The sequence below is a fragment of the Microbacterium sp. TWP3-1-2b2 genome (assembly GCF_049896145.1).
In the GTDB taxonomy this organism is placed as follows: domain Bacteria; phylum Actinomycetota; class Actinomycetes; order Actinomycetales; family Microbacteriaceae; genus Microbacterium.
Map to the genome: position 1 here is coordinate 2,125,604 of NZ_JAFCTS010000001.1, position 44,530 is coordinate 2,170,133.

General features: G+C 65.7%; 50 protein-coding genes (1 of these 50 only partly in view). 21 read left to right on the top strand and 29 right to left on the bottom strand.

The window, feature by feature from the left end:
- A protein-coding gene (locus tag ACP7AR_RS10515; protein WP_426185440.1) for a hypothetical protein crosses the window boundary here: on the bottom strand, window positions 1-171 show its 5' portion. It extends 42 nt beyond the left edge of the window; only the first 171 of its 213 coding nucleotides appear in the window; the start codon lies at window positions 169-171; its stop codon lies off the left edge, out of view.
- A 173-nt stretch (window positions 172-344) separates the two neighbouring features.
- Here ACP7AR_RS10515 and ACP7AR_RS10520 point away from each other — a divergent pair, with 173 nt between their 5' ends.
- The 3 genes from ACP7AR_RS10520 to ACP7AR_RS10530 all read left to right on the top strand — a co-directional run bounded on the left by ACP7AR_RS10520 (window position 345) and on the right by ACP7AR_RS10530 (window position 1,838).
- Entirely contained in the window at window positions 345-494 is a 150-nt protein-coding gene (locus tag ACP7AR_RS10520; protein WP_426185442.1) for a hypothetical protein, read from the top strand.
- Window positions 495-633: 139 nt separating this feature from the next.
- The gene (locus ACP7AR_RS10525; protein ID WP_426185444.1) at window positions 634-1,194 is read left to right on the top strand and encodes a DUF5067 domain-containing protein; all 561 of its coding nucleotides are present in this window, start codon (window positions 634-636) and stop codon (window positions 1,192-1,194) included.
- 155 nt (window positions 1,195-1,349) lie between these two features.
- Entirely contained in the window at window positions 1,350-1,838 is a 489-nt protein-coding gene (locus ACP7AR_RS10530; protein WP_426185446.1) for a hypothetical protein, read from the top strand.
- A gap of 104 nt (window positions 1,839-1,942) precedes the next feature.
- Here the strand turns inward: ACP7AR_RS10530 and ACP7AR_RS10535 are convergent, their stop codons facing one another.
- Window positions 1,943-2,272 carry a hypothetical protein gene (locus tag ACP7AR_RS10535; protein WP_426185448.1) on the bottom strand — a complete coding sequence of 110 codons (330 nt, stop codon included), beginning with the start codon at window positions 2,270-2,272 and terminating at the stop codon, window positions 1,943-1,945.
- A gap of 323 nt (window positions 2,273-2,595) precedes the next feature.
- On the opposite strand from ACP7AR_RS10535, the gene ACP7AR_RS10540 reads away from it, so the two are divergent.
- Window positions 2,596-2,940, top strand: a complete 345-nt coding sequence (locus ACP7AR_RS10540) for a hypothetical protein (RefSeq protein ID WP_426185450.1) — start codon at window positions 2,596-2,598, stop codon at window positions 2,938-2,940.
- On the opposite strand, the gene ACP7AR_RS10545 is transcribed toward ACP7AR_RS10540, so the two are convergent.
- Window positions 2,921-4,114 (bottom strand): hypothetical protein, encoded by a 1,194-nt coding sequence (locus ACP7AR_RS10545; RefSeq protein ID WP_426185452.1) that lies wholly within the window; start codon window positions 4,112-4,114, stop codon window positions 2,921-2,923. The genes ACP7AR_RS10540 and ACP7AR_RS10545 overlap by 20 nt on opposite strands.
- A 51-nt stretch (window positions 4,115-4,165) precedes the next feature.
- On the opposite strand from ACP7AR_RS10545, the gene ACP7AR_RS10550 reads away from it, so the two are divergent.
- Window positions 4,166-4,978 carry an MBL fold metallo-hydrolase gene (locus tag ACP7AR_RS10550; protein ID WP_426185454.1) on the top strand — a complete coding sequence of 271 codons (813 nt, stop codon included), beginning with the start codon at window positions 4,166-4,168 and terminating at the stop codon, window positions 4,976-4,978.
- A 33-nt stretch (window positions 4,979-5,011) separates the two neighbouring features.
- Here the strand turns inward: ACP7AR_RS10550 and ACP7AR_RS10555 are convergent, their stop codons facing one another.
- A complete protein-coding gene (locus ACP7AR_RS10555) occupies window positions 5,012-5,833 on the bottom strand; it encodes an aminoglycoside phosphotransferase family protein (RefSeq protein WP_426185456.1) in 822 nt (273 codons plus the stop codon).
- A 116-nt stretch (window positions 5,834-5,949) separates the two neighbouring features.
- On the opposite strand from ACP7AR_RS10555, the gene ACP7AR_RS10560 reads away from it, so the two are divergent.
- Window positions 5,950-6,507 (top strand): AAA family ATPase, encoded by a 558-nt coding sequence (locus ACP7AR_RS10560; protein ID WP_426185458.1) that lies wholly within the window; start codon window positions 5,950-5,952, stop codon window positions 6,505-6,507.
- 7 nt (window positions 6,508-6,514) lie between these two features.
- Here ACP7AR_RS10560 and ACP7AR_RS10565 read toward each other — a convergent pair whose 3' ends face one another.
- Window positions 6,515-7,591: a hypothetical protein gene (locus tag ACP7AR_RS10565; protein WP_426185461.1), complete on the bottom strand. Its 1,077-nt coding sequence runs from the start codon at window positions 7,589-7,591 to the stop codon at window positions 6,515-6,517.
- An 86-nt stretch (window positions 7,592-7,677) separates the two neighbouring features.
- Between ACP7AR_RS10565 and ACP7AR_RS10570 the strand changes: the two genes are divergently transcribed.
- Window positions 7,678-8,463, top strand: coding sequence for a DNA/RNA non-specific endonuclease (locus ACP7AR_RS10570; protein WP_426185463.1), 786 nt, complete (start codon window positions 7,678-7,680; stop codon window positions 8,461-8,463).
- Between the two features lie 28 nt (window positions 8,464-8,491).
- Here ACP7AR_RS10570 and ACP7AR_RS10575 read toward each other — a convergent pair whose 3' ends face one another.
- The gene (locus ACP7AR_RS10575) at window positions 8,492-9,670 is read right to left on the bottom strand and encodes a glutamate--cysteine ligase (RefSeq protein WP_426185465.1); all 1,179 of its coding nucleotides are present in this window, start codon (window positions 9,668-9,670) and stop codon (window positions 8,492-8,494) included.
- Window positions 9,671-9,799: 129 nt separating this feature from the next.
- On the opposite strand from ACP7AR_RS10575, the gene ACP7AR_RS10580 reads away from it, so the two are divergent.
- Complete coding sequence (locus tag ACP7AR_RS10580) at window positions 9,800-10,606, top strand: class II glutamine amidotransferase (RefSeq protein WP_426185467.1); 807 nt, start codon at window positions 9,800-9,802, stop codon at window positions 10,604-10,606.
- A gap of 2 nt (window positions 10,607-10,608) precedes the next feature.
- Window positions 10,609-10,923, top strand: coding sequence for a hypothetical protein (locus tag ACP7AR_RS10585; protein ID WP_426185469.1), 315 nt, complete (start codon window positions 10,609-10,611; stop codon window positions 10,921-10,923).
- A 15-nt stretch (window positions 10,924-10,938) separates the two neighbouring features.
- Here ACP7AR_RS10585 and ACP7AR_RS10590 read toward each other — a convergent pair whose 3' ends face one another.
- Complete coding sequence (locus ACP7AR_RS10590; protein ID WP_426185471.1) at window positions 10,939-11,979, bottom strand: AI-2E family transporter; 1,041 nt, start codon at window positions 11,977-11,979, stop codon at window positions 10,939-10,941.
- A gap of 274 nt (window positions 11,980-12,253) precedes the next feature.
- Here ACP7AR_RS10590 and ACP7AR_RS10595 point away from each other — a divergent pair, with 274 nt between their 5' ends.
- Both ACP7AR_RS10595 and ACP7AR_RS10600 read left to right on the top strand, forming a co-directional pair.
- Window positions 12,254-13,654, top strand: a complete 1,401-nt coding sequence (locus ACP7AR_RS10595; RefSeq protein WP_426185473.1) for a threonine/serine ThrE exporter family protein — start codon at window positions 12,254-12,256, stop codon at window positions 13,652-13,654.
- Window positions 13,655-13,875: 221 nt separating this feature from the next.
- Window positions 13,876-16,065, top strand: coding sequence for an alpha/beta hydrolase (locus ACP7AR_RS10600; RefSeq protein WP_426185475.1), 2,190 nt, complete (start codon window positions 13,876-13,878; stop codon window positions 16,063-16,065).
- A gap of 114 nt (window positions 16,066-16,179) precedes the next feature.
- Here ACP7AR_RS10600 and ACP7AR_RS10605 read toward each other — a convergent pair whose 3' ends face one another.
- Genes ACP7AR_RS10605 through ACP7AR_RS10615 form a run of 3 tightly spaced genes read right to left on the bottom strand, consistent with a single transcriptional unit; the run spans window position 16,180 to window position 19,324 of the window.
- Window positions 16,180-16,887, bottom strand: coding sequence for a spermidine synthase (locus ACP7AR_RS10605; RefSeq protein WP_426185477.1), 708 nt, complete (start codon window positions 16,885-16,887; stop codon window positions 16,180-16,182).
- 60 nt (window positions 16,888-16,947) lie between these two features.
- Entirely contained in the window at window positions 16,948-18,354 is a 1,407-nt protein-coding gene (locus ACP7AR_RS10610; protein ID WP_426185479.1) for an amidase, read from the bottom strand.
- Window positions 18,347-19,324 (bottom strand): helix-turn-helix transcriptional regulator, encoded by a 978-nt coding sequence (locus ACP7AR_RS10615; RefSeq protein ID WP_426185481.1) that lies wholly within the window; start codon window positions 19,322-19,324, stop codon window positions 18,347-18,349. The genes ACP7AR_RS10610 and ACP7AR_RS10615 overlap by 8 nt, the downstream gene beginning before the upstream one ends.
- Window positions 19,325-19,421: 97 nt before the next feature.
- Between ACP7AR_RS10615 and ACP7AR_RS10620 the strand changes: the two genes are divergently transcribed.
- From ACP7AR_RS10620 to ACP7AR_RS10640, 5 genes are all read left to right on the top strand, one after another.
- On the top strand, window positions 19,422-19,847 hold the full coding sequence (locus ACP7AR_RS10620; protein ID WP_426185484.1) for a VOC family protein: 426 nt from the start codon (window positions 19,422-19,424) through the stop codon (window positions 19,845-19,847).
- Window positions 19,848-19,967: 120 nt separating this feature from the next.
- Window positions 19,968-20,918 carry an ABC transporter ATP-binding protein gene (locus ACP7AR_RS10625; protein ID WP_426185486.1) on the top strand — a complete coding sequence of 317 codons (951 nt, stop codon included), beginning with the start codon at window positions 19,968-19,970 and terminating at the stop codon, window positions 20,916-20,918.
- Window positions 20,919-20,920: 2 nt separating this feature from the next.
- Window positions 20,921-21,763, top strand: coding sequence for an ABC transporter permease (locus tag ACP7AR_RS10630; protein WP_426185488.1), 843 nt, complete (start codon window positions 20,921-20,923; stop codon window positions 21,761-21,763).
- 12 nt (window positions 21,764-21,775) lie between these two features.
- Window positions 21,776-22,975: a sensor histidine kinase gene (locus tag ACP7AR_RS10635; protein WP_426185490.1), complete on the top strand. Its 1,200-nt coding sequence runs from the start codon at window positions 21,776-21,778 to the stop codon at window positions 22,973-22,975.
- Window positions 22,972-23,595: a response regulator gene (locus tag ACP7AR_RS10640; protein WP_426185492.1), complete on the top strand. Its 624-nt coding sequence runs from the start codon at window positions 22,972-22,974 to the stop codon at window positions 23,593-23,595. The genes ACP7AR_RS10635 and ACP7AR_RS10640 overlap by 4 nt, the downstream gene beginning before the upstream one ends.
- Window positions 23,596-23,688: 93 nt before the next feature.
- Here the strand turns inward: ACP7AR_RS10640 and ACP7AR_RS10645 are convergent, their stop codons facing one another.
- The 4 genes from ACP7AR_RS10645 to ACP7AR_RS10660 all read right to left on the bottom strand — a co-directional run bounded on the left by ACP7AR_RS10645 (window position 23,689) and on the right by ACP7AR_RS10660 (window position 27,792).
- The gene (locus ACP7AR_RS10645; RefSeq protein WP_426185494.1) at window positions 23,689-24,720 is read right to left on the bottom strand and encodes a fatty acid desaturase family protein; all 1,032 of its coding nucleotides are present in this window, start codon (window positions 24,718-24,720) and stop codon (window positions 23,689-23,691) included.
- Between the two features lie 209 nt (window positions 24,721-24,929).
- Window positions 24,930-25,196, bottom strand: coding sequence for a hypothetical protein (locus ACP7AR_RS10650; RefSeq protein ID WP_426185496.1), 267 nt, complete (start codon window positions 25,194-25,196; stop codon window positions 24,930-24,932).
- Window positions 25,197-25,397: 201 nt separating this feature from the next.
- Window positions 25,398-26,579, bottom strand: a complete 1,182-nt coding sequence (locus ACP7AR_RS10655; RefSeq protein ID WP_426185498.1) for a low temperature requirement protein A — start codon at window positions 26,577-26,579, stop codon at window positions 25,398-25,400.
- A gap of 22 nt (window positions 26,580-26,601) precedes the next feature.
- Entirely contained in the window at window positions 26,602-27,792 is a 1,191-nt protein-coding gene (locus tag ACP7AR_RS10660; protein ID WP_426185500.1) for a glycosyltransferase, read from the bottom strand.
- A 148-nt stretch (window positions 27,793-27,940) separates the two neighbouring features.
- On the opposite strand from ACP7AR_RS10660, the gene ACP7AR_RS10665 reads away from it, so the two are divergent.
- From ACP7AR_RS10665 to ACP7AR_RS10675, 3 genes are read left to right on the top strand one after another with little or no spacing between them, the layout of a single operon-like run.
- Window positions 27,941-28,204, top strand: coding sequence for a glutaredoxin family protein (locus ACP7AR_RS10665; RefSeq protein WP_426185502.1), 264 nt, complete (start codon window positions 27,941-27,943; stop codon window positions 28,202-28,204).
- 49 nt (window positions 28,205-28,253) lie between these two features.
- A complete protein-coding gene (locus tag ACP7AR_RS10670) occupies window positions 28,254-29,672 on the top strand; it encodes an MFS transporter (RefSeq protein ID WP_426185504.1) in 1,419 nt (472 codons plus the stop codon).
- Window positions 29,673-29,702: 30 nt separating this feature from the next.
- Window positions 29,703-31,448, top strand: coding sequence for an aldehyde dehydrogenase family protein (locus tag ACP7AR_RS10675; protein WP_426185506.1), 1,746 nt, complete (start codon window positions 29,703-29,705; stop codon window positions 31,446-31,448).
- Window positions 31,449-31,485: 37 nt separating this feature from the next.
- On the opposite strand, the gene pip is transcribed toward ACP7AR_RS10675, so the two are convergent.
- Both pip and ypfJ read right to left on the bottom strand, forming a co-directional pair.
- Window positions 31,486-32,451, bottom strand: coding sequence for a prolyl aminopeptidase (pip, locus tag ACP7AR_RS10680; protein ID WP_426185508.1), 966 nt, complete (start codon window positions 32,449-32,451; stop codon window positions 31,486-31,488).
- 93 nt (window positions 32,452-32,544) lie between these two features.
- Entirely contained in the window at window positions 32,545-33,414 is an 870-nt protein-coding gene (ypfJ, locus tag ACP7AR_RS10685) for a KPN_02809 family neutral zinc metallopeptidase (protein ID WP_426185510.1), read from the bottom strand.
- 58 nt (window positions 33,415-33,472) lie between these two features.
- Here ypfJ and ACP7AR_RS10690 point away from each other — a divergent pair, with 58 nt between their 5' ends.
- Together ACP7AR_RS10690 and ACP7AR_RS10695 are read left to right on the top strand one after the other, a co-directional pair.
- The gene (locus ACP7AR_RS10690) at window positions 33,473-34,462 is read left to right on the top strand and encodes a malate dehydrogenase (protein ID WP_426185512.1); all 990 of its coding nucleotides are present in this window, start codon (window positions 33,473-33,475) and stop codon (window positions 34,460-34,462) included.
- 68 nt (window positions 34,463-34,530) lie between these two features.
- Window positions 34,531-35,001: a recombinase family protein gene (locus tag ACP7AR_RS10695; protein ID WP_426185514.1), complete on the top strand. Its 471-nt coding sequence runs from the start codon at window positions 34,531-34,533 to the stop codon at window positions 34,999-35,001.
- Between the two features lie 25 nt (window positions 35,002-35,026).
- On the opposite strand, the gene ACP7AR_RS10700 is transcribed toward ACP7AR_RS10695, so the two are convergent.
- The 13 genes from ACP7AR_RS10700 to ACP7AR_RS10760 form a co-directional block, all read right to left on the bottom strand.
- Window positions 35,027-35,515 carry a DUF6630 family protein gene (locus tag ACP7AR_RS10700; protein WP_426185516.1) on the bottom strand — a complete coding sequence of 163 codons (489 nt, stop codon included), beginning with the start codon at window positions 35,513-35,515 and terminating at the stop codon, window positions 35,027-35,029.
- 31 nt (window positions 35,516-35,546) lie between these two features.
- A complete protein-coding gene (locus ACP7AR_RS10705) occupies window positions 35,547-36,227 on the bottom strand; it encodes a hypothetical protein (RefSeq protein WP_426187716.1) in 681 nt (226 codons plus the stop codon).
- Between the two features lie 190 nt (window positions 36,228-36,417).
- The gene (locus ACP7AR_RS10710) at window positions 36,418-36,807 is read right to left on the bottom strand and encodes a hypothetical protein (protein WP_426185518.1); all 390 of its coding nucleotides are present in this window, start codon (window positions 36,805-36,807) and stop codon (window positions 36,418-36,420) included.
- Between the two features lie 20 nt (window positions 36,808-36,827).
- On the bottom strand, window positions 36,828-37,448 hold the full coding sequence (locus ACP7AR_RS10715; protein ID WP_426185520.1) for a DNA/RNA non-specific endonuclease: 621 nt from the start codon (window positions 37,446-37,448) through the stop codon (window positions 36,828-36,830).
- Window positions 37,448-38,149 (bottom strand): hypothetical protein, encoded by a 702-nt coding sequence (locus ACP7AR_RS10720; RefSeq protein ID WP_426185522.1) that lies wholly within the window; start codon window positions 38,147-38,149, stop codon window positions 37,448-37,450. The genes ACP7AR_RS10715 and ACP7AR_RS10720 overlap by 1 nt, the downstream gene beginning before the upstream one ends.
- Window positions 38,150-38,239: 90 nt before the next feature.
- A complete protein-coding gene (locus ACP7AR_RS10725; RefSeq protein WP_426185524.1) occupies window positions 38,240-38,854 on the bottom strand; it encodes a hypothetical protein in 615 nt (204 codons plus the stop codon).
- A 22-nt stretch (window positions 38,855-38,876) separates the two neighbouring features.
- Window positions 38,877-39,578, bottom strand: coding sequence for a hypothetical protein (locus tag ACP7AR_RS10730; RefSeq protein ID WP_426187718.1), 702 nt, complete (start codon window positions 39,576-39,578; stop codon window positions 38,877-38,879).
- 71 nt (window positions 39,579-39,649) lie between these two features.
- Window positions 39,650-40,048: a hypothetical protein gene (locus ACP7AR_RS10735; RefSeq protein WP_426185526.1), complete on the bottom strand. Its 399-nt coding sequence runs from the start codon at window positions 40,046-40,048 to the stop codon at window positions 39,650-39,652.
- Between the two features lie 28 nt (window positions 40,049-40,076).
- Window positions 40,077-40,961: a hypothetical protein gene (locus tag ACP7AR_RS10740; RefSeq protein WP_426185528.1), complete on the bottom strand. Its 885-nt coding sequence runs from the start codon at window positions 40,959-40,961 to the stop codon at window positions 40,077-40,079.
- Window positions 40,962-41,045: 84 nt separating this feature from the next.
- Window positions 41,046-41,723, bottom strand: coding sequence for a hypothetical protein (locus ACP7AR_RS10745; RefSeq protein WP_426185530.1), 678 nt, complete (start codon window positions 41,721-41,723; stop codon window positions 41,046-41,048).
- Window positions 41,723-42,424 (bottom strand): hypothetical protein, encoded by a 702-nt coding sequence (locus tag ACP7AR_RS10750; RefSeq protein ID WP_426185532.1) that lies wholly within the window; start codon window positions 42,422-42,424, stop codon window positions 41,723-41,725. Before ACP7AR_RS10750 ends, ACP7AR_RS10745 begins: the two co-directional genes overlap by 1 nt.
- A gap of 97 nt (window positions 42,425-42,521) precedes the next feature.
- The gene (locus tag ACP7AR_RS10755) at window positions 42,522-44,120 is read right to left on the bottom strand and encodes an ABC transporter substrate-binding protein (protein ID WP_426185534.1); all 1,599 of its coding nucleotides are present in this window, start codon (window positions 44,118-44,120) and stop codon (window positions 42,522-42,524) included.
- Between the two features lie 97 nt (window positions 44,121-44,217).
- Window positions 44,218-44,442 (bottom strand): hypothetical protein, encoded by a 225-nt coding sequence (locus ACP7AR_RS10760; RefSeq protein WP_426185536.1) that lies wholly within the window; start codon window positions 44,440-44,442, stop codon window positions 44,218-44,220.
- Window positions 44,443-44,530: the final 88 nt, after the last annotated feature.

Here is a 44,530-nt window from a genome sequence, read left to right on the forward strand (position 1 = left end):
GCTCTTGTCACGACGGGAGCGGATCAACTCGATCGCTCCTCGCACTGCGGCGCCGGTCAGGAGGTTTATGGCAAGGGCAACGGCGAAGAGCAGAGCTATCGCCCCACCGACTACTGCGATGATGACGAACGGTCCACCGAGGAGAACGAAGAGGATCGACCCGTTGTCCATGTGCTCACATTAGCTGGGGAGCGACGGCGGTCAACGAGCGCGCTCGGGCCGTGGTTGTTCGTGGAGGTCGGTCACGCAGGCTCACTCTGGATCTGCTGAGCTCCCAATCGATTTGGAGGGATCTCCTCCGTCCGGCGGATGCGGAAGCCTGGTTCCGTCCTTACTTTGGATCTATGAAGGTGAAGGTCCTTGACGGCGCTACGTATTCGATCATCAAGCGGGCGCCCAAGTCCGGACAATGGGACTACGTATGGGTCGGAGATAACGGCCGCGAAATCGAACTCACGGAAGAAGAAGCTGCTCAGCTTCGTCAAGAGCTTTGAGACGCACCGCAATATGTGCACCCGTTCCCGTTGGCGCAATGCCGCCATCTGCCGATAGTCACGCACGTCGGGAGCGTCCAGACGCGCCGATAGCATCAGTAGGCCGCCGAGGCGCGGCGTAATCACAGAGGACAACACCATGCACAGCACCAATAGGATCTCTCTCGCCGTCGCGTCGGTCAGCATCGCGGCTCTGGCGCTCGTTGGCTGCAGTAGCCCGGCGCCTGAGAGTTCGCCACCCGAGACAGTCGACAGCGTGATCGTAGACGCCCCAGAAGAGACAGCGCCTGAGTCGATCTTCGAGGACAGCGTCTTGACCACACCTGAGGTGACGATCAAGATCACCGATGTGAAGACGATCGCGGCCGGCGAGGTGGGCAACGAGTACAGCGACGTACCCGTCATCGCCTTCTGGTATGAGGTCACGAACGTTGCGGGAGAGGACGTGACGCCCAGCGAATGGCTTTTCAGCTTCACCGCGTATCAGGACAACGACCCCAACGTCGAGAACGAACTCAACGTCGGCTCACTCCCGGATGACTCGTTCCTAGACACGCAGATGGAGAAGATCAAGCAGGGCGGCACAGTCGCCAACGCCGTGGCTTACGAGCTCACCGACACGACGACACCGGTGAAGCTGGTCGCCTCTGATGATCTCGGCATGACCGAGATCGGAACGATGACCTTCGAGCTGAAGTAGCGACGCTTGCATGACGAGAGCCGCCCGGGTTACGACTTGGGCGGCTCTACTGCGTCTCTTGCCCACCCAGTCGGCCAGGCGGGACGTGTCCGATCGCGTCTGTGCGGACTGCTACGTTCAGCGATGAGATATCCCTTGCTTTGAGAGGCACCCCTTTGAAGATCACAGCACCCAAGATCGGCGCGACCGTCGCGCTTCTCGCACTCCTCGGCATCAGCGCCGTGGGCTGCTCTTCCCCTGAATCGTCCGGCTCATCGTCGGGCAGTGACAAGTCGACTGAGACCGAGCAGGTCGAAGAGGTCGAAGAAGCACCGGAGCCGGTGAGCCTCGAGGGCGACTGGAAGCAGACGAACTCCGACGATCCGGAGCGCTGGCAGAAGGCCACGATCACCGCCGACGCTATCGAGGTGTTCTGGGTCGCAGACGCCGGCGACACCGAGGCGTTGTACTGGGCGGGATCGGTCGAGGTCCCCGCTGAGGGAGAGTCGTTCTCATTCGACTCGGTCAACGACACCACGAAGACCAAGTCCGCGCTGCTCGCCTCGAGCGACGAGACGAAGACATTCACCTACGAGGGTGGCGAGCTCAGCTACGACGTGACCGTGCAAGGCGTGACCACGACGGTCCGACTCGGCCAGGAGTAACCGGCAGCGACGACGTATAACGCACACCCGTGTGTCGCCGAGCGACGCGGCACGGAGCCCGCGGTTGAGTCTCCGCATTTACCCTGACCCGCCGCGTGCGGGGCTTACAGATCGGGCCCAGCGTAGGTGATCGCCGGGTCCGGAGCCAGGTACAGGTAGTCGTTCGGCGCAATGTCCTTGCCGTCTCCTGTCACCCAATATCCGTTGAAGTGCAGAACCGAGAGACCATCGATGCAGAACCGATCCTCGATGACGCTCGGCATGTCGCCCACCGCAACCGTGTATCCGACGACGCGGCCATCAGCATCCAGGTGAGCGGTCCCAGCCGCCCCTTCGCGCCCTCCATCGTCGAAGGGTTCGCCGGTGGCGACTTGTTCTTCATCGGCTTCGCCGATTCGTTCCCCCGCCAGTCGATCCGGGCTAGACGGACGCACGTTGGCTCTGCCGTTGGCGCAGCCGTTGATATTCCGCTCGGCGCAGGGCTGCTCGTTTCAACCGTGCTCGACGCATTATCTCTGGGTGGTTGAGACTCGTCGAGTGCGGGCAGGTCCGCGGTGCAACCAGTGAGCGAGACTGTCACCACGATGGTGGCTGCAACAATCCCCGCTACTGCTCGATTCATGGCGCCAGTGTAGTCGCCAGTGGGCACACCGAATCAGTGCGCGCCACCGGAGCAAAAGGAGACCCTGTCCGCGGGTTCGCTACGATGACGATGCGTCAGCGGACGACGAGCCACATCACTGAAGGAGCCCCACGCATGCCTCGCACTGCCAAGCTCGCCGCGACAGTTGCCGCCCTCGTCCTTGCCGCAGCTCTCGCCGGATGCACCGCCACGGCACCCCAGCAATCGGCAGAGCAGACATCAACGCCCACCGCGACCGCCACACCGACCCCGGCTTACCTGACCGAGCTACCTGCGTGGGCTCTCGGCACAGGGATGCCCTGGTTCATCTACCCGGACGGCTTCGAATGCTTTGGCACTGAGGGATGCCCGAACGACTACGTTGCATTTTTCGGCGAACCCGGCCCTTTCCTGCCTGAAGGCGTGGTTTACTACGATCCGGCGATCCACGGCGACATGGTCACCCCTGTCGACCAGTAGCCCTTGAGTAGCGTGGCTGCCTCATAGCCCTCGTGTCTCGAAACGCATCGTTTCTGGCCGGCGGACGCAATCGACGATCCTCAGCTTCGAGAACTGCCGTTCGCGTCCAGCATCCACAGGTTCTCACCGTCGAGTTGCTTCCACTGCAGACGCGGCTCGTTCCGCATGCGGCGTCAGTGAGCCAGATCGTGGAGTCCGGACCCCACCCGGCGATGACCGTCGCGTACTCACCGTCGATATCGATCAGCCTCGTCGCCGCGGAAAGGTATCCCAGCGTCGTGAGGTGGACGGCATCCCATCGCTGCGCGACCCGTTCCCAGTCAGGGATGAGCCACCTGCGGTCGTGGCCCGTGACACGGAACCAATCGTGGCGACGAGACGCGGTCACCTCCATGGGGTACTCACGACACAGGGCCGCCCATCCATCGGCCGAAACGATCTCGAGAACTCGGCCCGCTCCGTGTACCGGTATGACGGTGGCAACCTCCCAGCCGAGAGAGTCCTCGACGAGTTGGAGTGCGTCCATCACTTCCGCTCGGGTCGTGAGGAGCTGCTGCGGCACCGACCACCATGTTCCTGACCAGTTCGCGTGTGGGTCTGATGGGCGTTCCCGGGCGGACCTTTTCTCGTCCTCTCGCTGCGCGCTGGTCCACTTCGCAAGAGCTGCAGCCGGAGACGGTTCGATCGGCGCGCTATCGGAGGCCACGCGCCAATCGATCGCCCACTGCGCCGTCGTGAAAGGCGCAGTCAGGGCTGGCATCCCGCCGATCAGGTGGTCGGCGACGACGAGCAGGGATTCTCGTACAGCGGGCAGCGCGGCGACCGCATCCTCGCCATCGGGCTCCTGCCAGTACCGAGCGCGGTCCACCGTTTCACACATAGCTTCTCGGACAGCTTCTTCCGAGATCGAAGGCAGATCAGCGTGCCGGATGAGCTCAGCGACTTCAGCTTCGGTGAACGCAGGGTCCTCGACAACGTCGCTCTCGCTCCCACCGAAGCGGAACAGCGTCCCCGGATTGGGATCGAGCTCGTGCGCGAGCCAGAACACCGCCGACCTTGTTTCCTCGTCAGTATTGGCGACATACGCGAGGCATAGGCGACGACCCCGTGGTCCGAGTAGCAGCTCGTCGGCGATAGTCATAGTGAAGCCAGCTTGCCGTACTGCCTCGGCCACGTCCCGACTGGCGTAGTGTTCCCTCACCGAATGCGCTCAAGGAGGAACGTCATGCTGACCACGGTGGCCGACGGTGTTCACGTCCATCAAAGTGAACTGCTCGCCAACAATGTCGCTGTGGTGGAAGGCGAAGCGGGAGTGCTCGTCGTCGACGCAGGGATCACCGACGACGAGATGTCTTGCCTGGCGAGAGATCTCCACGAGCGCGGCCTGTCGGTCGTCGCCGGGTTCGCGACGCACCCGGACTGGGATCACGCGCTCTGGCATCCGGCACTCGGCGACGCACCGCGCTATGGCACTGCACGCTGTGCCGCGCGACTGGTGGAGCTGCGCTCACGGCCGGACTGGAAGTCCGAGTTCGTCGAGGGTCTTCCACCTGAAATCGTCGACGACGTTCCGGTCGATCTCTTCGGTCTCCTCTCGGGCTTGCCGGAAGATGCGACGCGGCTGCCATGGGACGGTCCGGAGACTCGGGTCATCGAGCATCCCGCTCACGCGCCAGGCCACGCAGCACTGCTGGTCACGGATCGCCGAGTGCTGATGGCGGGCGACATGCTTTCTGACGTCCTGGTGCCGATGTTCGACGAGCCGGACGGCACGAACGATCCCCTCCGGGAGTACCTCGTCGGTTTGCAGCAGCTGGAGAGCATGATCGATGATGTCGACGTCTTCATCGCCGGACATGGCTCGTCAGGAGACCAGGCCGAGATGCGTCGACGGATCGACCTCGACCGCACGTACGTGCACGCTCTGCGAGACGGGGATCCGTCGGAGGACCCGCGGATCGGATCCGGCGCGCAGCCGGGCTGGGAGTGGGTCGCATCCATTCATGACGGGCAGCGCGAGAAATTCGGGAAGCGCTGACCATCAATCTCGTATGACGAATCGGCCGGTTCTTCAGATGGCGTTGAGCAGCCCCATCACGTGGCCGGCCTGAGCCTCGGTTGTGCCGCGCGGATTACGGCGGAATCCAGCGTTGCCTGGCAGCAGCATCACCAGCCAGAAGGCCGCCCAGAGCGGTCGGTAGGCGCGCATCCGCTCTCGCTCGTCTTCGGATAGGCCGACGGCTGAGGAGAGGGCCTCGGGATTGAACACGCCTGCTGTACGACCGGCGATGTGCTCGAGATGATCGGCCAGATCGTACGCCGGGTCGGTGAGCCCGCCGTCCTCGAAGTCGACCAGGCGACAGGCCTGACCGTCCCACACGATGTTCGCCGGGTTCAGATCCGCGATCCCGAGTCCGACGAGTCGAGGGATTGGGAGGGCATCGGACCGAGCGAGCCATTCACGTGCAGCTTCGACTCCATCAGCCACCTTCGTCGGGTCCTGGCAGTGCGAGAAGTCATGTTGTTCGCTCAACCATCCGGCGAGTGCGTGAGGAAGCGTCGACGGGCCGTAGCGACGTTCGTTGATCCCCGCCGCCGTGATGCGCTCGACAGGGATGCCGTACAGGCGGCGCAACGCCTGTCCCAGTGATTTCGTTTGCGCAGCGGTGAGTGGCCTACCGCCGAGGGGATCTCCCGGTAACCGCTCCATGATCACCACGGGGTGGCCGCCCACGGTCTCTCGCCTCAGCGGTCGTGGCGCGATCCCCGGCGCGTGCTCCCAGATCAGATTGAGGCATCCCCACTCGCGGTCGGCCTCGCCATCAGCCCAACTCAGAAACCTCTTGCGAACCTCCGTATCGGTGAAGCTGAGGTCGTGGGTCTGGGTCTGCACGCCTCACAGTGTAGGAGGACCGCGAGAACACCGCCGCCTCTAGGCGGCCGGTCGCGCGATCGTGAAGCCTGAAGACTGCCGCGAATCTCCTGGCGAGCCGCTGCTACGGTCGACCCATGCCCCGACCGATGTCCGAGCCTGGATGCTGCGTCTTCGTGAATGGTCTGCCCGGCTCCGGGAAGTCGACATATGCCCGGGAGTTCGTGGCGTCCAGAAGAGGGTGGCTGAATCTTGACGTCGACGTGCTGCGGGGACTCCTCGGCACCGCTTCGACGGACTTTCTACAAGCCGGCGCGGAAGTGCAACCGTTGGCGCTGGCGATGCTCAGGGAGCACATCGCATCAGGCGGGAACGTGATTTTTCCGCAGCTCTTCTTCATTCCAGACGAGGCGGCCGAGTTCGAGGCGGCGGTGGTAGCAAGTGGAGGTCGGGTGCGGCGCACGATGCTTCACGAAGACGTCGGTGAATGCTGGCATCGGGTCGAAGAGCGGGGTGGGCGCACTGCGTCCGGTTCCATCGACCAGCACATCCTGAAGCTGCTTGCCGAAGCTGGTGGGCTGAGTGAACTGCAGCGCATCGAGAACCAACTGGCTGCGTGGTCAGAGCTTCCCGATCCGCCCAAGATCATCACCTCATCGACGCCGTACGACGAGATCGCTCTGCTCGCGCGCTGACCGCGATCTATTCGGCAGGAAGGAAGCTCCGCACGGCGGTCGCGGCATCTGCCAGCGAGAGCCCTCGAGTATCGACCATCTGCTCATGTTCTCGGATCGGAAGGGCCGACTGTGTGCGGAAGTCACGCATGACCTCGTCGATCGCAGCATCCGACGCACCGGTGATGTCGTCGCCGGCGAGCGCCGGACCGTCGCCTCTCCGCCGGCTCGTGGCGTGCGCGCGCACATCAGCGTCGGACGCCACGAGGCGAACGAAAAACACCTCAGCGCTCGGCAGCGACGCACGCACGGCTGATGGGCTGATCTCGAGAGGAGCGGCCACGACGAACACGTCGGCACCGACGCCGAGGAAGGCATCGTGCACGCGCACGAGGTTGGCCAGACCGACAGCCCTGCCGTCGTTGTTCCACACGAACGAAAGCTGCGCGAGGTCTGCGAACCCGAGGCGGTGCCCCGCACCCCATTCCTCGCTCGCGATCTCCCAGCCGATCCGAGATGCTCCGGCCAGACGTGGACCGGTGAGCCAGAGCACGCGGTGCGCGGCCGCTGTCACCGACGCCAACGGGCGAACAGCTGTGATCGACTCCGCGGCGACCGGGTGCCACGTTGAGAGCACCTCTTCGACGGTCTCGTCGAGCGACCATTCGTCGGTGCTGATCCGCTCCCAGGATGACTCCACCCGAGCCGCCTCCGCCGTCCCTGCGGCGAGGTACTGCTCGAGCTGCCCCCCGGTGGTCCCCCGCTGCCCGAGCCGATCGCGGCGAGTGATCTCAGACGCGTCCAGCCATATCGACTGCACGGAGATTCCCCCGATCTGAGGCGGAGGATCATCGGGCCATGCGACACCCGACACGACCAGTCGGTCGACGCCGGCGCGCCGGAACTCCTCAGCCACCCCGGCGAGTGCGCGCTCCTTGAGGCCCCATCGATCCGGGTCATCATCCGGCGGCGGATAGCACATGCCCAGCTGGTCGATATCGACGTATCCGCACCGAACGCCCTCCCGCGCCAGCTGCTGCGCGATCGCCCACGCCGTCGCGGATTTGCCGACGCCGGGTGCACCCGCCAGCCGCAAGAGGTCCATTCGTCGAAGCCTAGTCAGTCACTGCCTCCCCCGAGGTCCGCCGCCCTTGTTCGCAGTGCGCTCCGTGATCCGGCACGATGGGTGACATGACTGACGGGTACGACGCCGGATTCCTGGCCACGCCGCTTCCGATGCCCCAGCCTGCGCTCGACGTACGAGAACTCGCCTATCCACGGTTCTCCGTACTGCTCGATCCGCAGCGCCGACTCGCAGCCGTCACCGGCGTCAACATCGACGGCGAACGCCTGCTCGAGGTGTCGCGCACCGGCGATTGGCGCCTCGACCCGAGAATCCCTGCAGAAGAGCAGACCGGTCCAGACGTCTATGCCCGAAACGATCTCGATCGTGGCCACCTGGTGCGCCGCCGCGATCCCGGCTGGGGGGAACCGGACGAGGCGCGCGATGCCACCGAAGCGACATTCTTCTACCCGAATGCCGCACCTCAGGCGGCCGGTTTCAATCAGTCCAAAGAACTCTGGCTCGGCCTCGAGGACCACGTGCTCGCTTACGCCGAGACGACCGACCAGCGTGTGTCCGTCTTCACCGCACCTGTGCTCGTCGACGACGATCCGCCCTACCGGGGTATCCGGATTCCTCTGCGCTTCTGGAAGGTCGCCGCGTGGCAGGGCCCGAACGGGCTCGCCGCGACGGGCTTCATCCTCGACCAGTCCGATCTCGTCGACACCTCCGAAGGACTGCTCGCTGCGCCGCCGCTGGGGGCGTTCCGCACTTTCCAGGCACCCGTTTCAGACATCGCAGAGATGACCGACATCGACTTCGGTGCATTGCTGGATGCCGATGTCCTGAAGGCGCAGTCCGCGCGTCCAGAAACCTGGCGCGCGTTGGCCGCAGCCCACGACGTGATTCTGTGAGCCGATACTGCGACGCGCTCGCGAGCGTTCAGCCGTCGAGCCCAGCCGTGGCCGTGGCGAGGTCGGCGACGACATCGCTCAGTTGACCGGTCTTCTCGAGCACGGCCCGCTGGCGCATCGCGCCGTTGCCTCGTGCGAAGACCTGCTCGACCTGAGCGTCGACGAGCGCCTCGTCACCGTTCTCCCGCAGAGCGGCGCGCACGTGATCGACGAGATCGGCGACGACCTCGCGTGCCGCACGCGGCTTGAGCGTTCGCGGATCGATGAGCTCGCCCTCGATGCCGAACCGTCCGGCCTGCCAGCTCATGAGTCTCAGCATCGAAACCGAGAGCGGCAGCGGCTCCTCCCCCGCGCGCCACGCAGCGGCCGCCGTGTCGACCAGGCCGCGGCACAGGGCCGCGACCAGCACGGTGTCCGCAGCATCCGGACAGACATCCGCGACGCGGATCTCCACGGTCGGATAGTGGTGCGACAGTCGGGCGTCGAAGTAGACCATGCCTTCGTCGAGGATGGCACCGGATGCGATCATCGAGGCGATGAGTGCGTGATAGCCCTCGGCAGTGCCGAATGCCTCGGTCGGGCCGGCAGTGGGCCAGCGCACCATCGCCTGCGAACGGAAACTGGCGTACTTCGTGTCCTCCCCCTGCCAGAACGGCGAGTTCGCACTCAGCGCGAGCAGCGCGGGGAGCCATCCTCGGATGCGGTCGAGCACTCCGACGCCCTCGTCGTCCGACTCCACGGAGACGTGCACGTGGCAGGCTCCCGTGAGCTGCTCGGTGGTCGTCAGACCGAAGTGTTCGACCATCTTCAGGTATCGAGGTTTGCCGACGATCGCCGCCCCGACCGGGAGCGGCGAGGTTCCGGAAGCGATCACCCGAGCACCTGCGCGTCGCGCCGCGGTGATCGCATGGTCGCGCCACGCACGCACACCGTCACCGAGCGCGACCATGTCGGTGTGCGGAATCGTGTCGGTCTCGATCTGCTGCTGCTGGAGCTCGTGCTCGAGCGAACCACCAGGTACTCCAGCGGTAGCGGTCGCCTGCGCTGTTTCGGCGGAGTCGCCTGGCACGCCGCCGCCACCGCCACCCGACTCGGCCGGCACGGCGGCCTCGGCCGCATACTCCAGCGTGCGCGCGGCGACCGATCGTGGTCGCCCGGTCTCGGCATCGACGAGCAGCAGTTCTTCTTCCACACCGACAGTACGCATGCGCCCAGTCTGTCAGCCGGACTCCGACACGCAGACGATTGCGCGCAGAGCGCAAGCCCGCCGCATGAGGTTGCCCGCGCGCGCCGAAGAGAGAAAGCTCGGGAGCGACAACGAAAGGAAGACCGCACTTTGTGTCGATTGCTTGGCTACGTCACCACACATAAGACTTCCGTCGTCGACGTTCTCGGACGCGACGATTTCGACACCTTCACCGCGCTCACGGAAGTGCACAGCGACGGATGGGGGATGGCGTGGCATCGCTCGCTCGGTGACGAGACCGAGTCGGTCTCGTCACCGCACAACGCGTCGATCGACCAGCAGTACAAGACGCTCTCCGAACAGGCACTCGGATGCTGCGGTCTCGTGCATCTGCGCTGGGCGACGGGCGGGCTGCCGGTGTCGCCGGAGAACACCCACCCCTTCACAGACGCGGGGTACGCGTTCGCGCACAACGGCCACGTCGCACCGATCGATCATCTCGAGGCACAGCTCACTGCGGCGTCGCGAGCCGCGCTCGTCGGCGATACCGACAGCGAGCGGTATTTCCGCCTCATCCTGCAGTGCATCGACGAGGCCGACGGCGATGAGGCCGCAGGTGTCACGCGCGCCCTGGAGATCTTGGTGCGCGAGTTTCCGAACTCGAGCCTCAACGCGCTCCTTCTGACACCCAGCCGGCTGTTCGCGATCCACATCAACAGTCGCGTCGACTCACCCGTCGAGTCGCTCCGCGAGATGTTCGAGTCGGACGAAGCCATGCCGGCGAGCCACGCGACCGAGTACTACGCCATGGACTACCGCATCACGGACGACGCCGTTCACGTCATCTCGAGCGGAGTCGACGCAGACGGATGGACGCGGATTCCCGAGGACACCGCGGTCATGATCGACCTCGCGACGCGCGAAGTGACGCGGCTGCATGCGGTGCCACTCGCATGAGCATGGACAAGGAAACCCGTCGCATCGAACTCACGATGCACAAGCCCTGGTTCGCTCTGTATGCCGGAGTGAGGCCGACGCTCGTCATCCAGGAGCGCGGTCAGCCGACGCAGTGGGGACTGGGAACCTGGCAGGTGCCCTCTGACGAGACGGTGACGATCGGCGTCTTCCTCTTCAACAGGATGTGGCGATTCGGTCAGGCAGAGTTCACGCTCGACCCTGCCCACGCCCCCGCACTCACATATCGCGCGCCGGTACTGCCGTTTCTCCGTGGTCGGATTCGCCGCGACACGGACTCACGCGCACGTCCCAGATGAACCCGCAGCCAGCCCCTACGCGATCACACCGACCTCCGCATCCGGCGGAGCGAGCTTGCGATCCTGCGCGGGGAACAGCACCTTCTGCACGATGATGATGATGCTCGCCGTCACAGGGATCGCGACGAGGGCACCGAGAATCCCGCCGAGCGCGCCGCCGCCGACCGCCGCGATCACGACGATCGCACCAGGCACCGACACTGCACGACTCATGATGCGCGGGCTCAACACGTACGCCTCGATCTGCATGTAGATCAGATAGTAGATCGCCGCGATCAGCGCGGTGATCGGCGCGTCGATCAGACAGATCAACGAGATGATGATCGACGCGCTGAGCGTGCCGACGAGCGGGATCAGCGACCCGATGAACGCGACCAGCGCGAGCAGCGCCGGAACAGGTGCCCCGATGATGCTCATCACGATGATCGTCAACACGGCATTGATCGAGGCGAGACTGGCCTGACCGATCACATAGCGCCCCACCGCGGTGGACACATCTTCGAGCAGTTCGCTGAAGCCGGGGCGACGGTATGCCGGAACGAAACGTGCCGCGATCCGCTTCATGCTCCGCAGTGATGCCATGAAGTACAGGGTGAGGATGAGCACGATCGTCACGCCGGTGATACCGCTCGCGATACCGGATCCGACAGCGATGAGGCCGCCGCCGATCTGACCGAGGTTGTCGGGGTCCTGGATGAACTCGACTGCGCCGTTCGCCGCATCCTCGATCTCCGCGCCGTACTGCCCTGTGACCTGCGCGAACCAGTCGCTGTTCATCACGTCATCGATCATCTTCGGCGCGTCCTCGATGAGGTTCGCGATCTGGCGCACCAGGATCGGCACGATCGCGAGCAGGATGCCGGCGAAGATGATCAGCACTCCGGCGACGACCACGCTCACCGCTGCTCCCCGCGGCATCCGCTTCTCCAGGAACACCACGATCGGATCGAGACCGAGAGCGAGAAACAGCGCCACTCCGACGTAGATCAGCACGGTGGCGAGTTGCCCCACGATGGCGCCGATCAAGAGCGCGACGAGCACCCCGAGTGCTCCCACCAACCCGAAGGTGAACGGTTCGATGCGATTCAGGCGACTGTTGTTCGCGCCCGACCCCCCACTGCCACTCGGCCTGACACGATGCCGCATGCTGCCCCCTCGAATTCAGTTCTGAAGTGACATTCGAGCATCCTCGCCTCCTCAGGTCAAGGGGGATGCGGCCCACGGCGAGTCGTGTCAAGCATCGAGCTGCGTCGGCACCGCGAATCGCCCGAGTCGGCCGTTCCGGCCCTGCGGGGTGACGTCCGCCCGCCACCCCGGACACAATGGAGACATGTCTTCCGAACGTCCATGGCGGCTGCTGGCTTCCTTCCGCCGAGTCATCCGGACCGATCCCTCGCAGGTGGCGCTCACCGAGGTGTACCCGGTCCTTGGCGAGACCGTCGTCGTCAAGATCCTCGATCTCGCGCTGCGGATCGGCGAGTCGATGTTCGCCGTCGGGGCCTCAGCGCACGACGTCACCTTCGCCATCACCCGCGTCGCTCAGGTGTACGGCCTCACCGGCGTACAGGTCGACGTCACCTTCAACGCGATCGGCGTCTCGTACCACCGCGGCGAGGAGGACTGGCCGACGACGTTGCTCCGCGTGGTCCGCGCTGCGTCTCCGGATCACGCGAAACTGCAGCGCCTGCAGGCGTTGCTCGTCGACATCACGGAGGGCATGGACCTCGGCGAGGCGCGGATGGCCTTCCGGATCATCCGACGCACTCCGTTCCTGTATCGACCCATCGTCGTGATCATCGCCCGCGCGCTCCTCACCGTCGGCGTCGCACTGCTCTTCAGCGCGTCGCCGCTCATCATCCTGCTGACCTTCGTCGCCGCGCTCTGCGCGGCGTTCACCCAGGCCGGACTCGCACGCCTGCAGGTGCCGTCGTTCTTCAGCCAGATCGCAGGTGCTTTCGTCATCACGGCCTTCGCCACTGTGACCTCAGCGTTGGGCGCAGCGGGCATCGAGCCATTCGATGATGTGCAACCCTCGGTCATCGTCGCCTCCGGCATCGTGTTGATGCTCTCCGGACTCACCGTCGTCGGCGCAGCGCAGGATGCGATCGACGGGTTCGCTCTCACCGCGGGTGGTCGCATCCTCGATCTCACGATGCAGACCGTCGGCGTCGTCCTCGGCATCCTCATCGGTCTCGAACTCGCCCGCCTGGTCGGCTTCAGCATGGCGCTGCCCAACGACGCCCTGCCATTCGGGCCGTTGCCCGCGCAGATCGCGGGTGCGGTGATCATCGCCGTGGCGGTCGCGCTGTTCAACGGCGCGGGAATGCGCATCATCCTCGTGAGCGCGGTGCTGAGTGTGATCGCGATCGTCGGGTACAGCCTCTCGATCGTGCTCGACATCCATGAGGGAGCAGCAAGTGCTGTCGGCGCTCTCCTGGCCAGTTTCATCGGCATCCTTATCGCGCGCAATCTGCATGTGCCGTCGGTCGCGGTCACCACCGCGGCGATCGTTCCCCTGGTGCCCGGATCGGCTGTCTTCCGCGGCCTGCTCGGCCTCGTCGACTCCGACGGGACTGCCGAAGGGATGCTGGTGAGCATCAGTCCGCTCGTGCTCGCAGCTTCGATCGGAGTGGGTCTCGCTGCCGGGGCGTCGCTCGGCCTCTACCTCGGTACTCCGCTGCGCGCGACGCTCACCAGCGTCGCGAAGTCGCGCGCCCGCGTCCGGCGCTGAGCGCGCTTCCGTAGTTCGCGTCACACGGCGGTGATTCTTCACAACGTTGGAAATCGCCATTGACCTGACCCGGCATGGCCTGCAAGAGTGGCCGCGTACGGGTTTACGACGTTGTAAATGCAGTCGCGACGGAATGATCCGTATTCCCCCATCCGACTCGGTACGAACCGCGCCCCCAGCGCTTGACCCGAGTCGGCCGAGTCACACGAGATGAGGAATCGATGGAGATCACATCCGAGAGTCGGCATTCGAGCCGACTCGGAAGAACGCGACGAGCGGCGGCGCTGATCACTGCAGCCCTGGTCGCTGTCGCAGGACTGGCGTTCGCCGCCCCTGCGTCTGCCGCCACCCCCTGGGTGACCGTGCAGGACGATGGCTATCTGAGGATCAGCGTGCCAGGCGCGTCGGTCGAAGAGGCAGTCGGACCCGTGTCGCAAGTCGTCGTCGAAGGCAACTTCGGCCCGTCCCACAACTGGGCGCAGATCGGCCTGCAGCGCAGTGGCGCCAACTGGACCGCCACCTACGGACCGTTCGAGCCCGGGCTGTACTACTACCAGGTCACTGGCGACGACAGCAAGGTTCTCAAGGATGCCAGCAACCCCACGAGCGTTGCATCCGAGCCGGAGTGGAGCACGTTCTTCATCCCCGGTGAGTCCGCTGCGCTCCTCGCGGACGCGCCAGAGGATGCCGGCACGATCGAGACACTGACATACGACAGCACCGTGGCCGATGAGCAGCGCGAAGCGCTGGTCTGGGTGCCTCCGACGTACAAGAGCAAGGGCAAGAAGCTCCCGGTGCTGTACCTTCAGCACGGCGGCGGACAGAGCTATCGCGACTGGGTCGAGGTCGGCCGCGCGGAGCAGATCCTCGACAACCTCTGGTTGTCCGGGCAGCTCGAAGACATGCTCGTCGTGATGGGCAACGGCAACGTCGACGATTTCTCTGCAGAGCTGTTGGACAACATCGTCCCCGCAGTGGAGGACAACTACAACGTCTCGCCCTCGAGGAACCATCGGGCGCTCGCCGGCCTGTCGATGGGCGGCGGTCAGACGTTCGAGGTGTTCAGCGAGCACCCGGGCGAGTTCACGGCTGTCGGCACATTCGGCGCCGGACGATTCGGTGAGCTCGACGACATTCCGGTCAAGAAGATGAACAACAAGACCGACCTGTTCCGGGTGTACGTCGGCAACGCGACCGATGCCGCGCACAACGACGTCTACGACTCTTTCCAGAAGTTCGATGAACTCGGCCTCGAGTACCAGTTCGACGGCGTCAACCCCGACGCCGGCCACAACTGGAACGCCTGGCAGGAGAACCTGATCGACTTCGCACCTCGACTGTTCACGGGCGAGGCATCCGACCCGGCGATGAGCGAGGGTCACACCGCGCTCACCGAGCGCTTCGAGACTCCGGCATCCGGCACCACGCCGACGCCGTGGATCAGTGAAGACGGTTTCGTCACGTTCGAGACGACGACCGAGTTCGCGGATGCCGAGTACGCCTCAGTATGGGCGAACATCGCGCCGGGCGGCAGCTGGCTGCGCGTGGAGATGAACAAGGTCGGCGATCGCTGGCAGGCGACGATCGGACCACTGGATCCGTGGTTCTATCACTACCGACTCATCGTCGACCGGCAGGCCGTCAAGGACACGTCGAACCCGACGTCGGTGACGTCAGAGCCGATGTGGAGCACCTTCCTCGTGGAGGGCGAGGAGTCGCGTCTGCTGACCGACGTGCCAGAGGGCCAGGGCGGCGGTCTGGATGTCATGAAGTACCAGAGCACCGTGGCAGGGCAGGAACGCAGTGCCTACGTGTGGACGCCTCCGGGTTACGACGCTGACCGCGCCGAGGCCTACCCGCTGTTCGTGCTCAACCACGGTGGCGGTCAGAGCTGGACGGACTGGGTGGAGGTCGGACGCACGCGTCAGATCCTCGACAACCTGTTCCTCGACGGTTCCATCGAACCGATGGTCGTGGTGATGCCGAACGGCAATGTCAGCGACTATCCGAAGGAGCTTCTCGAGAACGTCGTCCCGGCGACGGAGCAGAGCTACAACGTCAGCAGCGATCCGCACCAGCGGGCGCTCGCAGGCCTCTCGGCCGGTGGCGCGCGCACTCTGTCGGTGATGAAGGCGCATCCGGACCAGTTCGCCTCGATCGGCGTCTTCTCCGCCGGTTTCGGCAGCGGCGACGGCGTGGACGTTGAGGCGATCAACGCCAACACCGACATGATCCGGTTCTACATCGGTGACATCACCGATTTCGTCTACCAGGGGATGATGACCTCTCTTGCGACGATGGACAGGATCGGCCTCGAGTACGAGTTCGACGGTGTGACGCCTGGCCCGCACGGCTGGGACGTCTGGCAGAAGAACCTCATCGACTTCGCCCCCCGCCTGTTCCAGGAGTGAGCGACGACGTCTGATTGATCCACATCGGTGGCGCTGCTGCCTCTTCGACATGGAGGGGCAGTAGCGCCATCGATGCGTTCGCGTTCGGCCTCGATGCAGAACGAGCGGCAACCGTCAGCCGCGACTGCGTCCGACGTAGACCGTGTTCGACGACACTCCACCCGTGACCGGATTGTCGAAGTCGACGACGTGCGCTGCCGACTCGTCGAACACGGCGTTCATCTCGACCATGAAGTCGTCGTCGGGCGGATCATCCGACCACAGTGCGAACACGCCGCGCGGAGCGAGGTGACGATCGAGCGCCCGCAATCCGGAGACGCGATAAAGGTCGGCGTGCGTCGGGTCGAGCTGATGCCGCGGGGAGTGATCCACGTCGAGCAGGATCGCGGAATACCCCGCATGGTCATCCGCAGGCTCGGCCCGCATCACGGCGAAGAAGTCGTCCTCGACCAGGGTCGTCCGCGTGTCGTTGACGAGCTCTTTCGACACCGGCAGCAGCATCCGCTCATGCCAGCCGATCACCGCGCCGAGGCGATCGATCACTGTGAGTGCGCGCACCCGTTCGTCACGCAGAGCCGCGACTGCCGTGTATCCGAGCCCGAGGCCTCCGACCAGAACTGAGAGCTCGTCACCCTCCGCGGCGGCGAGGCCCAGATTGGCGAGCTCCTCCTCGGCGACCGTGAACAGGCTCGACATGAGGTACTCGTCGCCGAGCTTCACCTCGTAGATCTCCTGGCCGACTGCGGGCTCCGTGCGGCGGCGCAACATGAGGTCGCCGATGGGCGTGGACTGCCAGTCAAGTTCTTCGAACCGAGTGATCACTGCGGCGTCCCTCCGTCATGGCCCAGACTACCCGGCGCGACGAAGCCGGCTCGCCGAGGGCTACTCACCCCAGACGAGTGGTCGAGGAAGGTGTCCTACGCGCCGCTCCAGCTCTGCGGCGAGCGCGATGATCCGCGCCTCTCCGCCCGGTCGGCCGATCAACTGCACGCTCACCGGATGCCCTGACGCGCTCAGCGTCACCGGCACCACGATCGCCGGCAACCCTGCCACGTTCACGAAGCTCGAGTACGGCGCGTACCGAACCTGCTGCGAGAAGTTCTCAGCGGCATCTGTGGGGTGGAACCACCCGACAGGCTGCGGTGGCAGTGCGAGCGCCGGTGTCAGAACGGCGTCGAACGCAGCGAACGCTGTGATCGTCTCTCGTTCGAAGACCGTCGCGGCAGCGAGCGCGTCGAGCACCTGAGTCCCGGTCAACGCTCGACCCTCGCGGACGAGCCACGCGGTGATCGGCTCCACCAGCTCGAGCTCCGCGTCCGTCAGCTTCATCCGCGCGGCACTCGTACGCCAGATGGTCGTGAACATCTCGGCGTAGCCTCGCGGATGCCAGTCGAAGGGGTCGACGCCGTGTCCAGCGTCCGCCAACAGGGCCGACGCGATCCCGACAGCGCGCGCGGCCTCGAGGTCGAGTCGGATGTCTGCGGCGTCATCCCACGGCGACACCGTCGTCACACCGACGCGAGCGGATGCCGGCACCGCGATCGCCGCATCGCGGAACGGCCCGTTCCCCGGCGCGGCTGTCGCGTACGGATAGGCCCGTCCGCCCGCTTGAACGTCGAGCAGCAGCGCGGCATCCGCGACGGTGCGTGCGATGGGGCCCGCAACCGGAAGGCCGCCGGGGCTGTCGAGACCGGAGGCGAACGGCACCCTCCCCCGCGACGGCTTGACACCGACAACTCCGACGGTCGCGGCAGGGATTCTGATCGACCCACCGCCGTCTGACGCCGGAGCAAGCGGGAGCAGCCCAGCCGCGACCGCCGCAGCGGCACCGCCGCTCGAGCCGCCTGCGCCGTTGAGCGGGTTCCACGGATCGCGCGCCGGCGGAGCGATCTGCGTCTCGGTGTAACCGGTGAGGCCGAACTCCGGAGTGTTGGTCTTGCCGAGGCTGACGCCGCCGGCCTCGTCGAGCACCGCAGCCTGATCTGCCGTCGCATCCGGAATGAAACCCTGGTGCAGGCGAGACCCGAACCGTGTCGGGACGCCAGCCCGCGAGACGAGGTCCTTGTCGGCGAAAGGCACGCCCCACAGCGCGCCCTCTGGTGCCGCGTCGCCGAGTGACGCAGCGCGAGCGAGCGCAGCATCCGCCGTCACCTCGACGAAGGCGCCGAGCCCGTCGTCGAGACGCGTGACGCGCTCGAGATAGTGCCGGGTGAGCTCGACCGGGCTGATCTCTCGCGCACGAAGCGCCGCCAGCTGTTCGATCGCCGTCAGGTCGTGGAGCTCAGTCATGGCTCGAGCCTACGGGCGCGTCGTCGTCGCGCGCAGCAGATCCGTACCTGCCGGCCAGGGTCGCGAACGCCTCCGCCAGCTCGGGCGGGTCGACCACCTCGATGGCGGCATCGAACCGGCCGAACGAGGCGGCGAGCGCGACCCACGACCAGGATCCGGCCTCGATCAACGTCCTGCCGTCATCCACTGATTCAGCCAGCGCATCACGCAGGAACGGACGCACCGCACGCAGTGGAAGGTCAACGATCGCCCGTCCACGGCACGGCCATTCGTCCTTGTCGCTCGCGCCCTTGAAACGTGCGGAGACGAAGGCTCGCACGTCGCCGCCCGGCAGCTCTCGTTGCACGAAACGCGGGCCGTTCGGGATGCGCGGCGCGACGCGGTCCGCACGGAAGATGCGCCAGTCGTCCTTGTCGAGGTCCCAGGCCACCAGGTACCAGCGCCCGTCTGATGTCACCAGATGGTGAGGTTCCACCCGGCGGCGGTCCTCGGACTCCCCGTAGTCGAATCTGAGCACCTCTTCGGCGTGGATCGCGGCGGCGAGAGCGACCAGAACATCAGGCGCGGCCGCATCCTCGTCGTCAGAGCGCAGCGGGGTGACCTTCAGCGCATCGAGCCGATGCCGCAGCCGCGACGGCATCACCTGCCGCACCGTCGTCAATGCGCGCACCGCAGCCTCCTCGATGCCTGCACCCATCGCGGTCGCCGACTGCAGCGCGAACCCGATCGCGATCGCCTGATCGTCGTCGAAGAGCAACGGCGGCAGCTCTGAGCCTGCATCGAGCCGATACCCGCCGTCAGGACCCTTCGCCGCCTGGATCCGATAACCCATCTCGCGCAGCCGATCGACATCGCGGCGCACGGTGCGTGGACTGATCTCGAGCCGCTCAGCGAGCGTCCTACCCGGCCAGTCGCGACGCGTCTGCAGCAGTGACAGCAGCACCAGCAGTCGTGAGGTGGTCGCGGTCATGATTCCAGACTAGGTCGAGTAGAGGTCAAAAACTGACCTGTACCCCTGGAAGCGTGGTCTTCACCGGAACACACCGGCCAGACAGCAAGGAGCGACCATGTCGATCACCACGACCACCCACCTCAACTTCCGCGGCAGCGCCCGAGCAGCGTTGGAGTTCTACCAGGCAGTGTTCGGCGGCGATCTCGTCGCGATCACCTACGCAGACGCGCACAGCGTCACCGCTCCCGACGAGGCCCAGCAGATCATGTGGGGACAGGTCGCCTCAGCCGACGGCTTCCGCGTCATGGCGTACGACGTCCCTGCTCATACGTCGCACGATCCGGGCACCATCCCCGTGTTCGTCTCCGTGCGAGGAGCCGATGCCGAAGAGATCACGCGCTACTGGGAGAAGCTGGCCGAAGGCTCGACGATCGTCGTGCCGCTCGGTCAGGCAGCGTGGGCACCGCTGTACGGCATGCTCAAGGATCGCTTCGGCGTCACGTGGGTACTCGACGTCGAAGTGGCGTGGCCCGCGAGCTGACGGCCTCGGATGCGGGCTCCTCACAGGGCGAACGGGAGTCCCGCATCCCCCGACCGGTGGATGACGGAATCGTCCGACCGGCCGCTACCGGGCCTGCTCGCGCTCGGCCAACCTGGAACCATGACCGAGAATGTGATCGAGGTTCGTGACCTCCGCAAGACCTACGGCGGCTTCACCGCTGTCGACGCGATCAGCTTCGAGATCCGTCGAGGCGAGACGTTCGCCCTTCTGGGGCCCAACGGCGCAGGCAAATCGACGACGATCGAGATCCTCGAAGGCTACCGGCACCGCACGTCCGGCGACGTCCGCGTCCTCGGCGTCGATCCGCAACGCGGCGGACTCGATTGGAAGGCCCGCCTCGGCATCGTGCTGCAGTCCTCAGGTGAGGCCGGCAACGTCACGGTCCGCGAGCTGTTGACCGAGTTCGCCGGGTACTACCCTCGCCCCCGAGACGTCGACGAGGTCATCGCTTCGGTCGGTCTGGAGGAGAAGCAGAGGACTCGCGTCGGCAAGCTCTCCGGTGGACAGCAACGCCGCCTCGACGTCGCTCTCGGCATCATCGGGCGCCCCGAGCTGCTCTTCCTCGACGAGCCGACGACCGGCTTCGACCCGGAGGCCCGCCGTCAGTTCTGGGGGCTCATCAACACGCTCAAGGCCGAAGGCACCAGCATTCTGCTCACCACCCACTACCTCGACGAAGCAGCGCAGCTCGGCGACCGTGCCGCCGTGATCGCCGGCGGGCGGATAGCCGCGATCGGCCGCGTCGATGAGATCGGGGGGCCGGAGGCCCGCACCCCGTTGGTGCGGTGGACCGACTCCGACGGCACCGCGCACGAACAACGCACCGACGAGCCCGGCGCGGTGGTCGCGAATCTGTTCCGAGCGGCTGGCGAACCGCGCGGCCTGGAAGTCGTCCGCCCCACTCTGGAAGACATCTACCTCGCGCTGATCCGTGAAAGATCAGCTGCCGAGGCCGCCCACAGCTCCGAAGCGTCCGCGTCCGAATCGTCAGACGGCCTCGGAAGCACACGCACCGCCGACGTTGTCGCCGCGATCTCTGAGGAGCTGTGAACATGAACGCCACCACGATGAACCCCGCGACCACGCACTTCGGTCTGCCGCGCACGTTTCGCCTCGGCTTCCGCCGCATCGGCTTCGAGCTGCGCCAGTACTTCCGCGCCGGCGACCAGGTGTTCTTCACCTTCCTGTTCCCTACGCTCATGTTCCTCGTCTTCGCCACGATCTTCACCGGCGACATCGGTGAGGGCCCCGATGCCGTGAGCATGGCCACCTACTACCTACCAGGCCTCATCGCCGGAGGCATTCTGCTCTCCGGCGTACAGGGTCCGGCGCTCGAGATCGCCGCGGAGAAGAGCGACGGCACGCTGAAGCGCCTGGGCGGCACCCCCGTCTCGCCGGTGACCTACTTCATCGGAAAGCTCGGGCAGGTGTTCGTCACGGCCATCCTGCAGATCACCCTGCTGATCGTGGTGGCCGTGGTCGTGTACGGCGTGGTGCTGCCGACGGACGCCGCAGCCTGGGCCCGCTTCGCCTGGATCTTCGTGCTCGGACTCGTGACGTGCACCCTGCTCGGCATCGCGCTGTCGTCCGTCCCGCGCACCGGCAAGTCGGCATCCGCCGTCGTCATCCCGATCGTGCTGCTCATCCAGTTCATCTCCGGCGTCTACATCGCGTTCGCGATGCTTCCGGAGTGGCTGCAGAATGCGGCCGGCGTGCTGCCGGCGAAATGGATCGCCCAGGGGATGCGCTCGGTGTTCCTGCCCGAGTCATTCAAGGCCGCTGAGGTCAGCGGCTCCTGGGACCTCGGACTCATCGCGCTCGTGCTCGTCGGCTGGCTCGCCGTCGGTCTCGTGATCAGCAGACTCACTTTCCGCTGGATTCACCGCAACGGGTGAAAGAGTAGGCCTATGAACAGCGCCATGCACCGCGAACGCCTGGGCTGGGACATCGCCAGCGGCGCACTGTTCATCGTGATCACGGTCATCGCGTTCGTCGACGCGCCTGAGTCTCCGGGGTCGCCGTGGACACTCATCGCCATCGCGGCCGGCATCTTCGCGGTCTACGTGTTCGGCGCACGCCGATTCGTCAGCCTGCGCGAGTCGCCGCTGCCGTCCCCGCTCACCTCGGCCACCCTGCAGATCAGCCTCGTCGTTCTGCTCGCCATCGGCACCTCGCTCGCTCCGAATATGCTCCTGCTGCAGACCATCGTGCTGCCGCTGATCTGGATGACGTCGCGATCCGCCCGCCAGTCCGTGATCGTCACCCTCGCGAATGCGATCGTTCTGACGCTCGCGTACTCGGTGTGGGGTGGGTTCGATCCGGCGGTCGTGGTCGCGGGCGCGCTCACCTCCGGCCTGTCCGCTGCGTTCAGCATCGCCCTCGGTCTGTGGATCACGCGCATCGCCGAATGGGGCAGTGAACGACAGCGACTGCTCGCCGAGCTCACCGAGGCGCAGACGAGCCTGGAGGCAGCAAGTCGTGAGGCCGGTGCCACTGCGGAGCGATCCCGCCTCGCCCGCGAGGTGCACGACACGATCGCGCAGACGCTGACCAGCATCGTGATGCTCGCCGAACGCGCGCGTCATGACGGCTCGGCCGACACGCTCGCGTTGATCGAGGAAGCCGCGCGAGATGCACTGCGAGAGGCCCGCACGCTCGTGGTCGTCGAGTCGCCCGCGTCCACTCCGTCCGGGTCGCTCGCGCAGGCACTGCATCGGCTCGGCGAACGGTTCCAACGCGAGACGGGGGTCACGGTGCACGTCGAGGCCTCCGAATGCAGCGTCCCCCGCGACATCCAGGTCGTCCTGCTGCGCTGCGCTCAGGAGGGACTCGCGAACGTCCGAAAGCACGCCGCGGCCGGCTCAGCATCCGTCGTGCTCGCGATCGGCGAGGACGCGACCCTCACCGTACGCGACGACGGTCGTGGCCTGCGCGAGGCGACCATCGACGACGGCCGCGGATTCGGGCTCTCCGGCATGCGCGATCGCGTAGCCCTCGTCGGCGGCACATTGGGAGTGACGGATGTCGTGCCGAATGGCACGGACCTCACCGTGCGCATACCGTTGGAAGCTGTCGAGTTATCGAGCACTGAGAGGGGATCGGAATGATCCGTATCGTCGTGGCTGACGACCACCCCATCGTGCGTTCCGGCATCGTCGGGCTTCTTTCTCTCGACGACGGACTCGAGGTCGTGGGCGAAGCCGCCGACGGCGCGGAAGCGGTGGAGCTCGCGCACGCCCTGCACCCCGATGTCGTGCTGATGGATCTGCGGATGCCACGGCTCACGGGCGCGGAAGCGACCGCCCGTCTCGCCTCCGAGCTGCCCGACGTGCGGGTACTCGTGCTCACGACCTATGAGAGCGACGACGACATCCTCGGCGCGATCGAGGCCGGTGCCAGCGGGTATCTGCTGAAAGCGGCCCCGCAAGAGGAGATCGTCGCCGGAATCCGCTCGGTCGCTGGTGGCCACACGGTGCTCGCACCCTCCATCGCCGCGACTCTCGTGACCCGCATGCGCGCGACGCCGGAGGCTCGTCCGCAGCTGAGCCCGCGCGAACTGGAGGTGCTGCGCCTGGTGGCCGCCGGCGGCAGCAATCCCACCATCGCGAAGACGCTCTTCATCGGCGAGGCGACGGTGAAGACGCACCTGCTGCATGTGTTCGAGAAGCTCGGCGTCTCCGACCGCACACGGGCGGTCACGCTCGCGCTGGAGCTCGGGCTGCTGTAGCCGGAACGTTCCACGGGGTTAACGAACTTCTGCGGCCATTCCAGAAGGAATCGGCCGCAGAAGTTGCGATGATCAGCTGATGTCGACGGGCGCCTATGCCCGACCGAACTGTGCCACAGCTGGGCAGTCGAACGGATCAGCACCCGCAGAGAGCCCCACGCGGTTCAGGTACTCGATGACGATCGCGTACGACTTGAGCAGGCTGGTCTCGGTGTACGGCACGTCGTTGGCGAGGCAGTAGTCACGCACGATCTCCCTGGCCTTGGCCAGGTGCGGGCGGGGCATGTTCGGGAACAGGTGATGCTCGACCTGGTAGTTGAGGCCGCCCATGAACATGGTCACCCACCAGCCACCGGAGATGTTGCGCGACGTGCGCACCTGCTTGGTGAAGAAGTCCAGTCGTGCGCCGGGTTCGATGATCGGCATGCCCTTGTGGTTCGGAGCGAACGCGGCGCCCATGTAGACGCCGAAGACGGCGAGCTGCACACCCATGAACGCGAACGCCATCCCGAGCGGGAGCATCAGGAAGACCGGGACGAGAACCGCCGCGAGACGCGCCGTGATGAGAGCCAGTTCGATCCAGCGACCCTTGACGTCCTTCTTGGTGAGGAGGTACTTCAGGCCGAGGTAGTGAAGGTTCAGGCCCTCGAGCGTGAGCAGCGGGAAGAACAGCCACCCCTGCTTGCGGGTGATCAGACGCACCAGGCCGCGTGACTTGGCGGCGTCCTCTTCGAGGAACGAGACCGTGTCGACTTCGATGTCCGGGTCCTTGCCGACCTGGTTCGGGTTGCCGTGGTGCTTGGTGTGCTTGTTGTCCCACCAGGAGTAGCTCATGCCGACGAGTCCGACGAGGACGCGCGCAAGCCGGAAGTTCGCCGGCCCCGACGTGAGCACCTGACGGTGCGCAGCCTCGTGCGCGACGAAGGCGATCTGGGTGAAGATGATGCCGAGCGCGCCGGCGATGAGCAGCTGGAACCAGCTGTCGCCGAGCAGGATGAATCCGGTGACCGCTCCGCCGAGCGCGAGCACGATGCCCAGCGCATTGAGCAGATAGAACCACTTGGTGCGCTGCAGCAGGCCCATTTCGCGGACGACCTGCGACACGTTCTTGAAGGCGCGTGCCATGGGAGGGAAATCGGCGTTGCCGGAGTACGTCTGACGTACCGGTCCGAGGGTGCTGGTCGTTTCGACGACCGTTGAGGTGGAGATGTTGCTTCTCCTGTCGATCGGAGCCCTTGAGCTGTGAAAGCCAAAGGCAGCTGCCCATCGCTTACCTTAGGCTAACGCGACCCGTATGCGCTCCCACGTATACATATGGGGTTCGCGGGCGACATTCAGGCGCGTGCACGGCTCAGGTGGCGGCGCAGCGTCTGCCGAATCGAGCGGGTGTTTCGACGAGGCGTGCCGTCGAGGGCGCGCCGTGCGTCGGCAAGGGTCGGGAAGGCGCCGAGTTCGGTGCCGTGGCTGTCGCGGGTGAGATGTCTTGCGCCGTCGAACTCGACGAAACCGGCGAACTCGCCGTCTCGTGTCGCGACGTGCACGTTGTCGTCTGCTTGCTTCCAGCTCAGTGGTGTCGGTGAATGGGTGGAGGTACTGCTCATTGTGATGCTCATTGCTTGGTGTGGGCGCGCGCGCACGCGCACCTCATGTTCTCGAGATCGAGAGCGGATGCCGCGCGCGTCGGTGCGAGCGGTCCTTTACGGCCCTGATCAGTGGCGACGTGATGCGCCGAAATCGCGGCGAATCCTTCACGTTGCATGATCAGTCTACCCGATAACGCACGAAGCCGTCATCTCACGGGACTATCCCCGCGAAACGGGGCTCTTCTGCACGGGCGGTCGGATCACGAGCATCGTCACGATGACGATCAGGATGCCGGCGGTCAGAGTGAACGGAATCGGGATGACCGGATCCAGCAGAACGACGACCGACGCGATCGGGAAGACGGTGTTCACGACCCTGTCGGCGTTGTCGCGGATCGCGATCCACCAGATCCCGATGAGGAACACCGCGATCGGCACCGTCACCGTGAACGACGCGGCGATGGGACTCAGCTCGCTGTGTCCGGTGAGCACGTCGATCTCCACTTCGATACCCGCGGAGAATGCGGCCGCGGCGGCGAACACGAAGTAATGGGTGTAGCCGTATCGCAGCGAGCGCCGGAAGGAGGTGATCGCGTGGTGGTGCGGCGGCCAGAAGTAGATCCACCACAGGGAGGCCGTCACGACGAGCGTCAGCACGGCGATCGCGATGAGGGGTCCGAGCGATTCGACCTCGTGAAGAGCCTCGATGATGGCATTCGCCGAGGCGAGCAGACTCTCGCCGAGCACGATCAGCGTGAACAGGCCGTAGCGCTCGGTGATGTGATGCGGATGCCACGGCGTCTGCCGCTGATACTCGGCGAACACCGGGATCGAGATCTCGACGAGAGCGAAGACCACGAACGCGGGGATGCCGAGCTCTGGAGGCACGAAGAGGAAGCCGATCCAGAGGATCTGAGCGAATGCGATGCCGAGGGCGTAACGTCGCGTCGCGCTGCGGAGCGGTCCGGAGTGGCGGGATGCGCGCAACCATTGCGCGATCATCGCGATGCGCATGATGATGTAGCCGATCACCGCGATCGTGAACTCCCCCTGGGCGAAGGCGTCCGGGACACCCGCGGCGAGCACAAGCACGCCTCCCATCTGCACGATCGTCAGCACTCTGTAGAGCCAGTCGTCGGTGTCGTACGAGGTGGCGAACCAGGTGAAGTTCATCCACGCCCACCAGATGGCGAAGAAGACCATCGCGTAGCTCGTGATCCCATGCAGGAAGTCGCCTTCGGCGAGCGCATGGTGCAACTCGGCGGAAGCGATGCTGACGGCGACGACGAAGACGAGGTCGAAGAACAGTTCCAGCATGCTGGCGGAACGGTGCGGCTGATTCGGGTCTCGCGGCCGCATCCGGCTCAGTCGGTAACGGGAAGGCGCTGTGGGTCCGCTCACCGGGACATCGTAGCCCGACCGGTCAGAGCTCGCCCGGCCGCATCGCCTCTGCATCGATCGCACGGATGATCCGCTGTGCGGCGGTGTCCGGTTTCGGCTCCGACACCGCGGGCGCGGCATCCGCTCGCCGTGCGCGTCCGCGACGCGGCGCATAGACGAACAGCGAGTGGAACAAGAACCTGGCGAAGAAGGCGACGACGAGCGAGAGCGCCGTGGCGAGCACGCTGGAGATGTGCCACGTCTCGACCATCAGTGCCATCACGGGGATACGCAGGGCGGCCTCGACATTGTTGAACGTGAAGGATGCGGCGAATCGGGCGCCGACACCGCGGGCGTCCGGGCGCATGTCGCCGAAGACGAACCGCTCCTGCAGGAAGAAGTTGCCGACGATCGTGACTTCCGCACCGATGATCGCAGCCCAGATGTACGGCACACCCATCGCGGTCAGCGCCCACATGATGGAGAGGTTCGCGACCGCGCCGATGCCGCCGATCACCGCGAACAGAGACATCTTCCCGAAACGCAGACGGGCGAGGTGGGCGACGAAGGTCGCGCCTTGGCGCAGCGTGGCCTTCGACGTGCCGTTGCGGCGCTCCGAGAACTCCATCGGCACCTCGGCGATGCGCACGTCCGACCTCACGAGGATCTCGAGCAGGATCTTGAAGCCCTGCGGGCGCAGCGTCGGCACGTCGAGACGCCGACGGTCGACGAGGAAGAAGCCGGTCATCGGATCGGTGCTGCGTGCCAGTCGGCGGGGGAACATCGCCTTGGTGAGCCAGGTGGCCGCTCGCGAGACTCCGAAGCGCACAGCCGTCCCGAGCCCGCGGGAGTCGCCACCGCCGACGTAACGGGATGCGGCGACGACGTCGACATCGCCCTGCTCGAAGCGAGACAACAGCCGGGGGATCAATTCGGGCGGATGCTGGAGATCGCCGTCCATGACGATACAGGTGTCGCCGGCGGCCTCGGCCAGTCCCAGCGCGACCGCACCGCCGAGCCCCCCGGTGTTCTCCGCACGACGGATCACGCGCACCGGAAGCGGCGTATCCGCGGCGACCCGCACGACCTCTGCCGCAGTGCCGTCCGTGCTGTCGTCGACGAAGAGGATCTCCGCGTCGCGACCCGCCAGCGCGACGCCGACCCGCGCGACGAGTTCGGCGACGTTGTCGCGTTCGTTGAACGTGGGGACGATGATCGTGACAGCAGTGCGCATGTTCGTCCCCTCTGATCGCGCCGGTCAGCCGGAACCATCGTTTCATGTTCCGCCATGAACTTTCGCTCTCCTGACGAAGCTGTGCACTGCCCCACCGGCCCGGAGCCGTTTCAGCGCCCACCCATCCATGCGCGCATATCCTGGATTGATGACTTCTCCTGCCTCTGACTCCATCACGCTGTTCGGCGCCGACTGGTGCCGCGACTGCATCCGCACCAAGAAGCAGCTCGATGAGCTCGGCGTCGCGTACACCTACGTCGACCTCGTCGCAGAGCCTGCGGCGGCGGATGTCGCCAAGGAGATCTCCGGCCGTACGAACATCCCCGTGGTCGTCTACCCTGATGCTTCGCACCATGTCGAGCCCCGCAACGAAGACGTCGAGTCGAAGCTCCGCGAACTCTCCCTGATCTGACGCGTCGACAGGCTCAGCGACAGGGGGCCCGCGCCGCTACACTGGCGCGATGAGCACTGACGCTCGACCCGAACGAGCATCCGTCCGCCTTCCGGTGCGCACGATCGTGAACTACGCGGTCGGCTCCCTCGGCACCGGCGGATATGCCACCCTGCCCGGCCTCGTCCTGACGTACTTCCTCACGGACAATCTCGGGGTCGCTGCCCTCGCCGCCGGCCTCATCGTCACGTCGGCGAAGGTGTGGGACGTGATCATCGATCCGCTGATCGGCGCAGCATCCGACCGCCGGCTCGGCCGCACCGGCTCGCGTCGCGGGTTCATGGTGATCGGTGCCCTGACGCTGCCGGTCTTCTTCGCGCTCACCTTCGCCGTGCCGCCGTCGTGGGGACCGGTCGCGGGTGCGATCTGCGTGCTGCTCGCCTTCCTCGGCACCGCTACCGCGTTCAGCCTGTTCCAGGTGCCGTACGTCGCGCTGCCTGCGGAACTCACGCGCAGCTACGACGAACGCACGCGCCTGCTGGGCTGGAGGGTGGTCGTGCTGACGGCTGCGATCCTGCTGTTCGGCGCCGGCGGTCCCATGCTCCGCCGCGCGACCGGCGACCCTGTCACGGGCTACCTGCTGATGGGGATCGTCGCGGGTGTCGTGATCGGAATCGGCATGCTGATCGCGAGTCGCACGGCGGATGCCGCGGCAGCTGACCCTTCGACGGGCTCAGTGCCACCGGTCGCTGAGCCCGTCGAAGCGCCCGACCCGGCGCCGAGCCTTCGCACTCAGTACCTCTCGGGCTTCCGCGCGCTACGGCGCAGCCTCCCGTTCCGCGCCCTGCTCGGCACGTTCCTCCTGCAGGCACTGGCCACCGGCACCATGCTGGCCGGGGCGCAGTACGTCGCGACCTGGGTACTTCGCGACGAGGCAGCCGTCGAAGTGCTCTTCATCGCTCTGGTGGCTCCCGCCCTCATCGCGACGCCGGCCTGGACGGTCATCGCGAACCGCATCGGCAAGGAGCGGTCGTTCCTCGCCGCCAGCATCCTGTTCCTCGTCGCGTCCGCGACCATCATGTTCGCCGTGTGGGCACCCGGAGCGTGGATCTATGCATCCGTGGCCGTCGCAGGGGTCGCGTACGCGGGCCTGCAATCGCTGCCCATGGCGATGCTGCCCGACGTCATCTCCCACGATGAGCGCACGAGCGGCCCCGGACAGGCCGGCACGTTCACAGGCATATGGACGGCTGGTGAGACGGTCGGCTTCGCACTCGGCGCGACCGCCGTCTCGCTCATGCTGGCCGCGACCGGGTATGTCTCGAGCGTGGCCGGGGCGAGCACTGTTCAGCCGGACGCCGCGGTCACCGGCATCGTGCTCAGCTTCAGCATCCTGCCAGCCGCTCTCATGGCGCTCAGTCTCATTCCGCTGGCGCGCTACACGTTGCGCCGGCACGACATCGAGACCGCTCCGATGCAGCCCGCATAAGCTGGGTTCCCCCGCACGAAGGAGATGCCGATGACGTCAGCGACCACCGTGAACCCCGCACGCGGACTCGACGAAGCCGATCGCGAGCGTCTGGATGCCGCGATCGACGATCTCGACGCGGGCGCGCGCAGCTGGTCGGCTCTTACCATCGGACAGCGGGCGACACTGCTGCGTGCCGTGCGGACCGCCGTCGCAGCGTCCGCCGAGGAGTGGGCGCACACCGCCGCTGTATCCAAGGGGCTCAACGGAAGCCATCCGCTGCGCGGCGAGGAATGGCTGTCTGGGCCGTACAGCACGCTCGGCGCGCTCGACGCCTACGTCGAGACGCTGTCGCGACTGGCCGAAGGCCGCAATCCGCTCGAAGGAATCCGCATCGACAGGGCACCGGGAGGACGAACCCGGGTGCATGCGTTCCCCCTGACGGGCATCGACAAGGCGCTGCTGTCAGGCTTCACCGGAGAGGTCTGGCTCGAGCCGGGCGTCACACCACGTGCCGCCCGTGCGGGCGCCGGTCTTGCTCAGCGCACGCCGGCTGAATCCGGCGGGGTGGGTCTCGTTCTCGGCGCAGGCAACGTCTCGTCGATCCCGGTCCTCGACGTGCTCTACGAGCTGCTCGCTCACAACCGCACTGCGCTGTTGAAGGTGAATCCGACACAGGACGCTCTCGTGTCGGTCTTCGAGCATGCGTTCGCGCCCTTGATCGAGCCGGGATTCCTTCGGATCGTCAGAGGTGCCGGCGATGTCGGCTCGTATCTGACGGCGCACCCGAAGCTCGCACACGTGCACATCACCGGGTCGGCGGCGACGTTCGACGCGATCGTGTGGGGCGCAGGATCCGCCGGAAAACGGCGACGGCGCGAGAACCGTCCCCTGCTGAAGAAGCCGATCACGGCAGAGCTCGGCGGCGTCTCACCGATCATCGTCGTGCCGGGCGACTGGACCGACGCTGACATCACATTCCAGGCCGAGCACATCGCCACGATGCGGTTGCAGAACTGCGGACACAACTGCATCGCCGGCCAGGTCGTGATCATGTCTTCGGACTGGGAGCAGGCAGGTGCCTTCCGCACCGCGCTGCGTCGCGCCTATGCGAAAGCGCCCGACCGCCCGACCTGGTACCCGGGCGCTGAGGCACGGATGCAGCAGGCTTCAGACGACTACCCCGATGCTCTCGTGCTCGGCGACAGGCTCCTCGTCGAGATCGGTGAGGGCCAGGATGCGACGGCACTGCAGAACACCGAGTACTTCGCCCCTGTGCTGGGCGTCGTCGAGGTCGGCGGCACAGGGCAGGAGTTCCTGGACGCTGCCGTCACCCATGCGAACGATGAGCTGCAGGGCACACTGGGGGCGAACCTGCTGATCGACCCCGCAACGCAGAAGTCCCTGGGCAGCGGCTTCGAGCGTGCGATCGCCCGGCTGCGTTACGGCTCGATCGCGATCAACGCCTGGACCGCGTTCGGGTTCATCACCCCGACACTCACCTGGGGCGCGTTCCCCGGCTCCACGATCGCGGACGTCGGCAGCGGCATGGGCGTCGTGCACAACGCCCTGCTGCTCGATCGCGTCGAGCGATCCGTCGTGCATGGCCCGTTCCGGCCTTTTCCTCGGTCACTGCCGGTCGCGAACGGTGGCGGACGATTCACGATCCTGCCGAAGCCGCCGTGGTTCGTCTCAGCACGCACCGGGGCCGAGGTGTCTGAGGGCCTGACGCGCTTCCGGGCGGACGGCGGCGTGCCGGGCCTCGTGCGCACTCTTGTGCGGGCGCTCCGCGCCTGAAGGCCGTTCGGGAGGCCGGGCGCTTCGACACCGGCAACTAGTCGTCCGCGAAGAGATCCGCCGCGTCGCGCAGCGCCTGCTGGACGCCGGGTTCGGATGCGGCGTGCCCGGCATCGTCGATGATCACGAACTCCGCCTCCGGCCACGCGCGGTGCAGGTCCCACGCGGTCATCATCGGCGTGCCGGCGTCGTAGCGGCCCTGCACGATGACGGCGGGGATGTGCCGGATCCTGTCGACACCGGCGATCAGCTGCCCTTCGCTCAACCAGCCACGGTTCAGGAAGAAATGGTTCTCGATCCGCGCGAGCGCGACCGCTGCAGCGGGTTCGGTCATCGATGCGATCACGTCGGGGTCCGGCCGAAGCGTGACGATCGATGCTTCCCACTTCGCCCAGGCCAGGGCTGCCGGCACGTGCACGGCCGGGTCGGGATCGCTCAGCCTGCGGTGGTACGCCTCTGTCATCCGGCTTCTCTCGAGCACGGGGATCGGAGCGATGAACTCCTCCCACAGGTCGGGGAAGAGCACCGCGGCTCCACCGTCGCAGAACCACTCCAGCTCGACACGCCTGAGCGTGAACACGCCGCGCAGGATCAGCTCGCTCACCGCATCCGGGTGGGCCTGCGCGTAGGCGAGTGCAAGAGCGCTCCCCCATGAGCCGCCGAAGACGAGCCATCTCGCGATGCCGAGATTCCTGCGCAGCAGTTCGATGTCAGCGATCAGGTGCGCTGTGGTGTTGAACCGCAGGTCGGCGTCCGGCTCGCTCACGTGCGGGGTGCTCTTGCCGCATCCGCGTTGATCGAACAGCACGATGCGGTACTTCTCCGGATCGAAGAACTGCCGCTGCCACGCCGATACGCCACTGCCAGGACCGCCGTGGAGGAAGACGACCGGCTTGCCCTCCGGGTTACCGCTGACTTCCCATGCGACGCGCTGACCGTCACCCACGATCAGCGTTCCGCTGTCGTACGGTTCGATCGGCGGATACAGTGCATCCAGTTTCATCGTCTTCTGGCCCCCCGGTCAGCGATTCCTCCGCGCCTTGCGACGCTCATTCCACCGTACCGCCCAGTCTCAGAGGACCCGTGCAGGCCGGGCTCAGAGCTCGGTGCCGTCGACGGCGAACGTGTCGCAGCTGCCCAGTCCGTATTCATAGCCGGTCGCGAACCATCGCTGTCTCTGCTCGCTGGAGCCGTGCGTCCACGACTCAGGGTTGCTGAAACCCGACTGCTCCTGGATGTGATCGTCGCCCACCGTGAACGCCGCGTTGAGCGCATCGGTCAGCTGCGCCTCGGTCGGCGTCTGCAGGTACTCGACCCCGTTCTCATCCTCCAGGGTGGCGGCGTCGGCCAGCCACGCACCGGCATAGCAGTCGGCCTGCAGCTCGGTCCGTACGCTGTTGCTGTCGGGGCCGGTGCCGTTGTTCGGGTACTGCGTCATCGTTCCGGTGATGTTCTGGATGTGGTGGCCCCATTCGTGGCCGACGATGTACAGCTGTGCGAGCTCGCCCGCGGATGCGTCGAACTGCTGACGCATGATCTGGAAGAAGTCGGGGTCGATGTACACGCCCTGCTCCGGTGGGCAGTAGAACGGCCCGACCGAGTTGGATGCCGTGCCGCACTGCGTGGTGGTCTGCCCATCGAAGACGTACAGCTGAGGCGGAACGTATCCCTCGACATGCTGTGCCCAGTAGTCGTCCAGGAGCACCTGAGCTCCTGCCATGCGGCAGTCATCCTGCGCGTTCGCGTCCTCTCCCGTCTCGCAGGCGAGCACGGTGCTGCCGGACTCCGGCGCCCCGCCTCCCTGAGATCCGCCGCCGACCAATCCGGACAGATCGATGCCCAGCAGGGGCCCTGCCAGCAGCGCGATGATCGCGAGGAGACCGACGCCGCCGCCGGCGACCGCAGCTGTCCGCCCAGGGCGACGCGTCCGGTGTCCCGAGATGTCGGAGTCAGGGTTGAACGTCATGGGATGAGAGTACTCCGAGCACCGCCCCACTTTCGGCCTCCAGTCGTAGGCTCGTGTCATGGCTACGACGATCACGATCACAGGTGCAGGCGGACAGATCGGATACGCGCTGCTGTTCCGCATCGCGGCCGGAGACCTGCTCGGCCCCGATGAGAAGGTGCGGCTGCGGTTGCTGGAGATCCCGCAGGGGCTCGGGGCTGCCGAAGGCGCCGCACTGGAGCTGCAGGACGGCGCGTTCGATCTGCTCGAGCATGTCGAGGTGACAGATGACGCGGCCACAGGGTTCGACGGGGCGAATCTCGCCCTGCTGGTCGGCGCGCGGCCGCGTGGCCCCGGCATGGAACGCGCGGATCTGCTCGCTGCCAACGCGGGGATCTTCGGGCCGCAGGGCCAGGCGATCGCCGAGCACGCCGCGGCGGACGTGCGGGTCACGGTCGTCGGCAACCCGGCGAACACGAATGCGCTGATCGCCGCGGCATCCGCCGAAGGCCTGCCTCGCGAGCGATTCACCGCGCTCACGCGACTCGACGAGAACCGCGCCCGTGCTCAGCTCGCACTCGCAGTGGATGCACCGGTGTCGAGCGTCCGCCGCGTGCCCATCTGGGGCAACCACTCCGCGACGCAGTTCCCCGATGTCTCGCACGCCACTGTGCACGGTCGTCCCGCGGTCGACGTGCTGGAGGAGCGCGTGGGCGATGTGCGCGCGTGGCTCGAACAGACGTTCATCCCTCGGGTCGCGAAGCGCGGAGCGGAGATCATCGAGGTACGGGGCTCATCCTCCGTGGCGTCCGCCGCGAACGCGACGATCGAGCACACTCGCGACTGGGTGCGAGGAACGGATGACTGGACCAGCGCCGGCGTCGTCTCGCACGGTGAGTACGGAGTGCCGGAGGGCCTCGTGGCGTCCTTCCCCGTGCGGTCCGTCGACGGCGTATGGCAGATCGTCGAAGGACTCGAGCTCGACGAGTGGGCGCGCGCAAGAGTGGATGCCTCCGTCGCCGAGCTCGTCGAGGAGCGGGGAGCGGTGCGGGCACTCGGCGTCCTGTAGCCCGATCTTCGGGTGCGGGTACCCGCTGGTCAGGGGCGCAGGGCAGAATGGATGCTGGAGGTGCGCCGATGAGCGATTCGACTGATCTGACGACCGGGAACCATCACGTCGGCGAGCCGATGACGAGTCCGCTGCACCTGCCGCATGCGGCCACCGAGTGCGAGAAGTGCTTCACAGAACTGCAGCACGATCACGAGTGGTGGCACGCCCGCCCGCAGGGGTCACGCCTCGTCGGGTTGGTCATCTCGCGCGATGGCATGCCGACCGTCGTCGAGCAACGCGACGAGTTGACGCGCTTCGGCGTTCCGATCGAGGGGTTCCGCCATCCGGCACCTGAGATCCTCGAGAGCTGGAGCGATCGCCTGGCGCGATTCATCTCCTCCCTGAGGAAAGGCGACGTTCTGGTCGTCGCGAACGCACATGCGCTGGGCCGAGACCGAGACGAAGAGACTCGCACGATCACCGAGCTTCGACAGCGCGGCATCATGGTCAAAGTGCTGAGCCATGATTCCCGGCACCTCGCCGACGCGATGCGCTGATCGCGTCGCCGGTCGGGAGCCTCGGTCAGGGGTGAGTTCGGGCGATGTGTCCGAGAGTGCTCGCGAGCGCGACGATCTGCTCGGCGTCATCGGCGGCGACGGCGACCAGCGGGTAGGCGTCGGAATCCTCGTCGAGGTACACCAGGGCGAGCCCGTGCGCATCGAGGATCCCGTTCGCGACTGCCACGGCGGTCGGCAGGTCCGTCTCGATGTCTCCGACCGGATCCAGATCGACCCCGGTCGCGAAGATTCGAGGGAGCTCCACCAAAGCATCCGCGAGCTGCGCCCCGCTGTCCTTCCGATCCAGGTAGGCGAGCGCGCCTGCATCGTCGAGCCCGTCGATCATGACGAGCCAAGGGTCGACATCATCGGCGGATTCGATGCCGCGTGCGCGGAGCTCGTCGGCGTGCGCCGCGTAGTAGTCCGCGGGACGATCGACGGCCAGGCGCACTGCGGGCACCAGCTCCGCGTCGTCGTCGAGCAGCGCGCACAAGCGCTCCCATTCCTCGTTCATGAGTCTCCTTCCGGCATCGGAACGATCCGACTCAATCGCCGTCGGAATCCGGCTGATTTCGCAGCGCTTCATCGTCGAGAAGAGGCAGATCCGCACGGGTGACGACCTGTGAGGTCACCGCGTACTCGACCAATCGTGCGCGTCGATTGGTGGCGAGTTTGCCTGGGCCTCCCCGAAGACCCTGCACGCCCATGCGATCCAGCTTGTCGCAGACGTTGTCGAGCTTTCGATTGAACTTACTCATCGTCCATCCGAGGCGCTTGGCAGCATCGCTCGATGACGGCAGCTCGTTCATGCTGACGCCCTCCCGGCGCAGCATCGGTTCGGCGAGCGCGACGATGAGTTGCTTCTGCAGCACGGTGAAGCTCGCCGGCATAACCGTCGTCTCGCCGCTCATCGACGTCTGCACCTGGTGAGAGACCTCATACGGGGCCTGCTCGGTGTGCAGGCTCAATTCGTAGGTCACCGGCCCGGCGGTGAACACGATCACACTTCGCTCGAAGACGAGTGGCATCTGCGCCCCCGGGGACAGCCACGACTGCACAGCCCCTCCGGCACTGGAGATCGTGGCGGCCAGACGCACTCCGACGTTCGCCAGCCACCACAGCCCGTCGCGCTGCTGCAATTCCAGGAAGTGCCGGTGCAGGTAGGGGTTGTCGTCGACTTCGAGGTCGCCCTCTCGTCCGATGATGAACGGGCGCCCCGTAGGCATGTCATGCCACTCACCGGCGAACTCGAGGCGCAGCGGTGCGGGCTCTCGCACCGCGCTCCTCTCGGCATCCTCGTCCAGCGTCGTGGCAGCTTCAGGCTCAGTCACGTATCGACCCCCTCCGCGAACATCTTGCCACGGGTGGCCGATACACCGTGGACCATTGCGCGGATCGCCCGCCGACGCGATTACGTCAGTCGAACTCGGGGCGCAGTCCTTCGCGGAATTCCTTGCGATTTCGCGGGGTCATCTTCCACCGTGTCGCATCGGTGTCTTCGAAGGTCACGTTGTACTTCCCGTTCGTGCGGTCGAGCTGCACGAGCACCTGCACCGGAAGCGTCTCATCCGGTTTGTAGTAGCTGTTCATGTATGCGTCCACTGCCGGCTTGACGGCCCACGCATCGGCCGCCACCGCCGAGATGGTGCCGTCAGGTGAGTAGAGAAAGCCGTGCGCTTCGTTGAATGTCCCGTCGGGGAACTCCAGGATCATCGCCAGGGAGCTCCAGCCGTCCCAATCGACGCTGGGGCCCGCCATCTTGTCGACGAGGGCATGAAGAAGATCGGACGTCACATTCTCGGGCATGAGTTTCCTTTCGGAGCTGTTCAGCGTTTGTTGATGCGGTCGAATGACTCGCCGCTGACGTTCTCGAAGCTCGGACTGCGAGTCTCAAGAATTTCACCGGTCTCAGGGTCAGAGACCACATACGCGACTTGAAAGTTATCAGGTCGAACTGCTCCGGGGGGATCCACGGAGATGCGATAGTCGACACGGCAGCCCTCCGCCACCCAATCGGCCCACTCGTTCTCCATCTTCTTCCACGCACCGCGATTGAGGTTCGCAGCCTGGGGCACGATTCCCTCATCCGGTGTGTCCCCGAAGAAGCGATGCCCGCCGAGGTGCCCGCCGTCGTCGCCGTCGATGCCGAGCTGACCGATCGCGGTGGCGTTGTCGCCGCGATCGCTGCTTCCGAAGTCGTCGAGGATCGTGCCTTCCTCCTGGACCGGCCGCCTGTTGCCGGGATCGAAGTACGTCCGCTTCGTGTTCCTGTCTCGGGTTGTCACAGAACTGCCGAAGTTATCCGTGTCATTCACCTTCTTGACGAAAGTGTCGAGATGCTCGTTGATCTTGTCGGTGAGCTGGGCCAGCCTGAGGTTCATATCGCCGCCCGCATCGTCGACCGCGTTCTTCACCTTCCGCATGACCTCGCGTGCTGCCTTGCTCATCAGTCGTCTCCTCCGAAGTCGAGAGCGGAGAACTCGGTGAAGAACGTCGACGTCAGCGTCGAGATATCCGCACCACGCAGCTTCATCTCTCCCTGCGCATCCTCCAAGGCCTGCAGATCCGCATAGAACTCGTCCGAATCGCCCGCCACGGATTCCACCATCGGCGCATCCAGAATCGCATCGATCACCGCAGGCAGTTGCTCCGCCATCGGCTCGATCACCATCGGCGCCAACTGCTCGATCAACTGCTCCACCGCGATGTCGACCGCGGCGTTCAACAGCTTCTTCTTGATCAACAGCATCGGCCCCGCGCCCAACGCCGTGATCGGGTTCGTCAGCATCCCCACCAGAGCGATCATCGTCGTCGTCACGTCGAAGATCACCTTCATCTTCAACGCGAGGATCGCCTCAGCACCGACATCCATCGCCGTCGCAGCCGGCGGCATGATGTCGACCAGCTTCTGTATGTTCTGCGACCGATTCGTGTTCCACGCGCTCAACGTCGCCGGCCCCGTCTGACCTCGCATCGCCGCACCCAGATCGCCATTGACCTTGCGGTCGACCGCCTGGATCACCGTCTCCAGGTCCGTGCCGAGGTTCCGCACCAGGACGGCACCTTTGCGCACCTCGTCCTCGTCAATATCCGGCCACTCGAAACCGAGCTTCTCCATCACCCAGACGAGCTCATTCGGCAACATCATTCCCACGATCGCACCTCCTCCTGCATCGACTTTAGGCAGGTGAGGAGCAGATCACTATGGGTAGCACTTCCCACCCGGCGGGGTGCGCATTCAGTCGCGTCCTGGATAGTCGATCTCGACGCTGACGAAGCGTGAATCCTGAACCGGCTTCACCTCGATGCTCGCGCCGTCCAGCGCACCCGCTTCCAAACCGAAGCGGACTTCCAGTTCGCTCTGGCTGAGCGCGCTGAGGTCGCGAGACTCGCTTGACGGTGCGAGGAACCGCATGTCGCCGGTCGCCCGACCGTACTTGTCGGGGTCATCCTGTCCGATGGCATCCTCATACAGCTCCTCGACGAGCTGTTTCGGAACCGTCTTGGGCACCCCTTTGACCTCGTCGACGATGTCACCAGGAATGTCACGGACGCTCTTGCCGACCGAACGGCCGAGATCCTGCATCGTGTTGTAATCGGGATTCGCGTGCCGTGGGACGTGCCCGTGCGTTTCGATACCTCGACTGACATCACTGAGAATGTCGTACTTCTTCGCGTGCGACGTCGGCGGCTCCGCACGGTGCCGAGGGACGCTGTCCCTGCCGCTGCGATCCAGGCCGCGGACGGCGTCCGCATCCGCACGGTGCCTCCCGCCGCGCTTGCGGAATGCGCCGGCGAACCCGGTCTTGAACTCGCGACCGGCGCCGTCTACAGCGTCCACGAGATCTTTCATGAGTTTCTTCAATTGCATGCGCTCACGCCCCTGATATCTGAAGATTGGCGATGTCCGCCAACAGGCGGTCGGTGAGGTCTTCGACGTCCACTGCGTTCGCGTCCATGTCGTCAGCGGCCTGATCCAACGCCACCAGATCCGCGTAGAACTCGTCGACGTCGCCGACGTTGTCTTCCACGACCGGGGCATCCAGGAGCGCCATCACCATGCCGGGCACCTGTCCGGCCAGAGGCTCAAGAGCGAGAGGCAGCACCTCGTTGACGACCTGTTCGAGCGTCGCCTCCATCGCCATCGAGAAGAGCTTCTTGCGCGCGATGATCAGCACGGCGGCCCCTCCTGCCCCGAGCGGTCCTGCCGCCAGCAGCGGGATGAGCTGGACCAGCGTCAACGTGATCTCGGCGATCACCTTGATCTTCAGGGCGAGCACGATGTCTGCCGCCAGATCGATGCCGGTGGACGCCGGGCCGAGGATGTCGAGCAGCTGCTGCACGTTCTCGGAGCGGTTCCGATTCCATGCCGCCACGTGCGCTGTGCCGATCTTCCCCTTCATCGCGGCCGCGATGTCGCCGTTGATGCGGCGGTCGGCGGCCTGGACGAGTGTCTCCATGTCGTCGCGGTAGGTGCGGACGAGATCCGCGGCCTTGCGCACTTCGTCCTCGTCGATGTCGGGCCACTCCAAGCCCAGTTTGTCCATGATCCAGATCAGCTCGTCCGGCAGCATCATTCCCACGGCGACCACCTCCGCAACGACGCTATCGACCGCGAAGCCGAATGCGCGATGGGGAGATCAGCCCATCATGACGGATCAGTCCGTGCGCTGCGGCGCCGGATCTCCTCGTAGAGCCGATCGGTTTCGGCCCGTTGCAGAGCCACCGTGGTCACCGTCGCGGGATCCACCGGTTCGAAGGTGTCCACGAGATCCCCGACGCGCTCCGGCGTCATCCGGTAGGCCCGCAGGCCTCCGCCCTGGTCACGGGCCATTCCGCTCGGCCACACATCAGCCTGCGCACCCGCGACACCGATCCGCCACCCGAACGGCTCGAGTTCTTCTCGTATGAGGCAGAGCGCCTCGAAGGCATCGTCTGCCTGTGCCTCGGCCTTGCCGAAGCCGGCAGAGACGATCTCCACAACCCAACTCGTTCGTTCAAACCGCCACACGACCGTCGCATCGCGCACGATGCCGTCGCGACTCACCTCAATAGCTTGCGAGCCGTGCGGGGGTTCAGCTTCCATTCGCGGTGATCTTCAGCGCATCAGGGATGTAATAGCGAATGGGCGCCAGCTCGGTGCGGACGACCGCATCTCCGGCCTGCTCGATGAACTGCGCGAAACCCATGACGCCGATTTGGCCCTGAGCGCTGGCGATGATGACGTTGTCCACGACGGGCAGCAATGCCGCAGTGCCGCTGAGCCAGGTCGCGAACGTGATTGTGACCCCCGTCTCGAGTTTGTCGAGCTTAGGCTCGAGCACGCGGACGTCGCCCGCGTCCAGCGCGGAGGCCTGTTCCCTGTACGCGCGGACCCCGAACTCGCGTGTGATGCGGCTGATAGCGCTCGCCAGCGCGGGGAACCGGTCACGCCATGGGAACGGGAACCACTCGCCGTTCTGACTACCGATCGGATGGATGCTCGCCAGACGCGCACCCTCTGCGAGCAATTGGTCTGCCACTTCGACAGCTCGACCGAAGCCGTGTTCGTCGTCAGTGCCTGTGATGACCACCCGCGTCTGCGCCAGCGGCACGATCGCGAGGTCACCCGAGACTCGCAGCCCAGCTGCGCGAGAGGGATCGAGGAACAACGCGGCGACCTGCTGCTCATCGGTGATCTCCATCACACCGCGATCCGCACCGATCTCGAGCGGAGGCAGCGAGTCGAACGCCGACTTCAACGCATCGGTGAAGGACACGCCCCAACCAGCGGCCTGCGCGACAGTCACGAAGGCCTCGTCACCGACCTGGAGACCGATGTACACCTCGGCCGCCACGAACTGCACCCGCGGCATCTCCTCCGCCGATGTGGACAGGTCGAGGATGCCCAGCTCAGTGGCATCGAACATCTGCAGCCGGAGCTGGTCGCGCACGGCGGCGTAATCGGACATATCAGTCATTGGTCGTACCCTTCAGGAACGTGGCCGATCGCGGCTGACTGCCACGCAGCACTGCCCCTTCCACACTAGTCATCCCCTGCAACATCAATTGAGCTTGATGTCATGGCCGACGTGCGGCAGGCCACTGTCGCCGTGGACGGCCTCAGAGATTCCCGTCGGCAGGTGACCGTACGGAATCCAGCTGTTGTTCGCACCGGTCTCGTTGCCGCTGGGCATGCGCACGTCAGCGGACGTGAGCGTCGGGAACTCCACGTGCACGAGCGGCGCCTCGAGGTCTCCAGGGTTGAGGCCGAGCTGAGACTCGATCAGGCTCAGATCGCCGTTGGCATTGTCGAGTACGTGCTGGACCTGGTCGGTCGGCATCAGGAACGTGGTGTTATCGCCGTCGGATCGGAACGGGCCGTACCGCTCATAGCCCGACTTCGATTGGATTCGCGATCCACCATTGTCGAACTGAGAGAGGTGCTCCGTGCGATAGCGCTCGGGGAGCATACGATCGGGGTCGGGCAGAGTTTCCCCATTGCGCTTGCGATCGATGAGATCCTGCTGCGCGTTCCTGTCGATGTGCCACTTCCCTCGCCAGTCGCGCTGAACAGGGCTCGCATGCTTCGGTTCGTACTTGTCGATGCCCTTGACCCTCCTCGAGAAATCGTCGAGATGGGTCCACATCTTCTGGGTGAACTGATACAGCTTTTCGTCCAGATGGCGACCGGCATCACCGACCGCCTGTTTCAGCTGGCGAATAACGGGTTTCATACTCATCAGTCGTCCCCTCCGAAATCGAGCGCGGAGAACTCCGTGAAGAAGGTCGACGTCAAGGTCGAGATATCCGCGCCATGAAGCTGCATCTCGGTCTGCGCATCCTCCAACGCCTGCAGATCCGTGTAGAACTCGTCCGAGTCGCCCACGGCGCCCTCGACCATCGGCGCATCCAGAATCGCATCGATCACTGCGGGGAGCTGCTCCGTCATCGGCTCGATCGCCATCGGCAGAAGTTGGTTCAGCAGCTGTTCCACCGCGATGTCCACCGCCGCGTTCAGCAGCTTCTTCTTGATCAGCAGCATCGGCCCCGCACCCAACGCCGTGACCGGATTCGTCAGCATCGCCACCAAGGCGATCATCGTCGTCGTCACATCGAGGATCACCTTCATCTTCAACGCGAAGATCGCATCAGCACCCACATCCATCGCCGTGGCAGCCGGCGGCATGATGTCGATCAGCTTCTGCATGTTCTGCGACCGATTCGTGTTCCACGCGCTCAACGTCGCCGGCCCCGTGTTACCTCGCATCGCCGCACCCAGGTCGCCATTGACCTTGCGGTCGACTGCCTGAATCACCGTCTCCAGATCAGTCCCCAGATCGCGCACGAGTACGGCGCCCTTGCGCACCTCGTCCTCGTCGATATCCGGCCAATCGAAGCCCAGCTTCTCCATCACCCAGACAAGCTCATTCGGCAACATCATTCCCACGGCACAACCTCCACAGATGACCTTACGGGTCGAGTTCGGCCCCGTGCGATGGGGAGAACAGCCCACGGCGCAGCGAAAACAGCCTGGGCGCTCACTCCACGACCGCCCACTGGGCAGCACCCGAGGTCAGCGTCGCCATCGTCCCGTTGCGCGTCACGACTCCTGTCGTGCCGCGATCGACGACGGTGAGGACGGGATTCGCCGCGAGCGGCAATGCGACGGCTGCTCGAACGATGGTCGCCTCGATCTGCGCCAGAAGCTCTCGTGACTCGTAGACGTCAGTGGTCTGAGCGAGTTGAGCGATCAGAGCATCGCGGTCGGGGTCCGTCTGACCGATGATCGACGCTGAGCTCTCGCTGCCCCATTGCGCGGCGATCTGCTCCGGCGTGCGCGGGATCGGCACGCGCGTGATCGCAGCATCCCAGGTGCGCTGTTCGAACGCGGCATCGAAATCTTCAGCGCTGCAGTCGATCACATTCCAGCCGGCCTCGGCCGCGGCATCTCGAAGGGCGGCGAACGCGCCGACGGCGAACACGCTGGCGCGGTCGTAGAGCACGCACACTCGCGTCCCTGCAGCGATGCCGGCGCTCTCGCGTTCCAGGTCAGGCTCGGTATCGGTCGCCCCGAGCGTCTGCAAGAAGCCGGAATCCTCGTTCACGACGTCGTAGGCACGCGACCCGGGTGCGGTGATCATGGACGTGCTGGGCGCGAACGCGGCCGCCCACGCGCCGCCGCCTCGGTCCGTCAGATCCCGCTGCGGCACCGCGTGGATGAACGCGGTGCGGGCGGGAACACGACTGAACAGCCCGGCGGGTTTGAGCAGCATCGTCCAGACAGAGCCGTCGTTCGTGGTGTTGACCACGAAATCCTTGCGCTCGAGTTCACGCACAGCATCATGATTCGCCGCCACCGGGGCCACCTGGATCACGTCGAGCTCGTCGCCGACCACGGCCAGCGGGTCATCCCCCTGCGGCACGAGTTCGACTCTGGCGACCTGAGGCGTGACCGGTCCGCGATACGCCGGGTTCGGGACGAGCGTGAGCGCCTCGCCCTCACCCGAGTCCGTCGCATCGACGAGGAAGGGGCCGCTGGAGAGCAGCATCTCAGCAGGGATCTCCGTGGCGTCGCCGAGTTCGAAGCCCTCGTTCCAGACCGCGGCCATCTTCTCGATCGCCGCATCGTCCGCCGTACGGATCGCGGTGATGACAGCCTGCTTCGCCTCCATCGGATCGTCGATGCCGAAGGCGAGGGTGCCGAGGACATGTGCGGGTACCGGTGCACTCACGGCACTCTGCCACTCACTGACGGGTTGCTCGAAGGTCACGTCCATCGAGCGCGCGAACTCGTCGACGACCGGGACCTTCGGCGCCACAGAATCCGTCTCAGCGTCATCAGCGTCGGGGAAGTACCCGGCATCGCCCGCCCAGCCGAGCAGCAGGTCGGCTGCGTCAAGAGGGATGCCGTCCGACCACGCGGGCTCGGTGAGGTCGTATCGCACCGTGAAGGGGTCGTCACTGACGATCTCGACCGTGCCGAAGCCCTCGTCGGGGACGAAGTCGCCGTCGACAACGTCACCGAAGCGGCCCCGGGTCATCGCGGCGATGTCGACGTTGCCCCTGGTGGGAGACGCCGCTGCGTTCGCTGACGTGAACTGTCCCGTCCAGCCGACGACGACAGTCGTTCCCTCCACGACCGTTTCCGGCAACGCCGGCGTGCACGCGGTCAGACCGACTGCGAGCGCGCCAGCCGTCAGTGCCGCGACGCGGCGCCTCCCCCTCATACCGCCGTCACGCGTAGTCGGCGTCGTCGCCGCTCTCCTCGGCCATCGCACGGAACGGCTCGCTCTCCTCGCTCTCGAGCCAGGCGCGGGCGTGCTCCAGCAGCACAGCCGGCGAATCCTCGGCCTCCTCGGACGTCGCGAACGGACCGATCGTGTCCTCTGACGGGCGCTCGTCGGCCCGCACCACCGACTGCGTCGACAGGTTGTACCAGTAGCTCTGTGCTCCGCTCATGTTCCCGATTCTATTCATCGATTCGCACCTGATCCGAAACAGCGAAGGCCGTGGGGTCAGTCCGCAAGGGGCGGAACCACCACCCGAG

Excerpts from the sequence above, each read along its gene's own strand:
- ACP7AR_RS10725 (WP_426185524.1), bottom strand. The coding sequence starts at position 38,854 with ATGAAAGATCTCGTGGACGCTGTAGACGGCGCCGGTCGCGAGTTCAAG.
- ACP7AR_RS10595 (WP_426185473.1), top strand. The coding sequence starts at position 12,254 with ATGTCTTCCGAACGTCCATGGCGGCTGCTGGCTTCCTTCCGCCGAGTC.
- ACP7AR_RS10690 (WP_426185512.1), top strand. The coding sequence starts at position 33,473 with ATGGCTACGACGATCACGATCACAGGTGCAGGCGGACAGATCGGATAC.
- ACP7AR_RS10610 (WP_426185479.1), bottom strand. The coding sequence starts at position 18,354 with ATGACTGAGCTCCACGACCTGACGGCGATCGAACAGCTGGCGGCGCTT.
- ACP7AR_RS10720 (WP_426185522.1), bottom strand. The coding sequence starts at position 38,149 with ATGATGTTGCCGAATGAGCTCGTCTGGGTGATGGAGAAGCTCGGTTTC.
- ACP7AR_RS10700 (WP_426185516.1), bottom strand. The coding sequence starts at position 35,515 with ATGAACGAGGAATGGGAGCGCTTGTGCGCGCTGCTCGACGACGACGCG.
- ACP7AR_RS10715 (WP_426185520.1), bottom strand. The coding sequence starts at position 37,448 with ATGAGCAAGGCAGCACGCGAGGTCATGCGGAAGGTGAAGAACGCGGTC.
- ACP7AR_RS10560 (WP_426185458.1), top strand. The coding sequence starts at position 5,950 with ATGCCCCGACCGATGTCCGAGCCTGGATGCTGCGTCTTCGTGAATGGT.
- ACP7AR_RS10630 (WP_426185488.1), top strand. The coding sequence starts at position 20,921 with ATGAACGCCACCACGATGAACCCCGCGACCACGCACTTCGGTCTGCCG.
- ACP7AR_RS10600 (WP_426185475.1), top strand. The coding sequence starts at position 13,876 with ATGGAGATCACATCCGAGAGTCGGCATTCGAGCCGACTCGGAAGAACG.
- ACP7AR_RS10695 (WP_426185514.1), top strand. The coding sequence starts at position 34,531 with ATGAGCGATTCGACTGATCTGACGACCGGGAACCATCACGTCGGCGAG.
- ACP7AR_RS10525 (WP_426185444.1), top strand. The coding sequence starts at position 634 with ATGCACAGCACCAATAGGATCTCTCTCGCCGTCGCGTCGGTCAGCATC.
- ACP7AR_RS10740 (WP_426185528.1), bottom strand. The coding sequence starts at position 40,961 with ATGACTGATATGTCCGATTACGCCGCCGTGCGCGACCAGCTCCGGCTG.
- ACP7AR_RS10620 (WP_426185484.1), top strand. The coding sequence starts at position 19,422 with ATGTCGATCACCACGACCACCCACCTCAACTTCCGCGGCAGCGCCCGA.
- ACP7AR_RS10660 (WP_426185500.1), bottom strand. The coding sequence starts at position 27,792 with ATGCGCACTGCTGTCACGATCATCGTCCCCACGTTCAACGAACGCGAC.
- ypfJ (WP_426185510.1), bottom strand. The coding sequence starts at position 33,414 with ATGACGTTCAACCCTGACTCCGACATCTCGGGACACCGGACGCGTCGC.
- ACP7AR_RS10625 (WP_426185486.1), top strand. The coding sequence starts at position 19,968 with ATGACCGAGAATGTGATCGAGGTTCGTGACCTCCGCAAGACCTACGGC.
- ACP7AR_RS10650 (WP_426185496.1), bottom strand. The coding sequence starts at position 25,196 with ATGAGCAGTACCTCCACCCATTCACCGACACCACTGAGCTGGAAGCAA.
- ACP7AR_RS10585 (WP_426185469.1), top strand. The coding sequence starts at position 10,609 with ATGGACAAGGAAACCCGTCGCATCGAACTCACGATGCACAAGCCCTGG.
- ACP7AR_RS10575 (WP_426185465.1), bottom strand. The coding sequence starts at position 9,670 with ATGCGTACTGTCGGTGTGGAAGAAGAACTGCTGCTCGTCGATGCCGAG.
- ACP7AR_RS10640 (WP_426185492.1), top strand. The coding sequence starts at position 22,972 with ATGATCCGTATCGTCGTGGCTGACGACCACCCCATCGTGCGTTCCGGC.
- ACP7AR_RS10710 (WP_426185518.1), bottom strand. The coding sequence starts at position 36,807 with ATGCCCGAGAATGTGACGTCCGATCTTCTTCATGCCCTCGTCGACAAG.
- ACP7AR_RS10565 (WP_426185461.1), bottom strand. The coding sequence starts at position 7,591 with ATGGACCTCTTGCGGCTGGCGGGTGCACCCGGCGTCGGCAAATCCGCG.
- ACP7AR_RS10705 (WP_426187716.1), bottom strand. The coding sequence starts at position 36,227 with ATGCCTACGGGGCGCCCGTTCATCATCGGACGAGAGGGCGACCTCGAA.
- ACP7AR_RS10635 (WP_426185490.1), top strand. The coding sequence starts at position 21,776 with ATGAACAGCGCCATGCACCGCGAACGCCTGGGCTGGGACATCGCCAGC.
- ACP7AR_RS10750 (WP_426185532.1), bottom strand. The coding sequence starts at position 42,424 with ATGATGTTGCCGAATGAGCTTGTCTGGGTGATGGAGAAGCTGGGCTTC.
- ACP7AR_RS10760 (WP_426185536.1), bottom strand. The coding sequence starts at position 44,442 with ATGAGCGGAGCACAGAGCTACTGGTACAACCTGTCGACGCAGTCGGTG.
- ACP7AR_RS10570 (WP_426185463.1), top strand. The coding sequence starts at position 7,678 with ATGACTGACGGGTACGACGCCGGATTCCTGGCCACGCCGCTTCCGATG.
- ACP7AR_RS10615 (WP_426185481.1), bottom strand. The coding sequence starts at position 19,324 with ATGACCGCGACCACCTCACGACTGCTGGTGCTGCTGTCACTGCTGCAG.
- ACP7AR_RS10745 (WP_426185530.1), bottom strand. The coding sequence starts at position 41,723 with ATGAGTATGAAACCCGTTATTCGCCAGCTGAAACAGGCGGTCGGTGAT.
- ACP7AR_RS10675 (WP_426185506.1), top strand. The coding sequence starts at position 29,703 with ATGACGTCAGCGACCACCGTGAACCCCGCACGCGGACTCGACGAAGCC.
- ACP7AR_RS10540 (WP_426185450.1), top strand. The coding sequence starts at position 2,596 with ATGCCTCGCACTGCCAAGCTCGCCGCGACAGTTGCCGCCCTCGTCCTT.
- ACP7AR_RS10645 (WP_426185494.1), bottom strand. The coding sequence starts at position 24,720 with ATGGCACGCGCCTTCAAGAACGTGTCGCAGGTCGTCCGCGAAATGGGC.
- ACP7AR_RS10665 (WP_426185502.1), top strand. The coding sequence starts at position 27,941 with ATGACTTCTCCTGCCTCTGACTCCATCACGCTGTTCGGCGCCGACTGG.
- ACP7AR_RS10550 (WP_426185454.1), top strand. The coding sequence starts at position 4,166 with ATGCTGACCACGGTGGCCGACGGTGTTCACGTCCATCAAAGTGAACTG.
- ACP7AR_RS10730 (WP_426187718.1), bottom strand. The coding sequence starts at position 39,578 with ATGATGCTGCCGGACGAGCTGATCTGGATCATGGACAAACTGGGCTTG.
- pip (WP_426185508.1), bottom strand. The coding sequence starts at position 32,451 with ATGAAACTGGATGCACTGTATCCGCCGATCGAACCGTACGACAGCGGA.
- ACP7AR_RS10670 (WP_426185504.1), top strand. The coding sequence starts at position 28,254 with ATGAGCACTGACGCTCGACCCGAACGAGCATCCGTCCGCCTTCCGGTG.
- ACP7AR_RS10520 (WP_426185442.1), top strand. The coding sequence starts at position 345 with ATGAAGGTGAAGGTCCTTGACGGCGCTACGTATTCGATCATCAAGCGG.